This window comes from Streptomyces tamarix (genome assembly GCF_032423885.1).
Lineage (GTDB): Bacteria > Actinomycetota > Actinomycetes > Streptomycetales > Streptomycetaceae > Streptomyces > Streptomyces tamarix.
Window position 1 is genome coordinate 1 of sequence record NZ_JAWCTQ010000034.1, and the last position, 57,671, is coordinate 57,671.

Annotated in this window: 42 protein-coding genes (1 of these 42 running past the window's edge); 26 read left to right on the forward strand and 16 right to left on the reverse strand. The window is 72.1% G+C overall.

Going from position 1 to position 57,671, the window contains the following annotated elements:
* Positions 1-114: 114 nt before the first annotated feature.
* The gene (locus tag RND61_RS23225) at positions 115-471 is read right to left on the reverse strand and encodes a hypothetical protein (protein ID WP_315879995.1); all 357 of its coding nucleotides are present in this window, start codon (positions 469-471) and stop codon (positions 115-117) included.
* A gap of 1,177 nt (positions 472-1,648) precedes the next feature.
* Between RND61_RS23225 and RND61_RS23230 the strand changes: the two genes are divergently transcribed.
* Positions 1,649-1,987: a MerR family transcriptional regulator gene (locus tag RND61_RS23230; protein ID WP_315879996.1), complete on the forward strand. Its 339-nt coding sequence runs from the start codon at positions 1,649-1,651 to the stop codon at positions 1,985-1,987.
* Positions 1,988-2,311: 324 nt separating this feature from the next.
* Here the strand turns inward: RND61_RS23230 and trhA are convergent, their stop codons facing one another.
* Positions 2,312-3,094 (reverse strand): PAQR family membrane homeostasis protein TrhA, encoded by a 783-nt coding sequence (gene trhA, locus RND61_RS23235; protein ID WP_315879997.1) that lies wholly within the window; start codon positions 3,092-3,094, stop codon positions 2,312-2,314.
* A 219-nt stretch (positions 3,095-3,313) separates the two neighbouring features.
* Between trhA and RND61_RS23240 the strand changes: the two genes are divergently transcribed.
* Both RND61_RS23240 and RND61_RS23245 read left to right on the forward strand, forming a co-directional pair.
* The gene (locus RND61_RS23240; protein WP_315879998.1) at positions 3,314-3,874 is read left to right on the forward strand and encodes a hypothetical protein; all 561 of its coding nucleotides are present in this window, start codon (positions 3,314-3,316) and stop codon (positions 3,872-3,874) included.
* An 898-nt stretch (positions 3,875-4,772) separates the two neighbouring features.
* A complete protein-coding gene (locus RND61_RS23245) occupies positions 4,773-6,458 on the forward strand; it encodes a ribonuclease J (RefSeq protein WP_315879999.1) in 1,686 nt (561 codons plus the stop codon).
* A 79-nt stretch (positions 6,459-6,537) separates the two neighbouring features.
* Here RND61_RS23245 and RND61_RS23250 read toward each other — a convergent pair whose 3' ends face one another.
* Positions 6,538-6,717, reverse strand: a complete 180-nt coding sequence (locus tag RND61_RS23250) for a hypothetical protein (protein WP_315880000.1) — start codon at positions 6,715-6,717, stop codon at positions 6,538-6,540.
* A 1,244-nt stretch (positions 6,718-7,961) separates the two neighbouring features.
* Between RND61_RS23250 and RND61_RS23255 the strand changes: the two genes are divergently transcribed.
* From RND61_RS23255 to RND61_RS23290, 8 genes are all read left to right on the forward strand, one after another.
* A complete protein-coding gene (locus RND61_RS23255; protein ID WP_315880001.1) occupies positions 7,962-8,156 on the forward strand; it encodes a ribbon-helix-helix protein, CopG family in 195 nt (64 codons plus the stop codon).
* Complete coding sequence (locus RND61_RS23260; RefSeq protein WP_315880002.1) at positions 8,153-8,548, forward strand: type II toxin-antitoxin system death-on-curing family toxin; 396 nt, start codon at positions 8,153-8,155, stop codon at positions 8,546-8,548. Before RND61_RS23255 ends, RND61_RS23260 begins: the two co-directional genes overlap by 4 nt.
* A gap of 1,074 nt (positions 8,549-9,622) precedes the next feature.
* Positions 9,623-11,263: a glycoside hydrolase family 43 protein gene (locus RND61_RS23265; protein ID WP_315880050.1), complete on the forward strand. Its 1,641-nt coding sequence runs from the start codon at positions 9,623-9,625 to the stop codon at positions 11,261-11,263.
* A gap of 362 nt (positions 11,264-11,625) precedes the next feature.
* Positions 11,626-13,050: a non-reducing end alpha-L-arabinofuranosidase family hydrolase gene (locus RND61_RS23270; RefSeq protein WP_315880003.1), complete on the forward strand. Its 1,425-nt coding sequence runs from the start codon at positions 11,626-11,628 to the stop codon at positions 13,048-13,050.
* A gap of 791 nt (positions 13,051-13,841) precedes the next feature.
* Entirely contained in the window at positions 13,842-15,242 is a 1,401-nt protein-coding gene (locus RND61_RS23275) for an AMP-binding protein (RefSeq protein ID WP_315880004.1), read from the forward strand.
* Positions 15,243-15,249: 7 nt separating this feature from the next.
* Complete coding sequence (locus RND61_RS23280; RefSeq protein WP_315880005.1) at positions 15,250-15,963, forward strand: 4'-phosphopantetheinyl transferase family protein; 714 nt, start codon at positions 15,250-15,252, stop codon at positions 15,961-15,963.
* A 27-nt stretch (positions 15,964-15,990) separates the two neighbouring features.
* Entirely contained in the window at positions 15,991-16,380 is a 390-nt protein-coding gene (locus RND61_RS23285) for an ArsR/SmtB family transcription factor (protein ID WP_315880006.1), read from the forward strand.
* Entirely contained in the window at positions 16,377-16,610 is a 234-nt protein-coding gene (locus tag RND61_RS23290; RefSeq protein ID WP_315880007.1) for a hypothetical protein, read from the forward strand. Before RND61_RS23285 ends, RND61_RS23290 begins: the two co-directional genes overlap by 4 nt.
* 398 nt (positions 16,611-17,008) lie before the next feature.
* On the opposite strand, the gene RND61_RS23295 is transcribed toward RND61_RS23290, so the two are convergent.
* The 12 genes from RND61_RS23295 to RND61_RS23350 all read right to left on the reverse strand — a co-directional run bounded on the left by RND61_RS23295 (position 17,009) and on the right by RND61_RS23350 (position 30,360).
* A complete protein-coding gene (locus RND61_RS23295) occupies positions 17,009-17,953 on the reverse strand; it encodes an ArsR/SmtB family transcription factor (RefSeq protein ID WP_315880008.1) in 945 nt (314 codons plus the stop codon).
* A gap of 70 nt (positions 17,954-18,023) precedes the next feature.
* Entirely contained in the window at positions 18,024-18,962 is a 939-nt protein-coding gene (locus RND61_RS23300) for an ATP-binding cassette domain-containing protein (RefSeq protein ID WP_315880009.1), read from the reverse strand.
* A 13-nt stretch (positions 18,963-18,975) separates the two neighbouring features.
* Positions 18,976-19,194, reverse strand: a complete 219-nt coding sequence (locus tag RND61_RS23305; RefSeq protein WP_315880010.1) for an MbtH family protein — start codon at positions 19,192-19,194, stop codon at positions 18,976-18,978.
* Between the two features lie 120 nt (positions 19,195-19,314).
* Complete coding sequence (locus RND61_RS23310) at positions 19,315-20,883, reverse strand: amino acid adenylation domain-containing protein (RefSeq protein ID WP_315880011.1); 1,569 nt, start codon at positions 20,881-20,883, stop codon at positions 19,315-19,317.
* Positions 20,884-20,958: 75 nt separating this feature from the next.
* On the reverse strand, positions 20,959-21,930 hold the full coding sequence (locus RND61_RS23315) for a TauD/TfdA family dioxygenase (protein ID WP_315880012.1): 972 nt from the start codon (positions 21,928-21,930) through the stop codon (positions 20,959-20,961).
* Positions 21,931-22,574: 644 nt separating this feature from the next.
* The gene (locus tag RND61_RS23320; RefSeq protein ID WP_315880013.1) at positions 22,575-25,145 is read right to left on the reverse strand and encodes an ABC transporter permease; all 2,571 of its coding nucleotides are present in this window, start codon (positions 25,143-25,145) and stop codon (positions 22,575-22,577) included.
* Positions 25,142-25,966, reverse strand: coding sequence for an ABC transporter ATP-binding protein (locus tag RND61_RS23325; RefSeq protein WP_315880014.1), 825 nt, complete (start codon positions 25,964-25,966; stop codon positions 25,142-25,144). Before RND61_RS23325 ends, RND61_RS23320 begins: the two co-directional genes overlap by 4 nt.
* Positions 25,963-26,763 (reverse strand): sensor domain-containing protein, encoded by an 801-nt coding sequence (locus RND61_RS23330; RefSeq protein WP_315880015.1) that lies wholly within the window; start codon positions 26,761-26,763, stop codon positions 25,963-25,965. The genes RND61_RS23325 and RND61_RS23330 overlap by 4 nt, the downstream gene beginning before the upstream one ends.
* Before the next feature lie 413 nt (positions 26,764-27,176).
* Positions 27,177-27,410 (reverse strand): hypothetical protein, encoded by a 234-nt coding sequence (locus tag RND61_RS23335; RefSeq protein WP_315880016.1) that lies wholly within the window; start codon positions 27,408-27,410, stop codon positions 27,177-27,179.
* On the reverse strand, positions 27,407-27,736 hold the full coding sequence (locus RND61_RS23340) for an ArsR/SmtB family transcription factor (protein ID WP_315880017.1): 330 nt from the start codon (positions 27,734-27,736) through the stop codon (positions 27,407-27,409). The genes RND61_RS23335 and RND61_RS23340 overlap by 4 nt, the downstream gene beginning before the upstream one ends.
* 151 nt (positions 27,737-27,887) lie before the next feature.
* Positions 27,888-28,346, reverse strand: coding sequence for a flavin reductase family protein (locus tag RND61_RS23345; protein WP_315880018.1), 459 nt, complete (start codon positions 28,344-28,346; stop codon positions 27,888-27,890).
* A gap of 463 nt (positions 28,347-28,809) precedes the next feature.
* Complete coding sequence (locus RND61_RS23350) at positions 28,810-30,360, reverse strand: tryptophan halogenase family protein (protein ID WP_315880019.1); 1,551 nt, start codon at positions 30,358-30,360, stop codon at positions 28,810-28,812.
* A 312-nt stretch (positions 30,361-30,672) separates the two neighbouring features.
* Here RND61_RS23350 and sbnB point away from each other — a divergent pair, with 312 nt between their 5' ends.
* The 14 genes from sbnB (at position 30,673) to RND61_RS23420 (ending at position 56,144) form a co-directional block, all read left to right on the forward strand.
* Positions 30,673-31,734 carry a 2,3-diaminopropionate biosynthesis protein SbnB gene (gene sbnB / locus RND61_RS23355; protein WP_315880020.1) on the forward strand — a complete coding sequence of 354 codons (1,062 nt, stop codon included), beginning with the start codon at positions 30,673-30,675 and terminating at the stop codon, positions 31,732-31,734.
* 16 nt (positions 31,735-31,750) lie between these two features.
* Positions 31,751-32,728: a 2,3-diaminopropionate biosynthesis protein SbnA gene (gene sbnA, locus RND61_RS23360; RefSeq protein WP_315880021.1), complete on the forward strand. Its 978-nt coding sequence runs from the start codon at positions 31,751-31,753 to the stop codon at positions 32,726-32,728.
* Positions 32,729-32,948: 220 nt separating this feature from the next.
* Positions 32,949-35,183 carry an MMPL family transporter gene (locus RND61_RS23365; protein WP_315880022.1) on the forward strand — a complete coding sequence of 745 codons (2,235 nt, stop codon included), beginning with the start codon at positions 32,949-32,951 and terminating at the stop codon, positions 35,181-35,183.
* A gap of 169 nt (positions 35,184-35,352) precedes the next feature.
* Positions 35,353-36,144, forward strand: coding sequence for an AfsR/SARP family transcriptional regulator (locus RND61_RS23370; protein ID WP_315880023.1), 792 nt, complete (start codon positions 35,353-35,355; stop codon positions 36,142-36,144).
* Between the two features lie 191 nt (positions 36,145-36,335).
* A complete protein-coding gene (locus RND61_RS23375; RefSeq protein ID WP_315880024.1) occupies positions 36,336-37,301 on the forward strand; it encodes a LysR family transcriptional regulator in 966 nt (321 codons plus the stop codon).
* A gap of 55 nt (positions 37,302-37,356) precedes the next feature.
* The gene (locus RND61_RS23380) at positions 37,357-37,632 is read left to right on the forward strand and encodes an acyl carrier protein (RefSeq protein ID WP_315880025.1); all 276 of its coding nucleotides are present in this window, start codon (positions 37,357-37,359) and stop codon (positions 37,630-37,632) included.
* 29 nt (positions 37,633-37,661) lie between these two features.
* Positions 37,662-38,897, forward strand: a complete 1,236-nt coding sequence (locus tag RND61_RS23385; protein WP_315880026.1) for a beta-ketoacyl-[acyl-carrier-protein] synthase family protein — start codon at positions 37,662-37,664, stop codon at positions 38,895-38,897.
* Positions 38,897-39,982, forward strand: coding sequence for a beta-ketoacyl synthase N-terminal-like domain-containing protein (locus RND61_RS23390; RefSeq protein WP_315880027.1), 1,086 nt, complete (start codon positions 38,897-38,899; stop codon positions 39,980-39,982). Before RND61_RS23385 ends, RND61_RS23390 begins: the two co-directional genes overlap by 1 nt.
* A 142-nt stretch (positions 39,983-40,124) precedes the next feature.
* Entirely contained in the window at positions 40,125-40,871 is a 747-nt protein-coding gene (gene fabG, locus RND61_RS23395; RefSeq protein ID WP_315880028.1) for a 3-oxoacyl-[acyl-carrier-protein] reductase, read from the forward strand.
* Between the two features lie 33 nt (positions 40,872-40,904).
* Positions 40,905-41,615: a 2-hydroxychromene-2-carboxylate isomerase gene (locus RND61_RS23400; RefSeq protein ID WP_315880029.1), complete on the forward strand. Its 711-nt coding sequence runs from the start codon at positions 40,905-40,907 to the stop codon at positions 41,613-41,615.
* A 101-nt stretch (positions 41,616-41,716) separates the two neighbouring features.
* Positions 41,717-53,041, forward strand: a complete 11,325-nt coding sequence (locus RND61_RS23405; RefSeq protein WP_315880030.1) for a non-ribosomal peptide synthetase — start codon at positions 41,717-41,719, stop codon at positions 53,039-53,041.
* Positions 53,038-53,865 (forward strand): ABC transporter permease, encoded by an 828-nt coding sequence (locus RND61_RS23410; RefSeq protein WP_315880031.1) that lies wholly within the window; start codon positions 53,038-53,040, stop codon positions 53,863-53,865. The genes RND61_RS23405 and RND61_RS23410 overlap by 4 nt, the downstream gene beginning before the upstream one ends.
* A 25-nt stretch (positions 53,866-53,890) precedes the next feature.
* Positions 53,891-55,177: a cytochrome P450 gene (locus RND61_RS23415; RefSeq protein WP_315880032.1), complete on the forward strand. Its 1,287-nt coding sequence runs from the start codon at positions 53,891-53,893 to the stop codon at positions 55,175-55,177.
* A 1-nt stretch (position 55,178) separates the two neighbouring features.
* Positions 55,179-56,144: a TauD/TfdA family dioxygenase gene (locus tag RND61_RS23420; RefSeq protein WP_315880033.1), complete on the forward strand. Its 966-nt coding sequence runs from the start codon at positions 55,179-55,181 to the stop codon at positions 56,142-56,144.
* Positions 56,145-56,206: 62 nt separating this feature from the next.
* Here RND61_RS23420 and RND61_RS23425 read toward each other — a convergent pair whose 3' ends face one another.
* Positions 56,207-56,998 (reverse strand): FkbM family methyltransferase, encoded by a 792-nt coding sequence (locus tag RND61_RS23425; protein ID WP_315880034.1) that lies wholly within the window; start codon positions 56,996-56,998, stop codon positions 56,207-56,209.
* A 190-nt stretch (positions 56,999-57,188) separates the two neighbouring features.
* Between RND61_RS23425 and trpC the strand changes: the two genes are divergently transcribed.
* Positions 57,189-57,671: the 5' portion of an indole-3-glycerol phosphate synthase TrpC gene (trpC, locus tag RND61_RS23430; RefSeq protein ID WP_315880035.1), read on the forward strand. Its footprint extends 321 nt past the window's final position; 483 of the gene's 804 nt are visible here — the first part of the coding sequence; it begins with the start codon at positions 57,189-57,191; its stop codon lies off the right edge, out of view.

Here is a 57,671-nt window from a genome sequence, read left to right on the forward strand (position 1 = left end):
GCCGTCTGACCGAGGGGACAGGCGCGAGCCGAACACTGTGAGGGCCCTACCGGCACGTGCCGGTAGGGCCCTCACTGCGTGCCGTGCCGCTCGGAGCAGCCCTGGGTCAACGGGTCAGTGGTCGGAGTAGCTGAAGCCACCCACGGTCCAGGCGCTGACGTCCTCGATCGCGACGCGGTACATCCCGCCCGTCTCCGGGATCCCCACCGTGCCCTGCAGGATCCGGGCGACATGAAAGTGCAGACGCGTGGGTGGCCCGTCCTTCGCGGGGGTGTCGAAGACAGCGGAGAGCTCGCCCAGGTCGGCGGAGTCCGTCAGCACCTCCGCCACCCTCTGCCTCCACATGGCTTCGGGAGCCAGGCGACCGGTGATGACAGCACCAGCGGTGACCACGGTCAGGGACATCTGATTGCTCTGCCCGGACTCCACGAGGGCGGCGATGTCAACGATCAGCTCGTCAGGCTCCGGCATGAGATCGGATTCTGTGCACCGGCCCGTCCGGGCGGCTTCGACGGTGGCACTACCGGGCAGGACAGGCGCATACGGTCTTCCCGTCGGAGGACGACGGTGGCGCGCGGGCCAGGGAGCTCTCGGTGCCGCAGTACCGATCTGGGGTGCGCAGGTGCCCCAGATGTGGCGCAGGGCGTTGGTGACGGGCTCGGACACGATCAGGACTGCGGTGCCCTCGGCTGCCCGGGTAATGGTCGGCTGCCCCAGGTCTTCAAGGAAGGCTCGTGCGGTATGGCGTGCGCCGGCAACGGCCGCGGTGGAGGGGAACGAGTGGCGTTGATCGCCGTCGCGCCCATCAGGGTCACCCTGGTCTCCGGATCGTCCATGCCCGACCCTCGCCCACCCGGTCCCTGGGCTCCGCCCGCCCCCGGCGCCGGGCCGTCGGCGGCGTCACGGGAAGCCCGGCGGGCGGCTCCGGGTCTCACCCGAGTGCCGGACCTGCGCTGCGGACGGTCCCGGGCATGCGCAGACCGGCCCAGGGGGACCTCATCGCCAGGCGCACCAAATCTGTTCTCGCTGGAGTAGACATTCATTGCTCGCCTGCTTACAGTTTCTCTTGTAGCCGAGATCGAGAAGGGCCCGGCAGACACGAACTGCCGGGCAGCAGTGCCCGCGTGACGGTGCGGTGGTGGAGTTTCGAAGCCAGGTTGTTGCATGACGGCGACGGGACTGACGACCGGACCGGGTGGCCCGCAGTGGTGAGGGGCCGCCGTGAGCAGGACCGCAGTCGACGCGGTTGCGGTACCAGCAGTGCTGTATTGAGTGGTGCCCTCGGTGAAGGTGTCGGGCTGCGGACGCGCGTGCCGGGGAGTGGCGCTGTGTCAGGCCACCAGCGGTTCGCAGTACAAGCAGTATGCGTTCCGCGTTTGTAAGTGATTAGTTGAGAGGGAAGAACGGAGGAGTCGAGCGCCATCAGGATCGCCCGGGCGGAAGACTGAGCCCGGGTACCGCAGGACATCGATAGGCAGGTGGTCTCCGGTCACGCATCCGCGATCCCCGCACCCCCGTCGTATCGGGCGGCTGTGCGGAAACAGAAGGCCGGCGCAGCACTAGGGCCGGCAGATGGTGTTGCAGTTCCTTCGGGGCCTTGGTGCCGTACGGCACCAAGGCCCCTCCGCGCGTTCCACAGAGAGGTGAGATGACAGCAGACGAGTCGCTAGGCCGTCTCGACGACGACGATTACCCCGCCTACACGATAGGCCGGGCCGCCGAGCTGCTCGGCACCACCCCGGGCTTCCTTCGAGCCATCGGCGAAGCACGACTGATCACACCACTGCGCTCCGAGGGCGGACACCGCCGCTACTCCCGCTACCAACTGCGTATCGCGGCCCGCGCGCGTGAGCTCGTCGACCAGGGCACCCCGATCGAGGCCGCATGCCGGATCATCATCCTCGAAGACCAACTCGAAGAAGCCCAGCGCATCAACGCCGAATATCGCCGCATCGGCGGATCGTCCAGTCTATCGGCCGCGGTCTGAGGTGAGCGTGCCCGCCGGTATCGGCGGGCCCTCGCACCCGCGTATGGCCGGGCTGTGGCGCGCAGGGACGGTCCTCGTGGCCGAACGGTTCCACCGGCATTTCGGCCTCCGGCCCCGGTCACCGCGCCGCTACAGGGGGTGAGGCGGCCGGCCTGCTCCACACCCGAACTTCCGGGTAGATCTCGCCCTCCTCACCACTGCCGCGAGACAATGGTCGTTTCCCTCTCCGCTCCAGGAAATCGCCCATACGGCCGCAGTTGCCGACCGGGCCGCGAGGGCGGCGACAGCACCGTGCCGCAGGAGTAAATGCGCCTGCTGCTGTGATCAGTAGGCGGCGAGGGAGATGGCGATGTAGTGCGCGGTGAAGGCCGCCACGGTCAGCGCGTGGAACACCTCGTGGTAGCCGAACCAGCGGGGTGAGGGGTCGGGGCGTTGGACGGCGTAGACCACCGCGCCAGCGCTGTACAGGAGACCGCCGGCCACTATCAGGGTGGCTATGGCCGCTCCGCCGGTGTGCAGGAAGTCGGGCAGGTAACGCACCGGTGCCCACCCCAGGGCCAGGTAGCAGGGGGTGTACAGCCAGCGGGGAGCGTTGACCCACAGGACGCGGAAGGCGATGCCGGCCAGCGCGCCCGCCCATACGATCCACAGCAGCAGGGTTCGCCGGTCCGGGGGGAGGAGGAACACGGCCAGAGGGGTGCAGGTGCCGGCGATGATCAAAAAGATGTTCGCGTGGTCGAGGCGACGCAGAACGGCCTCGCCCAGTGGCCCCCAGGTACCCAGGTGGTAGACGGCGCTCGTCCCGAACAGCAGCCAGGCGGTGACGGAGTACACGGTGGAAGCCAGGGCCGCCTGCTGGGTCCGGGCCAGGCAGATCAGGACGATGCCGGCACTCAACGAGGCGGGGACCATCGCGGCGTGGAGCCAGCCACGCAGCTTCGGCTTGATCGGCTCGACCAGGTCGGTCGCCCACTCGACCAGGTCGGCAACAGGGTGAGGCTTCTCTCCGGCACTGCCATGGTGTGAGCCGCCGGGGAGACCGGCTACGGCGTCCCCATACACAGCTTCCCGTCCCGCCTCGGACTTCTGAGCATCATCGGCAACCATCCGATCATGTTAGGAGCCTGTCCGAAACAGCCTCCCCGGAGGTCGGTATCCCACCGCCAGGCCGGCATCACCGGACGGGCCTGTTCTGTCAGCAGGAGAGCGCCGGCCTCGGCGACCTGCCACCACTGGGCCTGCGAAAACCGTGTAAGTCGACTGGCCCATGGGAACGATCAGGGCTCACGATCGGGTACCTCCGCTCGCCTACGCCAAGGACCGCCGATGCTTCCCGAGTTCCGCTCCCACACGTCCGCCCCCCTCGCGCATCAGCTGGAACTGAGATTGGGACTGCCCCCACAGCTCGAAACCGGCCGTCTCGACGTGGAGCGTGTGGCCGGCATCGCGGTCCTCGCGGCGGCTCACTCCGATGGTTACGCGGCCACCGCGCACCTTCTCGGACTGCTGGCCGCGCTCCCCGCCCCCTCCGAGGCGGGGGAACGCTTCTGGTCGGACCTGTGGAGGTCCTCGGGCACGGCCTACCTGCTGCCGACCAACATCAAGGAGCTGGTGCTGCGTTCGCTGGCCGGAGAAGGAACCGGTCTGGCCGGACAGATCCTCTCGGCCGTCGACGAGATGACACCTCCCCAGCGCGTCGCAGCCGCAGAGGTGATCGGCCAGGCACTCGCCGAGTCCGACCACCTCCCGGACCTCAAAACACAGGCCCTCGGCGAACTTTGGCTCCGGGACCTCGAACTCACCGCCTGGCGCGTCCTGCACGCGAACCACAAGCCGGCCGATCCCGCCGGACGAAACGCCTTCATCGATGCGTGGACGAGCATCTGACCCGGCCGAGTCGACACACACAACCATCCGAGAAGCCGGTGGACGAGGGCAGCACGACTCCTCCTCCGCCCACCGGTCGTCCGGCTCCCCCGCCGGTCCGTCATCGCCCTCTTGTCACGAACAGCGCGCACCCTTGGCGTCGATGCCTCCGGCGGCACCTTTTCGGCGTACTGGTAGATCACCGGGGCCTTCTCCAGGACTGGTCGGTGCGAGCCGTCGTGCGCCTCCCCTCGCGCTCGACCGTGTCGGGAGGGCGCGACCCGTTTGAGCAGGAGGCAGGCGGGAGTCCTTCGGCAGCCCGACAAGAACACGGCGCCCGTGTCGATCGGGAATTCGATGACTCCGGGACGGTCACGCGGAAGCTCGTGACGAATCCGGGCATGTTTCGCACGGTGGTGGGAGGCCACGCTCAGTTGGTCCTCGCCGAGAGGACGGGTTCGTAATGACACGACCGCGGCCCCCCGGTGTACGGGCGCCGCACTGTCCTGGCTTCTGAGCCCCGACGGGGCCAGTGCGCTGACGTGTGCACAGTGGGCCAGCGACGCCGCCTACCCTGCGGCGCAGAGGCTTCGCAGCCGCCCTCGCGGGGCTCGGCGCACGTCTTGAGCCGCGCCGACGGCACCCGGGTTCGCCTGTACACCCGAGTGGACCAGTGCCGAGGCGCACAAGGAGGCCGCGGAGGCCGGCCACCGCAACAAGGGGCACGAAATCTTCGCCGGCACCACCGGGCCCACGGCTCACCCACCGAAGGCGGTACCGCCTTTCACCACTCCCCGCTCCGGCCGCCGGCGTCATCCATCGTCCCGGCGCAGCAGATGTGGGTGCCCCGAACCGCCGCGAAGAAGAGATCGCACAGGCAATAGATCATGCCGTCCTACTCTCCGGGTACCGTGAAGGCATGAGTCATCCGCACCCCGAGCTCAAAGCCGCCCCGCCCCTGCCCAAGGGAGGGTTGCGGGTCGTCGCCCTGGGCGGCCTTGGTGAGATCGGCCGCAACATGACCGTCTTCGAGCATGCCGGCAAGCTGCTCATTGTCGACTGCGGCGTGCTGTTCCCCGAGGAGACCCAGCCTGGCGTGGACGTGATCCTGCCGGACTTCACCTCGATCCGGGGCCGGCTGGACGACATCGTGGCCGTGGTCCTCACCCACGGCCACGAGGACCACATCGGCGGCGTGCCGTATCTGCTGCGCGAGCGGTCCGACATTCCCGTCGTCGGCTCCAAGCTCACGCTGGCGTTCCTGGAGGCCAAGCTCAAGGAACACGGCATCCGGCCGCGTACGGTGCGGGTGCGGGAGGGCGACCGGCGCGGCTTCGGGCCCTTCGACTGCGAGTTCGTGGCGGTCAACCACTCCATCCCGGACAGCCTCGCGGTCGCGATCCGCACCGGCGCCGGGATGGTGCTGCACACGGGCGACTTCAAGATGGACCAATTCCCCCTCGACGACCGCATCACCGATCTGCGCGCCTTCGCCCGCCTCGGCGAGGAGGGCGTCGACCTGTTCCTCACCGACTCCACCAACGCCGAAGTACCCGGCTTCACCACCTCCGAGCGTGACCTGAACCCGGCGATCGAGCAGGTGATGCGCACCGCGCCGCGCCGGGTCATCGTCTCCAGCTTCGCCAGCCATGTGCACCGCATCCAGCAGGTGCTGGACGCCGCCCACGAGCACGGCCGCAAGGTCGCCTTCGTCGGCCGGTCCATGGTCCGCAACATGGGCATCGCCCGTGACCTGGGCTATCTGAAGGTCCCGTCCGGTCTGGTCGTGAGCACGAAGGAGCTGGAAAAGCTCCCGGACCACAAGATCACTCTGGTGTGCACCGGTTCCCAGGGCGAACCGATGGCCGCACTGTCACGCATGGCCAACCGCGACCACATGATCCGCATCGGTCAGGGCGACACCGTCCTGCTCGCCAGCTCCCTCATCCCCGGCAACGAGAACGCCATCTACCGGGTGATCAACGGACTCACCCGGTGGGGCGCCCACGTGGTCCACAAGGGCAACGCCAAGGTGCACGTCTCCGGGCACGCCAGCGCCGGCGAACTCGTGTACTGCTACAACATCGTCCAACCGCGCAACGTCATGCCCGTGCACGGCGAATGGCGCCACCTGAGGGCCAATGCCGACCTCGCCATCCGTACCGGCGTCGACCCCGACCGGGTCGTCATCGCCGAGGACGGCGTCGTCGTCGACCTCGTCGACGGGCGGGCCTCCATCACCGGCAAGGTCCCCGCCGGCAACGTCTACGTGGACGGCATGGAAGTCGGCGGCGCCACCGAAGCGTCCCTCAAGGATCGCCTCACCCTCGCGGAGGAAGGCGTGGTCACGGTGGTGGCGATCGTCGACGCGGACACCGGCGCTCTCGCCGAGGCCCCCGACTTCCTGGCCCGCGGCTTCGTCCACGACGACGCCACCTTCGAGCCGGTCATCCCCGTCATCGAGAAGACTCTGGCCACCGCGGCCGAGGAAGGCGTCGGGGACGCGCGCCAACTCGAACAACTCCTCGCCCGGGCCGTGGCGAACTGGGCGTTCCGTACCCACCGCCGCAAGCCCCTCATCATCCCCGTCATCATCGACGCCTGAGCCGCAGCCCGGCAGCCGGGGACGGACGCCCATGTGTACGAGGTGAAACTCGGTCATGGGTTCCTCATGTCCAACCTCTTCACCGGCCCGCCGAGTCGGCCTGTACGAGTTGCTGCGCGCACTGTTGCACATCGGCCGCGTCGTACGCGTCGACCACCTTGTCCCGGCCCTGCGGGCATACGACGTCATCTGGGGCGTAGGCCGGCACGCCGGTCGGTACCTCACGGACGGCGGTGATCTTCCCATCTGCCCATGACACCCCGCCCTGCGTGACGAGGTTGTCAGCCCGGCCTGCGCGGCCCGCCACCCCACCGCGAGCGCTGGTCGCCCCTGCCAGGCTCCGGCTCACGGACCTCAGCGGCGCCGTCACGCCGCTGAGGTCCCCGGTCGCGGGCGGGCCCGTCGCAAGGTCGGGCGGACCCGCCCTGGGCACATTCGGACTGCCGCAACTCCGCGCGGGATCGGCTGTCCCCGACAGCGCACGCCTGCGAGGCCCCCCTACACGGCCCTGGACCAGAGGCGGGTGGCTCTGGACGCGGTACGCAAAGCACTCGCCGGCGACCACGACTGGTTGCGCGACCTGTGAGTCAGCACGGCCTCGGTACCGATCCAGTGGACACACTGGATCGGCTCCACGAACTCGAGGCAGACGAAGGAGCCGAGCCGGACATGGTGCGGCTGACGCCGCTCATCACCCGTGAGCGGCGGGGTGCGACGAGTTCTTCCTCGTCGTCTCCGGGCCAGCGGCCGGAGCCGGCCCGGTCTCCGTACGGATCATCCGGCAGCTGCTCCAACAGCTGACCTGCCGCCCGGGCAGCGACGGGACGGCCGCGGAGATCACAAGCGCGCACGGCCTGGTGCACCGGCTGGCGGAGGAGACATATGCCGTCAGTCATGACGCTCATTTGACGCTCCAACCGCCTCACGGGCCGTGCCTGAGGCAGAAAAGCCCCGTGTGACCTGCTGGTTTTCCCTTCCTCACACCGAGTGACCTGTTTCCGATGACGCACCATGTGGAGTGCGTTGCCATCCTTGAGCCGGTGAAGAAGGACGTCTGACCTGAGGTTCTCCTGGGCCTCTCAGACGCGGCCGGGCGTGCTCGACCTGTTTGCCGGAGTGCAGCGGTTCGAGCGGACAGCGCCCCCGCGCACTTCCTGACCTGCGCATTCATGGGAGAGGAGCTCGCATCGGCGGACGCCGTCAAGGTCTCGTCCGCGGATTCTCGACGCCCGCATGACGCTCCAAGCGGGAACCTCAACCTGCCGGATCCCTCCGGCCGGGGCCGCGCGGGCCGGTCTCGTCGGCACGGGGCGGGGGCTCCGGTACGGGCGGGGTGCCGTTTCGCTTTCCCGGCGGCTGTGCGAGTCGCCGTCCCGGCCTCACGCCTCGTGAAGCTTGAAGCCGAGAGCACGGCCGTACGGGCCGCAGAACGTGGCGGGGTGGTCCGGGCCGAGCGGCCGGTATCACCCCGCCAGCTTGATACCAGGCCGGTATCATGGCTGCATGGCGATGACACTCCGACTCCCCGACGACCTTGACGCGAAGCTCACCGAGCGTGCTCGCCGGGAGGGGCGCAGCAAGCAGGAACTCGCCATCGAGGCCATTCGCGAAGCCCAGGAGCGGGCTGAGCTGAAGGTCGAGGACGTTCTCGCGGAACTCATGGACAGCGACGCAGAAATCTTGGACTACCTGAAGTGACCAGCCGAGTGCGCTACGTCCAGATCGACGAAATCCTGGCCATCGCCCGCACGGTCAACGGTACTGAGCACAGCGTGCGTGACATGGGACTTCTCGTGTCAGCCGTCGAACGGCCCCGGACCAACGTGTTCGGGGCGGAGCCGTATCCCACGCTGCACGAGAAGGCGGCGGCTCTGCTGCACTCCGTCGCCCGCAACCACGCGTTGATCGACGGCAACAAGCGCACCGCCTGGCTCGCCATGCGCGTCTTCCTGCGGTTCAACGGCGTCAGCGCCAGTACCGCCCCGCCACCCGTCTCCGTTGCCGGCCCGTTCGTCGAGGAAGTCGCACAGGACAGCATCGACGTACCGGCCATCGCCAAGCGCCTCTCGGCCTGGTTCCCCGTTTCCTGACGTTCGACGTCGTGCGGCGGGGGACGGAGAGAGGTTGAGCAAGCGGTGCTTGCTCCCGGCGGCCCGCTGGGCAGACTGATCCCGTTCTGTGGGGATTGTTCGTCCAGCGGGTTGGTTCGTATGCCTTCGCGAGACGGAGCAGCGAATCCACTCGACGCGGCAGGTGGATGCGGGGAACCCCGCCCAGGCTGCGGTTTCCAGTGGTTCGAGGTGGTGCGCGGGCCGGCGCCGCCTAGCCACGGCGCCTTCTCGATGCACGGATGACGGTCGTCCTGATTGGTCGTCAGGTGCGGGAAGGTCGTACGCGAGCGTGGGCGAGCCCGGCCGTGCGGGATCCGTGGACAACCATCGATCATGCTGAGGCCGTCACCCGGGCCGCACGTCGGGGCCCGGGGAGGCGAGCGGAGCCGACTTCAGGAGGAAGGGCGACGGTCGTGCGGTGAGACCGACCCGTCCCATGCGGCCGTTCCGGCTGTGCCACCTCGGCCGGTGGGCTGAACGCCGGGCTGCCCGGCGCGGCCGTGGCGGAGTGGGAGGAGGCGGGCGCGGACGCGGTGTTCCTCAGCACGGCGGTCGTGGGGAGGCGGTGACCCTCGGCACGGCGGTCGTGGGGAGGCGGTGACCCTCGGCACGGCGGTCGTGGGGAGGCGGTGACCGTCGGCACGGCGGTCGCGGGGAGACGGGGCGGCTGACCGTCGATCGCCTGAAGAGGAGGTCGAAATTTCTGACACTGTTCGGAAAATCGGCCCCTCGGAGATGCCGGGAACACGGTCGGCCGGATGCCGGCACTGCTCGCGAGGCTGCTCCGCTTCGGTGCCGAGTGGCAGCGTGACCAGGCCGTTTGTCGATGCCACGCGCGTCTTTCAACGCACAGACCCTACGAAACCTTTCGAGATTGATAGCGGTACATGCGAGAGGGGTTGACGCTGTTCGCCGGTTCCCTATCATTCAGGTTGCTCGACACTCCGATCGCCGTTCGGTATTCCGAACGAGCCGGAGTCGCTCCATCGCACAGCAGGGCATCCCCGGGGCGCACCCCCCGAACGCCGAGCCGCAAGGAGTTCGTGCATGGATATGTCATGTTCTCATCAAGAGTTCTCCCGTCGTCGCGCGTTGGCGGCCGGTGCCGGTCTGGCCGCGGGGGCGGTCCTTCCGTTGGCGGGTGCCTCTCGTGCCGCGGGTGTTCCTGGTCGGGGGCCTGTCCCCGCGGCGGCCGGGAGCTTCACGAACCCGGTGGTCTGGCAGGACTTCGCGGACATCGACGTGATCCGTGTCGGTGACACCTATTACGCTTCGGCCTCGACGATGCACTACTCGCCGGGCGCGCCCGTCCTGCGGTCGTACGACCTGGTGAACTGGGAGGTCGCCGGTCATTCGGTGCCGGTGCTCGACTTCGGTGCCAAGTACGACCTGAACGGCGCCCGCGGCTACGTCAGGGGAATCTGGGCGTCGTCCCTGGCCTACCGCCCCAGCAACAGGACCTTCTACTGGCTCGGCCAGATCGACTTCGCCCGCAGCTACCTCTACACCGCCACCGCGGTGGAGGGGCCGTGGACCCGGCTGGCGACGATCAGCACCCCCTACTACGACGCCGGGCTGCTCGTCGACAGCGACGACTCCCTGTACGTGGCGTACGGCAACACCACCATCAGCGTGGCCCAGCTCTCACCCGACGGTCGCAGCCAGGTCCGTACGCAGGAGGTGTTCAGGACGCCGTCCAGTGTCGGCACCCTGGAAGGTGCCCGCTTCTACAAGATCAACGGGCAGTACTACATCTTCCTCACCCGCCCCGCCAACGGCCAGTACATCTTGAAGTCCTCCAGCGGCCCCTTCGGCCCGTACACGATGCGGCAGGTCCTGCTCGACCTGCGCGGACCGATCCCCGGCGGCGGCGTCCCCCACCAAGGCGGGCTGGTGCGCACGCAGAGCGGCGCCTGGTACTACCTGGCCTTCGTCGACGCCTACCCCGGCGGTCGCGTACCGGCCCTGGCGCCGATCACCTGGACCGCGGACGGCTGGCCCGTCGTGCAACTGGTCAACGGCGCATGGGGCACCACGTACCCCACCCCGGCCGTGCCCCCTCCGCCCCGTCAGGTCACCCCGATGACCGGCGTCGACACCTTCGACGGCACGACCCTCAAACCGCGATGGGAGTGGAACCACAACCCGGACAACACCAAGTGGTCGGTCAACAACGGCCTGACCCTACGGACCGCGACCGTCACCCACGACCTGTACTGGGCCCGCAACACCCTCACCCACCGCATCCAGGGCCCCACCTCCACCGCCACAGTCCTGCTCGACCACACCGCGATGCGCGACGGCGACCGAGCCGGACTCGCACTGCTGCGGGACTCCTCCGCCTGGATCGGCCTCAAACGCGACAACGGCACCACCCGGCTCGTCATGGTCAACGGCCTGACCATGGACACCAACTGGAACACCACCCACACCGGTACCGAAGTCGCCGGCGCACCCGCCCCGAGCGGACGCGTCTGGCTCCGCGCGAACGCCGACATCCGCCCCGGCGCTCCGCGCTCCGCGACCTTCTCCTACAGCACCGACGGCACCACCTTCACCCGCCTGGGACCCGCCTTCACCCTGGGCAACGACTGGCGCTTCTTCATGGGCTACCGCTACGCCCTCTTCAACCACGCCACACAGGCACTCGGCGGCGCCGTCCGCGTCACACGGTTCGAACTGTCCACCCCCTGAAACGAGTCCGACATCGGCCGACCGCCCACCGCACCCGGCCGTACGAGGAGTTGCATGAACCCGCTCCAACGCTTCGGACGCCGCCGGTCCCCGGTGTCGGGCCCGCCGCCCGCGACCGTCCCGGTGACGCCCGGGACGGCGATCGGCCCACCCGCCGCCGTCCGAGCCCCCACCCCGGGCGGCGCCCGTGGGGTCCGAAGGCGCCGGGCGCCACCGGTCTTCCCGGAGGTCGTGAAGGACCGGGAAGTCACAAGCGGTCTGCCGCGGTGCGCACGGGCCGCTGCGCACCGCACTGCACCGTCAGTCCGGGCAACCTCCGACGAGGCCAACCGGAACCACCTACTCAAGGTTGGAAAACCCCCATGTACAGAGGAAGTTTCAGCCGCAGGCATCCGTCTGCGGTGTTCGCCGCCGCCGTCGCGGTCCTGGCCTCGTTGGCGGCGATGCTCGTCGTCACCCCGGCGCAGGCGGCCACCAGCGGCGCCTTGCGCGGTGTTGGTTCGAACCGGTGCCTCGACGTGCCGGGCGCCAGCCAGACCGACGGCACGTACCTGCAGATCTACGACTGCTGGAGCGGGACCAACCAGCAGTGGACGTTGACGGACAGCAACCAGCTGACCGTGTACGGCAACAAGTGCCTGGACGTCCCGGGCCACGCCACCACGGCCGGCACCCGGGTGCAGATCTGGGGCTGCTCCGGCGGTGCGAACCAGCAGTGGCGGGTGAACACCGACGGCACGGTCGTCGGCGTGGAGTCCGGGCTGTGCCTGGAGGTCGCGGGCGCCGGTACGGCCAACGGCACGGCGGTGCAGATCGGGACGTGCAACGGCGGCAGCAACCAGAAGTGGACCGGCCTGTCCGGGACGCCGCCGACGGACGGCCCGTGTGCCCTTCCGTCGACGTACCGGTGGTCGTCGACGGGCGTACTGGCGCAGCCGGCGAACGGGTGGGCCGCGGTGAAGGACTTCACCACCGTGACGCACAACGGCAAGCACCTGGTCTACGCGTCGAACGTGTCGGGATCGTCGTACGGCTCGATGATGTTCAGCCCCTTCACGAACTGGTCGGACATGGCGTCGGCCCGCCAGACCGGGATGAACCAGTCCGCGGTGGCGCCCACGCTGTTCTACTTCGCGCCCAAGAACATCTGGGTGCTGGCGTACCAGTGGGGCGCGTGGCCCTTCATCTACCGCACGTCGAGCGACCCCACCAACCCCAACGGCTGGTCCGCTCCGCAGCCGCTGTTCACCGGGAGCATCTCCGGCTCCGACACCGGCCCGATCGACCAGACCCTGATCGCCGACGGCCAGAACATGTACCTGTTCTTCGCCGGTGACAACGGCAAGATCTACCGGGCGAGCATGCCGATCGGGAACTTCCCGGGCAACTTCGGCTCGTCGTACACGACGATCATGAGCGACACGAAGGCCAACCTCTTCGAGGGCGTACAGGTCTACAAGGTCCAGGGCCAGAACCAGTACCTCATGATCGTCGAGGCGATGGGCGCGAACGGGCGCTACTTCCGTTCCTTCACGGCCTCCAGCCTGAACGGCACGTGGACCCCGCAGGCCGCCACCGAGAGTAACCCCTTCGCGGGAAAGGCCAACAGCGGCGCCACCTGGACCAACGACATCAGCCACGGTGACCTGGTCCGCAACAACCCCGACCAGACCATGACCATCGACCCCTGCAACCTGCAGTTCCTCTACCAGGGCAAGTCCCCCACCGCGGGCGGCCCCTACGACCAACTGCCGTGGCGGCCGGGCGTCCTCACCCTGCGGCGCTGACCTTCCTGTCGCGCGGTCACCGCGAGGTGGCGCAGTCTGCGGGCGTGTGAACGAGCGGTTCGCGGCGCGGGCGAGTCCACCCGCTGACCGACGCCCACCGCCTTGAGGAACCCCAGCCGTACGACGGCCGGGGTTCCTCCCGCTTTTGGTGCCGGTGCCGGTGCCGGTGCCGGTGCCGGTGCTGTTGTCGTTGTCGTGGCCCGGCCCGGTCTGTCTCCGAAGAGCACGAGGGGAGCCAAGGTGCTGATAAGGGGTGGATCGACCTGTACGTTGGTCGCTTCATCCGCGAATGCACCGCTCTTGCGAGCCCACAACGGTAGCCTCCGACCGGACAGGCTCGTTGCATGAGAGGTGGGGGACGGCCAGTGGCCGTGCTCAGAAGCGTGCTGACCTGCGTAGTCGCACTACCGGCAGATCGCTGCAATTCGCCTCGGCGCAAGCCATGAGAGGCATGGTGTGAGCTGCGGCTTTACCCTCGGGCCGGTGATCAACCCTGGAGGGTTCGGAACCCGGAAACGTGCGCGGCGAGGCGGTGGACGGTGGCGAGTCGGTGATCAACCCTGGAGGGTTCGGAACAGGTACCAGGGGCGCAGGTCGAGCATGGCGGTGCGCGGTCGGTGATCAGGCCTGGAGGGTTTGAGACGCCAAAAGCCAGTGGGCAGAGGGGACTGGGCAGGGGGACACGGCCGTGCCGGGTTTGGTGGGCAACGGTTCGGATCGCTGTCAGTGACACGTCAGCGCGACCCGGCAGCATGACGGTGGGACGAGTGGCTGGACAGGGGGACGAACCGATGAGCAGCGCACCGCCGAAAGAGAGCGTCGTCGAGGACCTCCTGGTGGCCGCCCCGCCACCGGCCCGGACGGTCGTGGACATGATGCGCGACCGCGCCACGGGCCCGGATGCCGACCGGCCCCTGTTCACCGCCCTGGGGGCGGCGGGCGAACGGATGGCACACCTCACGCCGGCCGAGCTCGACGCACGTGCCCGTGCGGTCGCGGCAGCCCTGCGTCGGACCGGACGGCCCGGTGACCGGGTGATCGTCCCGCCGATGCCGGGCCTGGACTTCCACGTCGCGTTCTTCGGCTGCCTGTACGCCGGGATGGTCGCCGTGCCGGTGGCGGACGCGACCGGACCGGTTGTCGCCGCCATCGCCCGGGACTGCCGTCCCGGTGCGGTACTGGTGCCGGATGCCACAACTCCGGGACCCGTGCCGGGCGTGCCCCGGGTCGCCGTGCGGGGGCAGGCGCGCGCGTCCCGCCACTGGCGCGGTGGCCCCGTGGCCCCGGGCCCCCTGGCCCCGGACCCCGCAGCCCCGGGCCCCCTGGCCCCAAGCTCCGTGGCCCCGGACGCCCTGGCCCCGGACCCCTTGGCCCCGGGCCCCGCGGCCCCGGCGCTGCTCCAGTACGCCGCCCGGACCGGCCGGCGGGGGCCGGCCGGTGTCGTCGTCGGCCACGGTGCGCTGGTGGCCGGCCAGGCGGCGGTGCGCGACCGGTGCGACGTCGACCCCGGCACGACCGTCGTGAGCTGGCTGCCCCTCTGGCACGGCACGGGACTGGCCACGGCGCTCGTCCTTCCGCTCGTGTCGGGGGCGACCGCCGTGACCCTGGAGCCCGCCGCGTTCGTGCGGGACCCGCGCGTGTGGCTACGCGCCATCGAGGCGGAGGAGGACGTCTTCGCCGCGGCGCCGGACGCCGCGTACGAGCTGTGCGTCAGGCGCGTCCCGGCGGCCGAGCGGATGCGCATCGACCTGTCGACGTGGCGGGTGGCCGCCGTCGGGGCCGGGGGTGGGCGGCCGGTCAGGGCCCGGACGCTGCACCGGTTCGCCGACGCGTTCCGGCCCGGTTTCTTCCGCGAGGAGGTGTTCGCCGCGGGCTACGGCACCGGCGGGGGAGCCCTCGGGGCCACGCTGGCACGGCCGCTCCACCCGACGGTGGCCGGGCACTACGACCGCGCCTCCCTCACCCGGGGGGAGGCGGTGCCGGTGTCCCGGGCCGATCGCGGCGGGGTCGAACTGGTCGGCCGGGGAACGCCGTTGCCGGGCGTCGGTGTGCGGGTCGTCGACCCGGCGTCGCGCCGGGCGGTCCCGGAGCGGGTCGTCGGCGAGATCTGGGTGGACGCGCCGGGGGGCGCCGTCAGCCGTACCGGGGACCTGGGCTTCTTCGACGGCGGCGAGCTGTTCGTGACGGGCTGACCCCGGCGTGATCGAGCGGATCCTGCCACCGTACGTCGTCGCGGTCGAGGCGTTCTCCGACCCTCCGGGCGCCCGGCTCCTCCCCGAGGAACGGGCCGTCGTGGCAGGCGCCGCGGAAGGGCGCCGGCGCGAGTTCACGACCGTACGGCACTGCGCCCGGCTCGCCCTCGCCGAACTGGGCCGGCCGCCGGTACCGCTCCTGCCCGACGCCGACGGCGCCCCCCGGTGGCCGGACGGGGTGGTCGGCAGCATGACGCACTGCCGGGGCGGCTACCGCGCCGCTGCCGTGGCCCCGCGTACCGCCGCGCGGGCCGTCGGGGTGGACGCCGAACCGCACCGGCCGCTGCGGGAGGGGGTACTGGCGAGCGTGGCCCGCCCCGGCGAACGCGCCCGGCTGGCGGGGCTCGAACGCGCCGGCGCGGCGGTGTGCTGGGACCGGCTGCTGTTCTGCGCCAAGGAAGCCGTGTACAAGGCGTGGTTCCCGCTCACCCGCGTGCGGTTGGGCTTCCACGACGTGGACGTCGTCTTCGAGCCCCGTACCGACGTGTTCCGGGCCCGGGTCGTGGGGGGCGGGGCGGCCGGGCGGGAGCCGGTGGACGAGCCTTCGTTTTCCCGCGGAGGGCTGACCGGACGGTGGGTCGTCGGCCACGGGGTGGCCGCCGCCGCGGTGGCCCTGCCGTCGTTTGACATCGGTGCAGGTCGTGGGAAAGTCTCCTCGTAAAGTTTCCCGGGAAGTCAGAGGTGGGCCATGACCAGCGAGGAGCTTCTGGCTGTTCTCGCTGCCGTCGGCCACGCACAGCGCCTGCGGGTCATCGCGGAGCTCGCCGAGGGACGGATGTACGTCAGCGAGCTGGCCCGCCGCCTCGGGATGTCCCGCCCCCTGCTGTACATGCACCTGGAACGGCTGGAGAAGGCCGGTCTGGTCGTGGGCAACCTGGAGCTGTCCGACGACGGCAAGGCGCTGAAGTACTTCGAGCTGGCCCCGTTCGACCTGCACGTGAATGTCGATACGATCCTCGCGGCCGTACGGGCCGACGACGCCCGGGCGGTGGACGCGGGTGCCGCCCCGGAGCGGGCGGGCGCGAAGGGCCCGGAAGACCGGAAGAACCTGAAAGACGTGAAGGGGAAACGCACATGACCGGGGCCGTCATCGCCGTCGCCGTCGTCCTGATCGTCGTCGGCGGCATCACAGCGAGCGTGGTCGCGTACTTCAGACTGCAGCGCCACCGTGCCGACGCCGTGGCGATGGCCTCGTACCGCAAGCTCGCCGAGGAAGCGGTCGCCCAGCAGGAGTCCCTGCGCAGCCAGCTCGCCGAGCTCGGTGACCGCGTCAAGGCCGTCGAAGCGCTGCTCCGCAGCGTCGACTAGCCCGTTCCCCGACCTGGGCGCGGGGGTTGCGGGTCCGTTGATCCCTGGCGCGCTGTCGGCGGGAGGGGCGGGGTGCTCCGGCGGGGCGCGCCAGGGGCTGTCGTACGACGGCCGGATCGCGTGCCCGCCGGGCGGCGTCGTCGTGCCCGGCACCGGGCGCAGGGCGTTCCGCGGCACGGTCCACGAGCCGCGGCCCGCTGTGAGCGCGCGGATCGCCGGGCGGGGTCACCGAACGATCGACAGGGCGGAGGAGGCGCGGGGTCCCGGACCGGGCGACCGCGCCCGCCGCCCGCACACGGAGCCCTTGCCGGTCGATCGACTCCGTCATCGGGGACGTCGCGTCGGGTGACCGCGCCCGCCGCCCGCACCCGGAGTCCTCGCCGGTGGGGTGTGCGCGGTCACGAGGCGCGTCGCTGCCCGGGGGCGGCCTCCAGGGCCGGCCGGCCCCGCCGGCGGACGACGTTCTGGGGCGGGAGCGTCCGGACGACCCGGCCGTCCAGCAGGGCCACGCCCAGCGGGGTCACCGTGTGCAGCACCGTGTTGCGGATGCGGCGCGTGGTGATCAGGCCGGTCTCGCGCAGCACTGCCGTGTGCTGGCTGGCGCCGGCCGCGGAGATGCCGAGCCGGTCGGCGAGTTGACTGGTGGTGCAGGTGGCCCGCAGCACGCGCAGCGCGGCGGCCCGGGTCTGGCCGACCAGGGCGCCGAGCGACTGCGCCCGGCCGTCGGGCTCCTCCCACAGCGCGGCGGCACGAGCGGGGTCGGGCGGCGCGGCGAACGCCAGCACCGCCTGGCCGTTCTCCGCCGTGGCCGCCATGAGCCGGCCGGGCCGGTGGTTGAGGAACACCGACGGGGTGAGGACCAGTCCCCGCCCGTCGAGGTGGACGTCCTCGTCGGGCCCGCCCGGTATCTCCAGGACGGGGGCGCGCCAGATCGTCCGGGGGTGCAGCGTGGCCAGGAGCTGCTCCACTCCCCCCGCCATGACGATCCTGCCGCGCGCCTCGCACTCGGCCTCCAGGTAGGCGCGCAGTTGGTCCCAGTACGGGGCCACCGCCGCGCGCCAGACCTCCGGCAACCCGGTGTGCCGGTCCGCCGCGCCCGGGTCGTCGCCGTACCGCTCGGCGTGTGCGACGAGCAGCTCCGGGTCCAGGGTGCCACCGCCGTGCGCGGGTGGCGACGACCACCCGGGCAGCCGTTTGGCGACCTGGCTGCGCCACCGCGCGTAGGGCGCGCCGACGCTGCGGCTGAGGAGGCCGGCCGCGAAGGCCGTCTCCACGAGCGGCCCCACGGTGGGCCGCAACCGGGTTCTGGCGAAGTCGGCGGCGCCGAAGTGGATTCTCTGCATGGTGGCCCCCGTAGTCCCCGCGGACAGGCGGGGGAAGAGAAAAAGATGAGGAGAAGACGCGGAGAGACGTTCAGGCGGAGCAGCCGGTCAGGGAGACGAAGACGTCGTCGAGGGTCGGCCGCCGCAGTGCGAAGTCGGCGACCTCCACCTTCTCCCGGCGCAGCGCGGCGGCCGCCGTGGCGATGCCGTCCATGCCGTCGCCGACGGCGATGGAGACGATGCCCTTGTCGCGGTCCACCACCGGCTCGGTGGCGGTCGCCCGGCGCAGCGCCGACACCGCCGCCGCCACCCGGTCCGGATGCGTGACAACGATTTCCAGGCGCTCCTCGCCGACCTTGCGCTTGAGCTCGTTGGGCGTGCCGTCGGCGATCACCCGGCCCGCGTCCACGACCACGATCCGGTCGGCGAGGTAGTCGGCCTCCTCCAGGTACTGGGTGGTCAGCAGGACGGTGACGCCGTCGGAGACGAGCTCCCGCACCGCCGACCACAGGCCCATCCGGCTCACCGGGTCCAGACCCGTGGTGGGCTCGTCGAGGAAGAGCACCGAGGGCCGCGCGACCAGGCAGGCCGCCAGGTCCAGGCGCCGCCGCATGCCGCCCGAGTAGGTGCGGGCCGGGCGGTCGCCCGCGCCCGTCAGGTCGAACCGGTTGAGCAGCTCCGCCGCCCGCTCCCGCGCGGCCCGCCTGCCCAGGTGCAGGAGCGTGCCGATCAGCACCAGGTTCTCGCGCCCGGTGAGGAGTTCGTCCACGGCCGCGTACTGGCCTGCCAGGCCGATCCGTCGGCGCACCTCGCGGGGCCGGCGCACCACGTCGTACCCGGCGACCTCGGCGCGACCGCCGTCCGGGACGAGCAGGGTCGCCAGCGTGCGTACCGTGGTGGTCTTGCCGGCGCCGTTCGGCCCGAGCAGACCCAGCACCGTACCGGCCGGCACCGCGAGGTCGACCCCGCGCAGCGCCTGGGTCCGCCCGTACCCCTTGCGCAGCCCCTCCGCCTGAATCGCCATGTCCACGGTTCGGGGTCCTTCAGGACGCCTGCGGCGCACTGGACTCGCGCAGGCTCAGGGGGCGCATGTCCGTCCAGTTCTCCTCGACGTACGCGAGCGCCGCGTCGCGCGGGCCCTCGTCGAGGGCGACCGTCCAGCCGTCCGGCCGCTGGGCGAAGGCCGGCCACAAGGAGTGCTGGCCCTCGCCGTTCACGAGTACGAGAAACGTTCCGTCCTGGTCGTCAAAGGGGTTCGACACGTCGCCCACTCACTCCCGTATCCGAGTCGTATGTCGTGCGCGCCGTGTGTCCGACGCATGGCCATGCTGTCGGATTCCACTGACACGTCACTGACCGTCCTCTGATGCGCGGTGCCCCCGCTATCGGGCCGGGCGCTTCGACTGCCGCCGCGTGGCAGCGACGTCGCACTTGCCGTTGGAGTTGAAGACGATCTCCCGGACGACGTGCACCTCGTGGGGGACCAGGCCCGAGGGCAGTGCCCCGGAGAGCGCCCTGCGCAGCGTCCCGGCGAGCGCCTCGCCGTCGGTGCGTGCCGGGTCCGTGGCGCGGACGAACAGCTCCAGGCCGTCCACGGGGCCCCGCACGACGTCGAAGGCCGCGTCGGCGACGCCGGGCACGGCCAGCACGTGATGGCGCAGCTCGCCCAGCTCGACGCGGTAGCCGTTGACCTTCCACTGGTCGTCCCGGCGCCCGAGGTGGAGCAGGAGCCGCTCGGGGAGCAGCTCGGCCATGTCGCCGGTGCGGTACGCCGGGCCCGGCGCGCCGCCCAGTTCCCGCTCGTCGACGAATCGGTCACCGGCGCCCGTGCCGCCCAGGTATCCGGCGGCGACGGCGCGCCCGGCGATCACCAGTTCGCCGGGCCGGCCGGGTGGCAGGGGCCGTAGCTGCTCGTCCACCACGTAGGCGCGGGTGTTCCAGGCGGGTGTGCCGATGGGCACGGTCGGCGTACCGGGCAGGGCGGTGTTGTCGAAGCGGTGGGCGCAGCAGCCGATCGTCGTCTCGGTCGGGCCGTAGTGGTTGACGAGCCGCACGCCGTCGAGCCGGGAGCCCAGCGCGGTGATGAGCGCCGGGTCGAGCGCCTCGCCCCCGAACATCAGCAGCCGGGTCGTCCGGTCGTAGCGGGGCGGCTCGGCGAGGGCCTCGAAGAACCGGGCGTGGGAGGGGGTGAGCTTGATGAAGGTGTACGGGTCCGCCCCGGCGCCGAACAGCGTGGCCTGGTCCCACAGCCCGGGCACGGTCACCACCCGCGCGCCCCCGGCGAGCGGCACCCACAGGGACGTCATGGCCAGGTCGTAGCCGAGGCTGGCGAACAGCGGGCTGCCGCTCCCGCCCGCCCCGACGAGCGACCCGCACCAGGCCGCGTAGTTGGCGAGCGACGCGTGCGGGACCATGACGCCCTTGGGCGTGCCGGTCGAGCCGGAGGTGAACACGACGTACGCGATGTCCTCGCCGCGCGGCAGCTCGTGCTCCGGCGGGGTGCGGACGTCCGCGAGCTCCGCCACGTCGATGACGGGTACGTCGAGGGCGGGCAGCCGGTCCGTGGCCACCGGGCCGTCGTGGACGAGGGCGGTCGGCCGGGCGCCGGCGAGCACCGTGCCGACGCGTTCGGCGGGGTGGGTCGGATCTAGGGGCACGTAGGCGGCGCGGAGGGACATGACGCCGAGCGCGGCGGCGATCACCCCGGCGGTCCGGTCGGCCCACACGGCCACCCGGTCGCCGGGGCCCACCCCGGCCTCCCGCAGCACGGCGGCCACGACGAGGGCGCGGTGCCACAGCCGCCGGTACGTCCAGGACGTGTCACCGGACCGGACGGCCACGGCGTCCGGCCGCACGTGCGCGTGCGCCCGTACGAGTCGTACCACCGAGTCCGTTTCGATGTCGCGCACCTCACCGGAGAGCATGCCGGGGTGCGCCACTGACGAGGTCATCGCTGCTCCTGTTGTCGGCTGTCGGCTGTCGGGGCCGGGTGTGGGCGCCCGCGCCCGGCGGGGCGGGACGGCGGGTCAGCTCAGTGCGGCACGGCTGACCATGTCGCCCATGGCCACGATGATCTTCCGTTCGCCCTCGAAGGGGTCCCGGCCGTGCGAGACGAGCATGTTGTCGATGACCGCCACGTCACCCCGCTCCCAGGGGAACCGCCGTGCCAGGGAGTCGTAGAGCGAACGCAGCAGGCTGATGGTGGCGCCGTCGATCGGGGAGCCGTCGCCGAAGGACGCGCTGCGGGGGTAGGCGGTCTCGTCGTCGCCGAACAGCGACCTCATGACCTCCCGGACGGACGGCTCCAGGCAGGCCGTGTGGTGCAGGAAGAGCTGGTTGAAGAAGACCTGCTCACCCGTGTCGGGGTGCTGGACGACGGCCGGCGCGTTCTGCACCGTCCGCAGGACGCCGTCGGGCAGCCACTCGCACTCCACGCCCTGGGCGCGGCAGCGCTCCTCCACCTCGTCGCGGTCGCCGGTACCGAACATCTGCTCCCAGCCGACGTCGAGCCCGGGGATGAAGTTGCGCACATAGCGGATGCCGAGCGCCTGGAAACGGTCGCGCAACTCGTCCGGGAGCGCCTCCCACACCCTGCGCCCGTCGACGATCGGCGTCGCACCGCCCCGGTCCGACGGCTGTACGCAGCAGAAGAACTGGCGGCTGGGCCACTGCGGCATGTGGGAGCTCTCGTGGTGGAACAGGATCGACTGCTGGGCCGGGTACGGCGTCGACTTGTAGACCCGTTCGGCGTCCTTCTCGTGCGGCAGGTCCCCGTAATCGCCGTACAGGGCGTCCACCAGGGAGGAGGCCACCGCCTCGAACGCGTCGGCGTCCGCGATGCCGAAGCCGCGCAGGACGACCGCGCCGTGGGTGAGGAGCAGACCGTCGATGGCCGGGCGGTGCCGTGCCGCCCACTCCACCGCGTCGAGGCCCGGTGTCTCGCACCGGAGCAGGGGCGGATAGATCTCGTCGTTGAATGAGACGCCAGGACCGAACATTCCCGACCATCCCTTCCTCTCGTGGTCGCAGGCACCGGCCGCGCCTCGTCCGAGGCCGCTTCGGTCTGCCCGACGGAGTGACACCGCCGGAAGCGCGGCGGCACCATGGGACGTGTTCGGCTTCTGGTCGTGCGTCAACTGGCTTGGTGGCGTGCCCAATGGGAATGACACGAGTCTAGGAAGCCGGGTGTGACCCGGCGACACTCTTAAGTTCGGGGCGAAAATCGCAGGTCACCTGGGATTTCGCGCCAGGGTCCGGCGCGGCCCGCAGGCGGCCGGCGGCACGGGACGGGGCCGTGCGGGGGCGTTCCCACGGGGGTTGACGGCGAGGGGGAGGGCCCCCGGGCCCGTTCCCGAGGCGGCCGGACCCGGGTGGACGGGCCCGGGTGGACGGGCCCGGGTGGACGGGCCCGGAGGAGCCGTGCCGCGGACGAGCCGCGACACCGGCGCCCACGGCAGCCGCCCCGGCGGTCCGGCGGGTTCGGTCCGTGGCGGGAACGGGTCCGCGGATGCCCCGCACCCCCTCCCCACGACGACGTCGGCCTCCACGACCACACCGGGCCGTGGAGGCCGACGTCGTGCGAGGCCCCCCACCGGCGGCGGTGTCCGGCAGCACACCGGGGCCTTCTCCCGCCCGGCGTCCGCTACTCGCGCACGCCCGCCATCTCGCCGGGCTTGCCGCGCAGGACCAGCCTCGCCGACAGCAGCGTGGTGGCGAGGGTCAGGCCCAGAGCGGCACCGGCCACCGCGACGAAGATCCACGGGGAGCCGTCCGGGACCGGGGAGCCCAGCACGCTGATGCTCAGCGGTACGAGCGTGAGCGCCGCGACCACCACGCCGAGGACGATGCCGGCGACGGCCACGAGGAACGCCTCGACCGCCATCATCTGCATCACCTGGCGGCGCGTGGAGCCGATCAGCCGCTGGAGCATGAACTCCCGCCGCCGCTCGGTCGTGGCGATGACCTGGGTGTTCACCAGGGCGATCGTCGCGTACCCCACGACCATGCCGAGCAGCAGGTACGACATCCACGTCTGCGTCTCGTCCGCCTCCGCCTGGACGACCGTCAACGCCGCACGGTCGGCGACCCGGAGGCCGGGGTGGTCGGCCGCCAGCGCGGACAGCGTCCCGGCGAGCTCGGCCCGGTCCGCTCCCGGCTCGGCCTTCACCATGATCTGCGGCAGAAGACCGGAGTCGGTGTGCGGCACCAGGACGGCGGCGGGCAGCAGTGCGGTCTCGTACCCGCGCCGGCCGTCGAGCGTGGCCACCAGGGTCAGTTCGGTGCGGGTGCCGTCGCCCAGCCGCATCGGCACCTCGTCGCCCAGCTCGTGCCCGGACGCCTCGGCGAACGCCGTCGGCAGGGCGACGGTGTCGCCGGTCAGCTCCGCCAGGCTGCCGCTGGAGGCACGGAACGCGGTGGTCCGGTCCAGGCCGTCCGGGGTGACGCCCAGCATCGGCACCTCGGTGGGCTCCGGCTCGTCGGGCTCGTCGTCCTCGTCCCCGCTGCCGGGCGCCGGCTTCGCGGGGGCGGGCGGGTCGATGTAGCCGATGGTGGAGACCTGGGCGGACGCGGCTTCGACGCCGGGCTGGCGGGCGACGGTCCCGACCAGGTCCAGCGGCAGGCCGCCGCTGACGGAGGTGACGACCAGGTCGGCCCGCAGGTTCTCCCGGAACGCCCGCTCCGCGCCGCTGGACTGGGTGGTCTGGAGGTAGATCAGCGCCATGGCCAGACCGCTGGCGAGCATGACGGGCATCACCGCACCGGTGAAACGGCTCGTACGGGCCTTGGCGTTGAGCGAGGCGAGCCAGCCGGCGAGGCCCGTGACGGCGCTCAGCGGCCCTCGCAGCGCCGCGGTGATCACCTTGGCGAGGCCCGGGCCGAGCAGGCCGAAACCGGCCGTCCACAGCATCGTCGCCGGGATCGCCGTGCTGCCCGCCGACGGGCCGGCGATGTTCGCGGTGACCAGGGCGAGCGCGGTGCCGCCACCGAGGAAGAGCAGCGCGAAGACCAGCCGGGACCTGCTGAACCAGCGTTGCTGGAGGGAGGCTTCGGCCAGCGCCTCGGTCGGTCGGGTGCGGGTCGCGACCCGTGCGCCGAGGAACGCCGCGCCGAGCGCCGTGAGCAGCGCGGTGGCGACGCCGACGGCCATGGGGACGAAGCCCGCGCGGAAGGCGATCGTCTCGGGGACGACTCCGCCACGGGCGAAGGCGTCCAGCAGCCACCGGCCGATCACCGGGCCGGGGAAGCACGCGAGCGCGGTGGCGAACACGGCGATGAACAGCGTCTCACCCAGCACCATCCGCCGCAGTTGGGCGGGGGTGGCGCCGATCGCCCGCAGCAGCGCCGACTCCCGCTGCCGCTGGTTCAGCGACAGGCCGACCGTGCTGGCGACGACGAAGACGGTGACCGCGGCGGACAGGCCGCCGAACACGGAGGCCAAGGTGACGAGTTTGCCGCCCTCGGCGATGACGTCGGGGTTCTCCGCCCAGCCGCGCTCGTCCCCGGACAGCACCTGTGCCGGTCCGTCCCCCACCACCTCCTCGATCGCCTGCTGGACCGGTCCGAGGGCCGTGCCCGGCGCGGTGAACACGCCGATCGCGTCCGCCCGGCCGGGCCGCCCGGTGGCCTCGGCCGCCTCGGTGTCGGTCAGGAACACCGTCGCCGGGTCGAGGGAACCGGGGCCGGAGACCAGCGCGGTGACGCGGTGGGTGCCGGGCGTGCCGCGCAGCGCCAGGCGCAGTTCCTGCCCGACGCGTACGCCGTTCTGCCGGGCGAACCGTGCGTCCAGGGCGACCTCGCCCGCCGCCGACGGCGCCTCGCCCTGCTCGACGTGGTACGGGGCCAGTGCGGCGGACGACCAGCCGTGGCCGGTCAGCGGGGCGCCGCCCTGCCGGTCGTCCAGTACGGCGGCCGGGAACGAGACGTCCGCGGCGGTGCCGGTCACGCCCGGCACCGCCTCGATCCGCTCCATCAGCGCGGTGTCGACGCGGATGCGTTCGGGGAAGACGTCGCGCCGGGTGCCGGGGTAGCGCTGGTCGCCGGTGACGACGACCTGCGCGGCGGCGAGGCGCTCGGGCGGGGCGGCCTTGTGCAGGCCCGTCTCGAAGAGGCCGCCGCATCCCACGACGATCGCGGCGCCGAAGAACAGCGCGATGAACGTCGCGATGAGGCCGCCCTTGTGGAACCGCAGGGTCTTGAGCGCGAGCCCGATCATCGGCGTGCTCCCCGGCCGTGGGGGGCGCCGTGGGCGGCGGCGTGCTCGTTGCCCCAGGCCCCGAGGTGGGTCATCCGCTCGGCGACCTGGTCGGCGGTCGCCCGGTCCAGGGAACTGACGATCCGTCCGTCGGCCAGGAACAGGACGCGGTCCGCGTGCGCGGCGGCCACCGGGTCGTGGGTGACCATCACGATGGTCTGCCCGGCCCGCTGGACGGCCTCGCGCAACAGCGTGAGCACCTCGCGCGCGGTGTACGTGTCCAGGGCGCCGGTCGGCTCGTCGGCGAAGACGACGGCGGGCTTGGTGATCAGTGCCCGTGCGATGGCGACGCGCTGCTGCTGGCCGCCGGAGAGTTCACCGGGACGGTTGCCCCGCCGGTCCGACAGGCCGACGCGGTCGATGACCTCGTCGACCTCGGCCCGCTTGGCCCGGCGGCCGGCGAGGCGCAGCGGGAGGGTGACGTTGTCGACGACGTTCAACGCGGGGAGCAGGTTGAACGCCTGGAAGATGAAGCCGATGCGCTCCCGGCGGAGCTTGGTCAGTTCCTTCTCGCCCAGCGGGGAGAGGTCCACGCCGTCGAGCAGCACGGTCCCCGACGTGGGCCGGTCCAGCCCGGCCGCGCAGTGCAGGAAGGTGCTCTTGCCGGAACCGGACGGGCCCATGACCGCCGTGAAGCTGCCGCGCGTCAAGCCGACGGTCACGCCGTCGAGGGCGGCCACCCGGTTCTTCGCGCCGCCGTAGACCTTGCGCACGGAGTCGAGCGCGACGACCTCGTGGCCGCCGTGTCCTCCGTGACCGTGCGGGCTCGGTGTCCCGTTCATGGGCGGTGTCCTTCGTGTGTGGTGGGCCCGGCGACCGGACGTGTTGGGGTGGGGCGGAGCGGGCCGGGCGCGGCGAGCACCCGCTTGGCCTCGGCGAGCGGGTCCGGCGGGGGGCGCAGCAGGGTGTGGGCGACGGTCAGGTGGAGCCGGGCGGCCGCCACCACGGCGTACGAGGCGTACGCGGCCAGGGCGAGGAAGACGGCCGAGGCGGTCAGCGCGGCCGGCCACGTGTCGATCCAGATCCCGGGGCCTGTGCCGTCCGAACGGCCGATCCGCACCCCGTCCGCGAAACTCCCGTCCGCCTGCCGGGAGTCGACGGCCCAGAACCACAGGGGCAGCGAGACCCCGGCGAGCAGGGTCAGCCAGACCGCCAGCGCGAGCGCGTCGAGGAGCAGCAGGAACGGGTGGAGGAGGATCAGGTAGCAGCAGTCGCGGTAGAAGGCGGGGTCGGTGCAGCGGGCCTTCAGGTGTCCGACGAGCCCCGGTTCCGTGACCTCCTGATAGGCGTATGGGATCGGCGCGTCGACCAGCGCGGCCCGGCCGCGCTCGACCTGGGCGCAGCACCGGACCACCCACACCGAGCCGATGGTGAGCGCCACCGTCACGGTGAGCTGGCTGAAGACGACGCCGACGAGGACGGCGGCGGTCGCCACCGCGAAGAACGCGCTGCCGGCCACGACGTACCCGGCGAGGTACGCGGTCGCCCGCCACGGGGCGGCGGACACCAACATGCGCAGCGGGTTGTCCTGCCGGGGCGTCCGGCGCGCGGGCAGCAGCGAGGCCCTGAAGGCCGTCACGGGCGGCGCGGACGCGGCCCCGCCCCGGTGCGGGCCCGGACCGCGGGTCGGGTCCGGGGCGGAACTCCCGGACGGGCCCGCGGTCGCCGGCGGGGCGGACGGCCCGCCCGGGGCGGGCCCGGGGAGCGTTCCCGGCGCGGGCCCGAACGGGTCTTTGGCGGCGGCCACCGGGGCCCCCGGCGCGGCACCCGGCGGGTGGGCGGGCGCGGCTTCGAACGGGGCTCCCGGCGCGGCGCCGGCCGGGGAACCGTGCGGAGCCCCCGGCGCTGCCTCGAACGGAGCGTCCGACGCGGCACCGCAGGCGGTTCTCGGGGGCGTCCACGGCGCGGCCGGCCGGGCTTCCGGCGCGGTGCCGGGCAGGGGACCGGGCGGAGTGCGGGGGACGGCGCCGGGCGGCGGTGCTTCGGACGGCGTCATCCCACGCTCCGCAGCAGGGTCTCGATCGACTTGAGGCGGTCGTCGAGCGCGCCCAACTGCCGGTGGAGGGCCTCGTGCCCGGCGCTCGCGTCCTCGGCGAGCTTGCGGTAGGAGGCCATGGCGACGGCGTCGGCGCGGTGCCGCTGGAGCCGGAAGTAGGCGACCACACCGAAGGTGCTGCCACCGGCAATGATCAGGATGATGGCGATCGTGATGACGGCGCCGGTCATGTGGGATTTCCCTTCACGTCACTGTCTGTGCCTTCCGCGTCCGCCGCCACGGCCGCGGTTATCGTCTCGGCGTTCACGCGCAGGTCGAACGGCGCCAGTTCGAAGTACTTCAGCGCCTTGCCGCTCTTCGACAACTCCAGGCTGCCGACCACCAGACCGGCCTTCTCCAGCCGTTCCAGGTGCATGTACAGCAGCGGTCGGGAAATCCCCAGGCGGCGGGCCAGCTCGCTCACGTACGTCCGCCCCCCGGCGACCTCCGCGATGACCCGGAGGCGTTGTGCGTGGCCCACGGCGGCGAGCACGGTCAGCAGCTCCTCGCTCGTCACGGTCCACGCCCTCTCACTGCCGGAAGTATGTAAGTTAAGACTTACACGTGCCTTGAGGGACTGTCAAAGGTCATGCTGGACCTTCTCCTGTCCGGGCAGCGCGAAGGCCCGGCCCCCGGGAGGGGAACCGGGCCTGGTGTGCGACGGACCGTCACATGGCGGACCAGGAACGGAACTGCCGCAGCCCGTACAGGAGCGGGGGGTGGCCGTGCCGCTCGACGATGTGGCGCGCGGTGCCGAACACGGTGACGTGGCTGCCGATCTTCCGGGTCAGGACGACGTCGCAGTCCGCGACGGTGTGCGCGTCCCTGGACAGGTGGGGGCCCGCCATGTCCGGGGTCTGCTCCCAGGGGAGGAGGTCGAAGCGGTGCGGGTTGCCCGAGGCGAAGAGTTCGGCGGCCTCCCGGGCGCCCTCGTGCAGGAGGTTGACCGCGAACGTGCCGCTCTTCACGACCGCCTCCAGCGTGGGGCTGCCGTCGCGGAGGCAGACCAGCAGCGTCGGCGGATCGAGCGACACGCTGCACACCGAGGAGCACGTCATCCCGCGCGGCGCACCCTCGTGGTCGGTGGTGGTCACCACGCAGACACCGGTGGGGAATCCGCTCATCATGGCGCGGAACCCGTCGGGGGTGGCCGGAGCGGACACCGGCGGGGCAGTGGGGGTCGAGGTCCGTGTCGCGGGGTCGGTCATCACGTACCGCTTTCTGTCTCTACGGGAAGCTTGTCGCGGTCGGAGCGGTGGTGCCGGTGAGGCGCTCCGTGTGGTGCAGTACGCGGCCTTCGTCACGGCGGTCGAGCCCGGTTCGGTTCAGTGGCGGGCCGGTCATGGAGGTCGTCACCGGGGCCGACGCCACCGGCGCCGGCACCAGGGGCGCGGACGGGATGCCCGCGCCCGGTCCCGCCCGGAGCACGATGAGCTCGGTCGGGCCCCGGGCGTCCACCGGCATGCCGGTCCGGTCCCGTGGTCCCGCGCGGCAGGCCGTCGGGGCGGGCGCCGGCACAACCGTCGACCGCCCCGCCGGCGCGGCCGGGCACCACGGCCACCATGATCGGCTCGGCGCGGCCGACGTCGGTCAGCGCAGCCGCGTGAAGTAGTCGTAGGCCTTGGGCAGCACCTCGGTCAGCCGCTGCGTCTTCTTCCGGATCTGCTCGAACTCCAGCTGTGCGGCGACGCCGTCGGTCAGGGCCAACGCGGGCGACGGCTTGAGGTCGATGCCGCCCATGCCGAGGAGGACGCACATGTACGAGTACGGCGGCAGTCCGTGGTAGTACGGGTAGACCGTCTCCGAGTCGGGGAGCTGCACCTTCCACTTCTCGATGCGCTCGGCCAGGGAATCGGGGATCTTCCGGGTCTTGGTGTCACGCCAGTACTGCGTGTCGTTCCGCTTGGCCGCCACGTAGTGCAGCACCAGGAATTCCCGTACGCCGTCCATGACGTGGGAGACGGCGCTGTTGTACAGATCGCGGTGCATGGAATTCCAGTCCGCGGACGGGAAGTTCTTCACCAACTGCTCGATGGCGTGGTGGATGAAGAAGATGCCGGTCGACTCCAGCGGCTCGACGAATCCGCTGGACAGGCCGATGGCCACGCAGTTCTTGACCCAGGAATTCCGGCTGCGGCCGATGCGCATGCGGATGTGATTGGCCTCGACGTCGGCGGCGGACGGGCCGACGAATTCCCGCAGAGTGCGCTCGGCCTCTTCCGGGGAGAGGTAGTCCTTCGCGTACACGTACCCGGTGCCGACGCGGCCCGTCAGCGGAATCGTCCAGATCCAGCCGGCGTCCTGGGCGGTCGCCGTCGTGCACGGCAGAATGCCGCGGCGCTCCATGTCCATGGGCACCTGGAGGGCGACCGCGCTGTCATTGGGAAGGGTGTCCTGGTAGGAGACGAACGGCTCCTCCAGGGCCTGGTTCAGCAGCAGCCCGCGGAATCCGGTGCAGTCGATGAACAGGTCGCCGGTGAGGTCGCCGTGCTCGCCCGTGCGCACCCCGGTGATCCAGCCCCGGTCGTCCAGGGAGACCTCGCGGACGTCGTCCACGATGTGCTTGACGCCGCGCTCGACCGAGTACGTCGTCAGGTACTTGGCGAGCAGCGCGGCCTCGAACTGGTAGGCGTAGGGGAACTGCGTCTTGCCCTGGTGCTCGGACATCGTCAGGCCCTGCATCTCGTCCGCGCCCTCGTCGAAGGGCTGGTCGATCAGCGTGCCGTCCAGGTGGCGCGGGCTGAGACCGGCGTCGATGACGGACGCCATCACGAAGCAGTCCTTGTCGAACCGGTCCGTCGGGCCCTGCTTGAGCCACCAGTCGGTGAGCGGGAAGCCGTTGACCGACCGCATCTGCTCGAAGGGGTGGTAGAAGTAGTGCCCCTTCTCGCGCCAGTTCTCGAACCGGACGGCGAGCTTGTACGTGGCGTTGCACGCCGGCATCCAGTCCTTCTCCTTGAGTCCCAAGAACTCGAAGAAGTGGCGGATGTCGCTGAACGTGGCCTCGCCGACGCCGACGGCGCCGATGTTCCCGGATTCCACGAGCGTGATGTCCATGCGGTCGCCGAACGCGGCCTTGAGGTAGGAGGCCGTCATCCAGCCCGCCGTTCCGCCGCCCACGATGACTGCGTTGTTGAGCATTGATTACTCCTGCCGGTAGCTCCACGAGTTCCGGTTCCAGAGGGCCGGACTTCCGGTCGTCGATGGCACCGGCCCGTCCGTGTATTCCCCGGGGTGGCGCCACTGATGAAGAACCCTAGGCAGGCGCGGAAGGGCGGGACAGGTCATTAAGCGTTGGATGAAAATTGCAGGCCGCCATGGTGGTTGTCGCGATGTCAGCACTGTGTCAGCGGGAAGCGGCAACATTGCCGCGCGAATGGTGGCGGGCGTCGTCCGAGCGACGTTCCGCCCGGGGGTGGCAACGGGTCGCCCGCCTATGCAATGGAGTCGTGCATGACACAGCAAGTCCATGTCCCGCCGTTCGCCGTGATTCCCGGCGCCCAGGTGGACCGTGTGCTGTCCGGCAGCGAGAAGGGCACCGTCGACCTGGTGGAAACGGCGTACCGGGTGCACGGCGAGGGCGACACGGTCAACCCGCCCTCGTACTTCCTGCGCTTCCCCGACCGGCCCTCCGCACGCATCATCGCCCTTCCCGCGTCGATCGGCGGCAGTACGCGGGTCGAGGGGCTGAAGTGGATATCCAGCTTCCCGCAGAACGTGGGCCGGGGCGTTCCCCGGGCCTCCGCGGTGCTGGTGCTCAACGACTACGACACGGGTTATCCGTTCGCCTGCCTGGAGAGCTCCATCATCAGCGCGGCGCGCACCGCCGCCTCGGCGGCGCTGGCGGCCGACCGGCTCTCCCGCGGCCGCGCCCGGCCGGCCCGGGTGGGCTTCGTCGGGACCGGGCTCATCGCCCGCCACATCCACACGTACCTGACCCGGACCGGCTGGGAATTCGACGAGGTGGGCGTGCACGACCTGTCCGCCGAACACGCCGCCGGCTTCCGCTCGTACCTGGAGGGCAGCGGCGCCGGCGGCCGGATCACCGTGCACGAGCGCGCCGAGGACCTGGTGCGCTCCAGCGACCTGGTGGTGTTCGCGACCGTCGCCCCGGCCCCGCACGTCACCGACCCGGACTGGTTCGCGCACAACCCGCTCGTCCTCAACGTCTCGCTGCGCGACCTCGCCCCCGAGGTGCTGCTCGCCTCGGCGAACGTGGTCGACGACGTCGAGCACTGCCTGAAGGCCGACACCTCCCCGCACCTGACCGAAAGGCTCACCGGCAGCCGGGACTTCATCGACGGGACGCTGTACGACGTGCTGACCGGACGGGTCCGGATGCCCGCCGACCGGCCCGTGGTCTTCTCCCCGTTCGGGCTCGGCGTCCTCGACCTCGCGGTCGGCAAGCACGTGTACGACACGGTTCGCGCCGACGGGGACCTGCACGTCGTCGAGGGCTTCTTCCACGAGATCGACCGCTACGGGCGCGCCGGCGAGGCCGGCGGCCGTACCTGAGACGGGGGTGGTCGCAGTGACCGTGATCTCCGCGCCGGAGGACTTCCACGTGGACGATCTCTACGTGGACCTCCGGTCGACCCTCGACACGTCGGTCTACCTGAAGTGCGAGGGCTTCAACTTCGCCGGCTCCATCAAGCTCAAGGCGGCGGCGTCGATGATCGCCGACGCCGAGAGGAGGGGGGCGCTCACCGGCAACTCGGTCATCGTGGAGTCCTCGTCGGGGAACCTCGGCGTCGCGCTGAGCATGATCGCAGCCGACAAGGGCTACCGCTTCCTGTGCGTCACGGACACCCGCTGCAACCTGGTCACCCGGCGGCTGATGGAGGCGATGGGCGCCCAGGTGCACATCATCACCGAACCCCATCCGGAGACCGGGTTCCTGGGCGCCAGACTCGACTACGTACGCCAGCTCTGCGCGACCGACGACCGCCACCTGTGGTTGAACCAGCACGCCAACCCCTACAACTGGCTGGCCCACTACCGGACGACGGCCCCCTCCATCGCGGCGCACTTCCCCGACCTCGACGTGCTGTTCGTCGGCGCCGGCACGACGGGCACGCTGATGGGCTGCGCGCGCTACTTCAAGGAGTCCGGCCGCCCGGTGACGGTGGTGGCCGTCGACTCGGTCGGCTCCGTCACCTTCGGCGGGCCGGCGGGGCTGCGGATGATCCCGGGCCTCGGTGCCGGCGTGCGGCCGCAACTGCTCGACGAGTCGTTCGTGGACGACGTGGTGCACGTACCGGAAGTGGAGGCGATCCGGGTCGCCCACCGGCTGGCGACGGTCGGCTTCCTGTTCGGCGGCTCCACGGGGACGGTCGTCGCGGGGGCCTCGGGCTGGCTGGCCGAGCACCGTCCGGACGGGCGGGCCACGGCGGTGGCGATCTCGCCGGACCTGGGGGAGCGGTACCTGGACTCGGTGTACCAGACCAATTGGGTCAGTGACATCTACGGCGCCCACGCGCTGGACCGGGACGCGATCCGGTCCAGCTGACGACCGCCCTCCGCAGGTCGGCACGGCTCCCGGCACCCACCGGTGTCGGGAGCCGTGCCGTCGTGTCCGCCGGGCGACCGGAACCCGGTCGTCGGGACCGCGCCACACGGACACCGATCCAGCCACCGTCCGGACTTACGGTTGACGTACATCACCATCACCTGTCATCTTCGACTTACACCCGTTGGGCGGTGATGACGACCCTGAAGGAGCTGGGACAGTGAAGAAGCAGCCGATCACCGTGAGGGTGGCCAGTTGGAGCGCCTTACACCCGGGGCGTGCGATCGCCGCATGGTTCGCGTTCGTGGTCCTGTGCCTCGCCGTGGGCATCGGGGTCGGCACCAACAGCGCGGTCGCCGAGGACTACCGGGTGGGCGAGTCCGGCCGGGCCGAAGCCATCGCGGCCGAGGCGGGCCTGGAGCGCAAGCCGACCGAGCAGGTCATGTTCAGCGCCGGGTCCGGCGAGCTCGACGAGGCGAAGGCCCGCGAGGCGGCCCGGGACCTCAGCAGCCGGATGAAGGGGCTGCCCGAGGTCCTCGAGGTCGAGGAACCGGTCCTCTCCGAGAACGGCCGGATGCTCATGGTCGAGGTGACCATGAAGGGCCCCAAGCGCGAGGCGATGGAGCACGTCGACCCGCTGCAGGAGCAGACGGCCGCCGTGCAGGAGGCCCACCCCGACCTGGTCGTCGAGGAAACCGGCGACGCCTCGGTCAGCAAGGGCCTCAACAAGCAGCGCAGCGACGACCTCGCCAAGACCGAGATGATCACCTTCCCGATCACCCTGGTCACCCTGCTGATCGTGTTCGGCTCGCTGGTGATGGTCGGCGTCCCGCTGCTGCTGGCGGTCTCCTCGATCGCCGCCGCGGTCGGCCTGTCCATGGTGGTCTCGCACCTGATCCCCGACGCCGGCGTCGGCATGAACGTCATCCTGCTCATCGGCATGGCGGTCGGCGTCGACTACACGCTCTTCTACCTCAAGCGGGAACGCGAGGAACGGGACAAGGCGGCCGGCGGCCTCAGCCCCGAGGCCCTGGTCGGCATCGCCGCGGCGACCGCCGGACGCGCCATCGTCGTCTCCGGCCTCGCGGTGATCGTCTCCAGCGCCACCCTGTTCCTGGCCACCGACATCATCTTCTCCTCGCTGGCCACCGCGACCATCCTCGTCGTCTTCGTCGCGATGGTGAGCTCGGTGACCGCCCTGCCCGGCCTGCTGGTCACGATCGGCCGGCGCGCCGACCGCCGCGCCTCCCGCGCCGCGGCCCGCGGCAAGCGGCTGCGCCAGCGCCGCCCGGAGCGCACCGGCCGGATGTTCACCGCCCTGCTGAACCCGGCACGCAAGCGCCCGATGGCCACCCTGGTCCTGTCCACGCTGGTCATGGTGGGGCTGGCGCTCCCCGCGCTCGGCATGGAGCTGCGCGTACTGAACAAGGACACGCACTCCCGGGCGATCCCCGCGATGCAGACCTACGACAAGCTCAACGACGCCTTCCCGGACCGCCGTTCCGAGCACTGGGTCGTCGTCCGCGCCGAAGGCGACCGGCGGGGCGAGGTCGCCACGGCCCTGGACGCGCTCGCCCAGCGGGCCAAGGGCGACCCGATGTTCTCCAAGAACCCGCCGGCCGTGCAGACGTCGACGGACGGGCGGGTCAGCGTGATGACCCTGGCCGTGCCGCACCGGCTCAGTTCCCCCGAGGCGACCGGTTCCCTGGAGCACCTGCGCCAGGACTACCTGCCGGCCACGCTCGGAAAGGTGCGGGGCGCCGAGTACGGCGTGGACGGGCCGGTCGCGGTCGACGCCGACTACCTCGCCCACCAGGACGACAAGCTGCCGGTCGTCGTCGGGTTCCTCCTGCTGCTGACCTTCCTGATGACCGTGCTGGTCTTCGGCTCGGTGGTCATCGGCCTGGTGGGCGTCCTGCTCAACCTCCTGTCCGTCGGCGCGGCCTTCGGCCTGGTGGTCGTCTTCTTCCAGTGGGGCCTGGCCTCGACCGTCTTCGGGTTCGACGAGAGCGCCACGAGCGCCATCGGCTCGCGGGTGCCCCTGTTCCTCTTCGTGATCCTCTTCGGCCTGTCGATGGACTACCAGGTCTTCGTCGTCAGCCGCATCAAGGAGGCGGCGATGAACGGGGTGCCCACCCGTCAGGCGGTCGTCGAGGGCATCGAGAGGTCGGCCAAGGTCGTGACCAGCGCGGCCATCGTCATGGTCACGGTGTTCGCCAGCTTCATGTTCCTGCACCTGGCCGAGATGAAGCAGATCGGCTTCAGCCTCGCGGTCGCCGTCGTGCTGGACGCCTTCATCATCCGGGTCATGATCCTGCCCTCGGCCCTGATCCTGCTGGGTGACGCGAGCTGGTGGCCCTCGAAGAAGATGCGGCGCGCGCGGAGCGCCGCCGCATCCGGAACCAGTGGTGGCCGGTCGGCCACCACGACCGCCCCGGCGGCTCGTCTCGGCTAGCCGCCGGCCCAGGACGGGCGCCGGACCGGATTCCCCGCCGGTTCGGCGCCCTTTCCCCTTGCCCCCATACCATTTCGGTGCGCGAACGCCACCGAGATGGTATTTCCTCCGGTCGAGTGATGGCTGACAGAATTCCCAGCAGTCGCCGACAGTTACGGGGGTTCAGGACGTGGAGATCAACCTGCTGGGATCGCTCTATCTGAAGCAAGGGCGGGAGCAGTACACCATGGTGTCGAAGCGGGCGAGCGTCGTATTGACGCTGCTGGCGCTCTCGCCCGGGGCGCCGGTCCTCTTCGACCAGATCGCGGACGAGTTGTGGGCGGACCGGTCGATGACCAATGCGCGCAACGCCCTCCAGGCCAACGTCGGACGACTGCGCAAATTCCTGAAGATGGTGACGGGCCTGGACGGCGACTCGCTCGTCCGCACCGTGGGCAGCGGTTACGTGCTCGACGTTCCGGCCAGTGCTGTGGACACGCACAGGTTCGTCGAGTTGGCCGACACGGGCGCCGCACTCGTCCGGTACAACCCGGTCGAGGCCGTCGCGCAGCTCGAATCGGCGCTCCTGCTCTGGCGCGGGCCCGCGCTCCTCGACACGTGCGACGGCCTGCGGTGCCGTGTCCAGGCGGCATATCTGGAGGAGCGCCGGATCACCGCGTACGAGGACCTGACGGCGGCCAGGCTGCGGATCGACGCGGAGCGCGTCCCCCTGGCCGAGTTGCGGCAGTTGGCCCTTGAGCACTCCGGCCGCGAGCGGCTCAGCGAACTGCTGATGCTCGCGCTCTACCGCGACGGCCGACAGGCGGAGGCCCTGGAGGTCTTCCACGGCGCGCGCCGCCGGCTGGCCGACGACCTCGGCCTCGAGCCGGGGCGCGGACTGCACCGCGCGTACCAGGCGATCCTGACCCAGGACGACGTCCTGGGGGAGCCGCGTCAGGCCCTGCTCCACGCGGGACAATAGGACGATCCCCACCCAACGGATTTTTCCCTCCGATACGTGTTCACGCCCCATTATTCGGGGCAAGTTTTATAAACCATCCGTGGCGAGAATGTGGTGGACGCCACCGGGGGGCCCTGTTAACGTGTGAATCATCTTTGGGCGTTTCATGCCGGGATTTCACATGTTGGGCAGCCGGGTGCCACGGGGGCATTGTGAACATAGAGTTGCGCCATGCCAGGATAGTGACCGTCATAGACCAGGTCGGGAGCATATCCAAGGCGGCGTCGGAATTAAGTATTCCGCAATCCAGCCTCACCGCACAGTTGAAACGCATAGAAGATGCGGTGGGCGGCCGGCTTTTCGTCAGATCCTCCTCCGGTGTCGTTCCCACCTCGCTCGGTGAACGGCTCATCCCCATGCTCGCCGAACTCGTCCGGCGTGCCGACATGGTCGTCGTCGAGGCGGCGGCCCACGCCTCCAAGGTGTTCCGGTTCGGTAACTCGGAGTGGACGCCACCGTCCCTGCACAGCGCCCTCCAGTCCTCGCTGCCCCGCACGGAGGTGCAGACCGAGACGCTCAGCCCCACCGCCGCCGTGGACGCGGTGCGCCGCGGCTGGCTCAGCGCGGCGCTGGTGCCGTGCGCGACGCTCATCGAGCCGGGCGACAAGGCCGAACTCGCCCTCGACACCGCCGTCATCGCGCGCGAACCGGTCTGGCTCGCCGTCCCCCAGGGCCATCCGCTGTCCGACGAACCGGCCCTGGAGAGCCGCCACCTCGCCTCCCTCAACTGGGTCCGCTACGCCCAGGACCACTGGTTCCACCCCATCGAGAAGCTGCTGTTCGCCAGGTTCCCGCACCCGGAACCCGAGGTGTTGCACTACGCGGACGGCCACCACGAGGCGATGAACTGGGTACGGGACGCCAACGCGGCCGCCCTGACCACCCCCACCGGCGCCACCCGCGACGTGTCCCTGGTGCCGATCTCCGGCACGGAGAGCACCGAGATGGTGATGATCTGGCGCAGCGGCTCCTTCGGCCGCGCCACCCTGGCCGGACTGGTGGAGACGGTCCGCTGCTACTACAGCGGGTACGCCCGGACGATCCCGCGCTACTGGGCCTGGATGAAGGAGCACCCCGCCGACTTCCCGGAGCTGCACCGCTACCTCAGGACCGCTTGAGGGCCGTCAGTCGGTCATCAGCCCGCTGTCAGGGGGGTTCGCCAGCATCGTCGGCATGACGACAGCGAACCGCGTGGACGCCGACGGCCGCGCCACGATCAAGGAAATCATCTGCGACATCCTGGAGATCGACGCAGACGAGATGACCGACACCAGTCGCTTCAAGGAGGACCACGAAGCGGACTCGATGGGCGCCATCGAGATCCTCTCCCAGCTCGAACGCGCCTTCGGGATCGACATCGACCAGGCCGAACTGGCCCGGATGGTGAACCTCGAAGGCGTCGTCACCGTCGTCGACGAAGCCGTGGTGGCCAAGGCGGCCTCCCGCTAGCCATCGACACCGGACGACGGGAGCGCAACGTGTACGACAACGACCAGCGGCCGCCGCGCCGAGTGGTGATCACCGGGCTCGGCACGATCAGCAGCATCGGACTCGGTGTCGCGGCCTTCCTGGACGGACTGCGGTCCGGACGCAGCGGGGTCAAGCCGATCACGGCCTTCGACACGACCGGTTTCGCGCACGCCAACGGGTGCGAGGTGGACGACTTCGACCCGGCCGAGTGGATCCGGCGGGTCGACCCCGACGAACTGGGGCGGGCCACCCAGTTCTCGGTCGCCGCCGCCCACCTCGCGGTGGCGGACGCGGGCCTGTCCCTGGAGGAGCTCAGGGAGCGCCGGGCGCTGGTCTCCGTCGGTACCACCGACGCGGAGGCCCGCGACCTGGACGCCCTCGTGGACGTACAGCTCAGGGAAGGCCCCGAGCAACTGCCGCCCGGCGTGGTGCGCCGGGCGCAGGCGGGCCGGCTGTCCACCGGCATCGTGCGGGAGCTGGGCCTCACCGACGTCGAGGCCCTCACCATCCCCACCGCCTGCGCGGCCGGCAACTACGCCATCGGCAACGGGTTCGACGCCATCCGCGGCGGCGAGGTGGAGGTCGCGCTGTGCGGCGGCGCCGACGCGGTGTGCCGCAAGACGTTCGCCGGGTTCTACCGGCTCGGCACCATCGCGCCCGAGGTGTGCCAGCCGTTCGACAAGGACCGCAAGGGCCTCCTCACCGGCGAGGGCGCCGGCATCCTGCTGATGGAGAGCCTCGAATCGGCGCGGGCGCGCGGCGCCCGGGTCTATGCCGAGGTGCTCGGGTACGGGCTCAACTGCGACGCCCACCACCCGGTCGCACCCGACCAGGGCAGCCTCGCCCGGTGCATGGAGGTCGCGCACCGCAACGCCGGGGTGAAGCCCGAGGACATCGACTTCATCTCGGCGCACGGCACCGGCACCCGGGCCAACGACGTGACGGAGGCCGGGGCCATCCGGCAGGTCTTCGCCGAGCCCCCGCCGACGGTCTCCATCAAGTCCATGATCGGCCACTCCATGGGCGCGGCCAGCGCCCTCGCCTCCGCCGCCTGCGCGCTGGCCATCACCGAGGGCTTCATCCCGCCCACCATCAACCACCGGGAGACCGACCCGGAGTGCGGCCTGGACTGCGTACCGAACGAGGCGCGGCCCGCCGAACTGAACGTCGTCCAGAACAACGCGCTCGCGTTCGCGGGCAACAACGCCGTGCTGATCCTCGGCCGCTACCGGGAGGCGGAGTGATGTCCCCACTGGTCCTCTCCGCCTGGTCGGCGGTCTCTCCGTACGGGGTCGGCAGCGCGTCCTTCAGCGAAGGGATCACCGCCGGACGCAGCGCCGTCGGGGCGCTGGACCGCACCGCGCACCCCGGGCCCTTCGAGCGCGGCGCCCTGGTCCCGGACTTCTCCGCCGCCGAACACGTCGGCAGGAAGGGCACCCGGACGATGGACCGGGTGACCGCCCTCGCCGTCACCGCGGTCGGCCGGCTGCTGGCGTCCTGCGACGCCGAACCGACCCGGCGGCCCGAGCAGACCGCCCTCGTCCTGGGCACCGGCTCCGGCAGCGTCCAGAGCATCATGGACTTCACCCGCGACTCCTTCGCCGGCGAGCGGCCGTACCACGTCGACCCGGCCCGCCTCCCGAACACCGTGATGAACCGGGCGGCCGGGCAGAGCGCCATCTGGCACGGCATCAAGGGGCCGAACACCACGATCGCGGGCGGCTGGCTCACCGGGTTGCTCGCCCTGAGCTACGCGGTGCGGCTGCACCGCGGCGGGCACTGCGCCAGGGTGCTGTGCGGCGCCGCCGAGGAGTACTCCACCCAGCGGGCCTGGCTCGAATGGCACGGCCGCACCGCCGAGGAGCGGTCGGCACCGCTCGGCGAGGGCAGCGCGGTGTTCCTGCTGGAGACGCCCGAGGACGCGGCGGCAGCCGGACGGTCACCGCTGGCCGGCATCCGGACGACCCGCTTCCGGGCGTTCGGGGAGCAGGGCGAGGCCCGCGCGGCCCTCGCCACCTGCGTACGCGACGCCCTGGAGACGACCGGCGTGGCCGCCGAGGCCGTCCGCCTGGTGGCCCCGCTCGGGGCCGGCGGCGAACTCGCCGCCCTGGAGGAGGCAGGCGTCACCGACGCGCTCGGCGCGACGGACCCCCGCTGGATCCGCTGCCGCCCCCTGCTCGGCGACACCTCCGCCGCCTCCACCAGCCTGCAACTCGCCGCCGTCCTCGCCACCGTCGGCGAGTCGGGCCTGGCCCCCGGCGAAGCCGCCCTGGTCACCGGCGTCGAACGCGACGGCACCGTCGGCTGCGCCCTGATCACGGGCGTGTAGGCCGCACCCCGGCACCACGCCGGCCCCGGTCACACACCGCCCCGGCCGCGTCACGGGGCCCGCAGCGGGGCCGTGAGCGGACCGGGCCGGGGCCCGGCAGTCACCGTCCCCAGCACTCCCAGCCAACGTGGAGGCATCAGCAATGTCCGCAAACGACCGTCCCGTCGCCCTGGTGACCGGAGGCTCCCGGGGGATCGGCCGTCACGTGGTGACCCGGCTCGCCCGGGACGGGTACGACGTGGCGTTCTGCTACCAGTCGAACAAGGAGGCCGCCGACGCCGTGGCCGAAGAGGCCGGCGCGGCCGGGGCACGGGTGTACACGGCGCAGGTCGACGTGGCCCGGCACGACGCCGTGCGCGGCTTCGTGCGCGACGGCGAGAAGGCGCTCGGCCCGCTGCGCACGGTCGTCTCCTGCGCCGGCATCGTCCGCGACAACCCGCTGGTGATGCTCTCCGAGGCCGACTGGGACGCGGTGCTGCGGGTCAACCTCGACGGCACGTACAACGTCTGCAAGGCGGCCGTCTTCGCCATGATGAAGCGCCGTACCGGATCGGTGGTCACCCTGTCCTCCGTCTCCGGCGTGTACGGCAACGCCGCGCAGACGAACTACTCGGCAACCAAGGCCGGGATCATCGGGTTCACCAAGGCGCTGGCCAAGGAGTCCGGCCGCTACGGCATCCGCGCCAACGCCGTCGCCCCCGGCTTCATCGAGACCGACATGCTCTCCGGCCTCGCCGACGACCACGTCGCGAAGATGACCGAACGCATCCCGCTCGGCCGGTTCGGCCGGCCCGAGGAGGTCGCCGACCTGGTCGCCTTCCTGGCCTCGGACCGCGCCTCCTACATCACCGGCCAGGTCCTCGGCGTCGACGGGGGCCTCGTCGTCTGAGTCACCATCCCACGAGGAAAGCGGAACACCGCCATGCCCAAGAAGAACAAGACGCCGCGCTTCTACTTCTCCCTGCGCAGCCCCTACTCCTGGCTCACGCACCGGGAACTGTCCCACCGCCACCCCGAGCTGGTCGACCGGCTCCGCTGGGTGCCGTGCTTCGAACCGGACGCCGAGAGCACCCGCCTCCTCGCCGAGCAGGGCGGCACCTTCCCGTACTCCGAGATGTCCCGCGAGAAGAACCGTTACGTCCTCCAGGACGTGGGCCGGCTCACCAAGGCCCGCGGCATCACCGTGACCTGGCCCGTCGACCGCGAGCCCGTGTGGGAGGTGCCCCACCTCGGCTACCTGGTCGCCGCCCGCGAGGGGCGCGGCCAGGAGTACGTCGCGGCCTGTTACCGGGCCCGCTTCGGCGAGGGCCGCGACATCTGCGACCGCGCCGTCATCGCCGCCATCGGCGTCGGGCTCGGCCTCGACGGGCGGCGGCTCGCCGACGCGAGCGACGACCCCGAGGTGCGCGCCGAGGGCGTGCGCGCCCTGCTCGACGTGTACGAGGACGGCGTCTTCGGGGTGCCGTTCTTCGTGCACGGCTACACCCGCTTCTGGGGCCTGGACCGGTTCGACGCCTTCGTCGAGCACCTCCGCACCAAGGCCCTGCCCGCCACCTCCGTACCGGAACCGGTCGTCGGCGCGGTCGGCCTCGGCCGGTCGGCCGACGACGGGCACGCGGGCGGCTGCGGCTGACCCACCGGGCCGGGGTGGGCGTCAGCTCGCAGTCAGCCCGCTGTCAGCGCGCTCGTCGACGATCGACGGGTGAACTCGATGACCTTCGCTAGGGGATTGGTATGACGACTCACGTCCACACGGCCGGCCTGCCGCTCACCGCCGGGCAGAAGGACATCTGGTTCGACGAGAAGCTGTCCGGTGGCGGTGCCACCTACAACACCGCCATCTACTGGGACATCCGCGGCCCCCTCGACCAGCGGCTCTTCCGCGCCGCGCTGGAACGGCTCGTGGAGGAGTCCGAGTGCCTGCGCGTCCGCTTCGCCGACGTGGACGGCGAGCCCCGGCAGTTCGTCGAGGAGCTCACCGAACTGCCGCTGACCGTCACCGACGTCAGCGGCGCCGACGACCCCGTGGAGGCCGCCCGGGAGGCGATCCGCGCCGACCTCCGCGTCCCGCTCGTGCCGACGGCCGACCCGTACGTGCCGCTGTTCCGGCTGAGCGCGTTCACCCTCGCCGAGGACCGCACGTTCTTCTGCCTCCTCAACCACCACCTCGTCTCCGACGGGTTCAGCTACGTCATCTACTGGCGGCGACTGTCCGCCCTCTACGAGGCGATGCTCGCCGGCACCTCCCTCGACGAGGGCCGCTTCCCGCCGCTGAGCACCCTGATCGACGCCGAGGCCGCCTACGGCGACTCGCCGCGCGCCGAGCGCGACCGCGCCTACTGGGAGGAGCGGTTCGCCGACCGCCCCGAGCCCGTCAGCCTCGCCACCCGCGACGCCGAACCGGCCCAGGCCTTCCGGCGCGAGGAGACCGTCCTGCCGGAGCGGACCACCGACCGGCTGCGCGGCGTCGCCTGGGACGCCCGGGTCACCTGGCAGACCGTCCTGGTCGCCGCGCTCGGTGCCTACACCCGGCGGACGGTCGGCACCGGCGACGTCCTCCTCTCCCTGCCCGTGACCGCCCGGGTCGGCGGCACGATGCAGGGGATACCCGGCATGGTCGTCAACTACGTGCCGCTGCGGCTTTCCGTGACGCCCGGCATGACCCGCGGCGACCTGCTCACCACGACGTACCGAGCCTTCTCCCAGGCGCTCAAGCACCAGCGCCACAGGGTCAGCCGCATCCGCCGCGCCATGGGCCTGTCCAGCGACGACCGGCGGCCGTTCGGCCCGTTCATCAACATGATGCCGCAGGTCGAGAAGTTGGCCATCGGCCCCTGCGACGCCACCCTGTACAACCTTTCCACCGGCCTCGTCGACGACCTGGAGTTCACCGTCGCCGACAAGGGCGCCGACGGCATCGGCATCGACCTCAGCGGCAACGAGTCCCGGTACGGACAGGCCGAGGTGCGCGCCCACCTGCGCCGCTTCACGGACTTCCTCGACCGCTTCGTCACCGTGGCCGCCGACGCGCCCCTGGACGCCCTCGACCTGCTGGCGCCCGGCGAGGCCGAACAGCTCGACGCGGCCCTGACCGGCCCGGTACGCGCCGAGCCCCACCGCGGCGTCGTCGAGCGCGTACGGGACCACGCCGCCGACCGCCCCGGCGCACCGGCCGTCACCGACGACGGCGGCACCCTGACGTACGCGCAGCTCGCCGGCGCCTCCAGCGCCCTGTCCCGCCGCCTCACCGGCGGCACCGGGCCGGTGGCCCTGCTCACCGAACCGGGACGCGACTTCGTCACCGCCGAGCTCGGCGTGCTCGGCTCCGGCCGTGCCTTCGTGCCGCTCGACCCGCGCGCCCCGCTCGCCCGCCTCACCGGCCTGCTCGCCGACAGCGGCGCCACCTGCGTGCTGGCCGACACGACGCACCACGCCCTCGCCCGGCGGGCGGCCGGCACCCTCCCCGTGCTCCTCCTCGACGGCGCCGAGGACCCCGCCGACGACCTCGCCCCCGTCGCGGGCGGGCCGCTGGACCTCGCGTACGTGATCTACACCTCCGGCTCCACGGGCCGGCCCAAGGGCGCCATGGTGCAGCGCGGCGGCATGGTCAACCACCTGCTCGCCAAGGTCGAGGAACTGGGCCTGGACCACACCGACGCGCTCGTCCACAACGCGCCCGTCACCTTCGACGTCACCGTCTGGCAGACCCTGACGGCCCTGCTCGTCGGCGGTCGCGTCCGTGCCGTCCCCCGGGACGCCGCCGCCGACCCGGACGCCCTGTTCGGCGTCATCGCGGACGAGCGCCTCACCGTCCTGGAGGTCGTGCCCTCCCTGCTGCGCGCCACCCTGGACGCCTGGGACACCACCGGGAACGCGCCCGAACTGCCCGCCCTGCGCTGGATGATCTCCAACGGCGAGGCGCTCCCCGCCGACCTGTGCACCCGCTGGTTCGCCCACCACCCGCACATCGCGCTGGCCAACGTCTACGGCCCCACCGAGTGCTCCGACGATGTCACCCACGCCTACGCGCGCACCGCGGCCGACGTGCGGGCCGACGAGCCCTCCATGCCCATCGGCCGGCCGCTGCGCAACACCCGGCTGTACGTCCTCGGCGACGACCTGCGCCCCGTCCCGCAGGGCGTTCCCGGCGAACTGTTCGTCGCGGGCGCGGGCGTCGGCCGCGGCTACCTCGGCGACCCCGGCCGGACGGCCACCACCTTCGTGCCCGACCCGTTCGCCGCCGACGGCACCCGCATGTACCGCACCGGCGACCGGGTGGTGCTCCTCGCCGACGGGCAACTGCTGTTCACCGGGCGCCGCGACCACCAGGTCAAGATCCGGGGCCAGCGCACCGAGTTGGGCGAGGTCGAGTCCGCCCTCCGCGCGCTGCCGACGGTCTCGGACGCCGTGGCCGCCGCCGTCACCGACCCGGCCGGGCACCAAAGGCTGGTCGGCTACGTCGTGACCGACGCCGACGCGGCCGTCGTGCGCGAGCGGCTCGCCGAAGCACTGCCCGAGCACATGGTGCCGTCACTGCTGCTCCCCCTGCCCGAGCTGCCGCTGACCCCGCACGGCAAGGTCGACCGCAAGGCGCTGCCCGCCCCCGACTTCGCCACCGCCCACACCGCGGGCGCGCCCCGCTCCGACGCGGAACGCGTCCTGTGCGAGGTGCTCGCCGAGGTCCTCGGCCTGCCCCGGGTCGGCGTGGACGACAGCTTCTTCGCCCTCGGCGGGGACAGCATCAGCGCCATCCAGGTCGTCAGCCGCGCCCGGAAGGCGGGGCTGACCGTCACCTCCCGGGACGTCTTCCAGCACCGCACCCCCGCCGCCATCGCGGCCGTCGCCCACCTGCCGGGCCGGCGGGCGGAGGCGGTCGTCGAGGACGGCGTCGGCGAGATCCCGCTGACGCCCGTCATCGACCAGTTCCGCGAGGAGGTCTCCCACCTCCCCGCCGCTACCCGCCAGTACGCCCAGTACGTGACCGTCTCCGTCCCCGACGGCGCCGACCCCGCCCGCCTGGAGACCGTCATCGGCGCCCTCCTCGACCGGCACGACGCGCTGCGCATGCGGCTCACCGCGCCCGTGCCGGGCCTGTGGAACCTGGAGGCGCTCCCGCCGGGCGCCGTGGCCGCCTCCGACGTGTTCGGCACGGTCCGGGTGCCGGCCGGCGCCGACCCGGACGCGGTCCTCGCCGAGCAGGTCGAGGCCGCCCGCGCCGAGCTGAGCCCCGAGGACGCCAGGCTGGTGCGGGCCGTGCTCCTCGACGCCGGCCCCGCCGAGCCCCGCAGCCTCCTGCTCGTCATCCACCACCTGGCCGTCGACGGGGTGTCCTGGCGCATCCTGCTCGGTGACCTGGAGGCCGCCTGGCACGCCGTCACCGCGGGACGGGACATCCGCCTCGACCCGGTCCCCACCTCGTACCGGCGCTGGGCACGCACCCTCACCGACCACGCGCGCACCGCCGCGCGCGTCGCCGAACTCCCCCTGTGGAGCGCCCAGTACGACGGCGACGCCGTCGAGCTCGGCGAGCGTCCCCTCGACCCCGCCCGCGACGTCCACGGCACCGCCGGCAAGCTGCGGGTCGAACTGCCCGCCGACCGCACGGCGGCCGTCCTCGGCCGCGTACCCACCGCCTTCCACGCCGAGGTCAACGAGGTCCTGCTCACCGCCCTCGCCCTCGCCCTCACCGACCACGACCGCCGCCGCACCGGCCGGCCCGCGACCCGGGCCCTGGTCGAACTGGAGGGTCACGGCCGCGAACACCTCGGGGACGACACCGACCTGTCCCGCACGGTCGGCTGGTTCACCAGCGTCTTCCCCGTCGGCCTCGACGTCGGTGACCTCGACCGGGCGTCCGCGTGGGACGGCGGCGACGCCTGCGGCACCGCGCTCAAGCGGGTCAAGGAGGCCCTGCGCGCCCTGCCCGACCACGGCTTCGGCCACGGGCTGCTGCGCCACCTCAACCCCCAGACCGCCGGTGCCCTCGCCCGCCGTGCCACCCCCCGCACCGGCTTCAACTACCTGGGCCGCTTCAGCACGGACGCGGGCGGCGACTGGTCCATGCGGGCCGGTGCGTCCGGCCTCACCGCCGCGCCCGACACCCCGCTGCGGCACGTCCTGGAAGTCGTCTCGATGACCGAGGACCGCCCCGAAGGGCCCGTGCTCGTCGCCGAATGGACCTGGGCGGGCGGCCTCCTCGCCGAGGACGACGTCCGGCGCGTCGCCGACGACTGGTTCCGCGCCCTCGACGCCCTCGCCGCGCACGCCGGCCGGCCCGGCGCGGGCGGCCGCACCCCCTCCGAGTTCCCGCTGGTCACCGTCGCCCAAGCGGAGATCGAGGCGTACGAGAACGACACCGACGGGCTCCAGGACATCCTGCCGCTCTCCCCGCTCCAGCGCGGCCTGCTCTTCCAGGCGCAGTTCGACCGGCACGGCACGGACGCCTACACGCTCCAGGTCGTCATGGACGTCGACGGTCCGCTCGACCGGTCCGCGCTGCGCGCCGCCGTCGCCGCCCTCCTCGACCGCCACCCCGGCCTGCGGGCCGCGTTCCGCGAGCGGGACGCCGGCGACCCGGTCCAGCTCGTCCCCGCCGCCGTCGAACCGCCCTGGACCGAGGTCGACCTGACCAGCGTCCCGGCGGCGGACGCCGACGCCGAGGCGAAGCGGCGCACCGACGAGGAGTGGCTGCACCGCTTCGACGTCACCCGCGCCCCGCTGACCCGCTTCACGGTCTACCGGCTCGGTGACGCGCGGCACCGCGTCGTGTGGACCACGCACCACATCCTGGTCGACGGCTGGTCGCTGTCCGCCGTCCTCGCCGAAGAGCTGGTCACCCTCTGGTCCAACGGCGCCGACCCGTCCGCGCTGCCGCCCGTCGCACCCGTACGGGACTATCTGGAATGGTCCGCCGCCCAGGACAAGGAGGCCGCGCGGGAGGCCTGGCAGAAGGAGTTGGCCGGCATCGACGAGCCGACCCGGCTCGGCCCCGCCGACCGGAGCCGCGTCTCCGTCCTGCCCGCGACCCTCTCCGTCGACCTGCCCCAGCCACTGACCGACGCCGTCACCGCCTGGGCCCACGCCAACGACCTGACCGTGAACACCGTCGCGCAGGGCTGCTGGGCCGTCGCCCTCGGGCGGCTCACCGGCCGGCAGGACGTCACGTTCGGCGCCGTGGCCTCCGGACGTCCCGAGGAACTCCCGAACGTCGAGCGGATGGTCGGCGCCTTCATGCACACCCTTCCCGTACGGGTGAAGCTGGACCCGTCGCTGACGCTCGGAGCGATGCTGGCCGACCTCCAGGAACGCCAACTCCGCCTGGAGCGGCACCAGCACCTCGGCCTCGTCGACGTCCAGCAGAGCGCCGGGATCGGCGAGCTGTTCGACACGGTCGTCAGCTTCCACAACTACCCCTCCGGGGTGCTCGACCGCATCGGCGAGCGCATCCCCGGGCTGAGCACGCGCGCCTGGGAGTCCCGGGTCATCGCCGAATACCCGTTCGCCCTGGGGGTGTTCCCCGCCACGCGGACCGGTGAGCCGATGCGCCTGGAGGCCCAGTACCGGCCCGACGTCTTCGACGCCGGCGAGGCCGACGCGGTCCTTGGGAGGTTCGTCCGCGTCCTGGAGACCCTCGCCGTCGCACCGGGCACCACGCTCGGCACCCTCGACGTGCTCGGCACCGACGAGCGCCGCCTGCTGCTCGACGACTGGTCCGGCGCGGCCACCACGGCCGTGGCGGCCACCACGCGGACCACCGACGTCTTCGAGGCGCGCGCCGCCGCCGCGCCGGACAAGGAGGCCGTCGTCCTCGGTGACGAGCGGGTCGGCTACGCGGAGCTCGACGCCCGCGCCAACCGCCTCGCGCGGCTCCTCGCGGACCGGGGCGTGGGTCCCGAGCAGGTCGTCGCCGTGATGCTGCCGCGCACCCCCGAGATGGTGGTGACCGCCCTCGCGGTCCTCAAGGCGGGCGCCGCGTACCTGCCCGTCGACCCCGCCTACCCCGTCGACCGTGTCGCCCACATGCTCGACGACGCCCACCCGGTCGCCCTGCTCACCGACACGGCGACCGCCGGACGCGCGGCCGACCTGGGGGTCGACGCCCTGGTCCTCGACGAACCCGGCACCGCCCAGCGGCTCGCCGCACTGCCCGGCACGGCCCTCACCGACGCCGACCGGGCGGGCCCGCTGCGCCCCGAGCACCCGGCGTACATCATCTACACCTCCGGCTCCACCGGCCGGCCCAAGGGCGTCGTCGTGGCGCACACCGGGCTGCTGGGCATGGTCCACAGCCTCGTCGAGCGCTTCGGACTCGACACCGACACCCGCGTGCTCCAGTTCGCGTCCTTCAGCTTCGACGCCTCCGTCTGGGAGATCATGCTGGCGCTGCTCACCGGCGGCACCCTGGTGATCGCCGACGAGGAGTGCCGCACCCCCGGCGCACCGCTGGTCGACCTGATCAACCGGGCCCGCGTCAACCTCGCCGGCCTGCCGCCCGTCGTCGTCGGCGGACTGCCCGAGGGCAGCACCCTCCCCGCCGACCTGCGGCTGGCCGTGGCGGGCGAGGCCGTCCCCGCCGAGATCGTCGAGCGCTGGTCGGCCCACGTCCGGCTCTACAACGGCTACGGCCCCACCGAAGCCGTCGTCAGCTCCACCGTCAGCGGCCCGCTCACGGGCACCGGACGCCCGCCCATCGGCCGGCCCACCACCGCCCACCGCGCCTACGTCCTGGACCGGCACCTGAGGCCCGCGCCCATCGGGGTCGTCGGGGAGCTCTACGTCGGCGGCGGCCTCGCCCGCGGCTACCTGGCCCGCCCCGGGCTCACCGCCCAGCGGTTCGTGGCCGACCCGTTCGGCCCCGCCGGGGAGCGCATGTACCGCACCGGCGACCTGGTGCGCTGGTTGCCGGACGGCGAACTGGACTACGTCGGCCGCGCCGACGACCAGATCCAGCTCCGCGGCTTCCGCATCGAGCTCGGCGAGATCACCTCGGCGCTGCTGGCGCAGGACGGCATCGAGCAGGCCACCGCGATCGTCCGCGAGGACGAGGCGGGCGACCGCCGCCTGGTGGCCTACGTCGTGGCCGCCGACCCGGCCGCGCTGTCCGACTCCTCGCTCAGCGGCACCCTGCGCGAACGGCTCGCCCGGTTCCTGCCCGACTACATGGTGCCCTCGGCGGTCATCGCCCTGGAGGCGCTGCCGCTCACCCCGCAGGGCAAGCTCGACCGCAAGGCGCTGCCCGCGCCCGACCTCGCCGGAGCGGCGCGCGGCCGGAGCCCGCGCACCCCCGTCGAGGAGATCCTCTGCGGCCTGTTCGCCGACATCCTGTCCGTACCGCACGTCTCCGTCGACGACGACTTCTTCGAGATCGGCGGACACTCGCTGCTGGCGACCCGGCTGATCAGCCGCGCCCGCACCGCCCTCGGAGTGGAGCTGCCGATCCGCGCCCTGTTCGAGGCGCGGACCGCCAGCGCCCTCGCGGCCGTCGTCGAGGCCGCCGCCCACGCCCGGCCGCCCCTGCGGCCCGCGCCGAAGGACACCGAACGCCCCCTGTCCTTCACCCAGCGGCGGCAGTGGTTCCTCAACCGCCGCCAGGAGCGCGCCGACGGCGCGTACAACACGCCGATGGCCTTCCGCCTGACGGGCCGGCTGGACGCCGCCGCCCTCCAGGCCGCCCTGACCGACGTGGCCGAGCGGCACGAGGTCCTGCGGACCGTCATCCCCGACACCGACGGCGTGCCGTCGCTGCGGGTGCTCGACGCGCGCACCGGCGGGCCCGCGCTCAAGGCCCGCACCGTCACCGAGGAGGGGCTGGCCGACGCGCTGGCCGCCGAGGTCGACCGGGGCTTCGACCTCACCGTCGAACCGCCGCTGCGGGCACGGCTGCTGTCCACCGGACCGGACGAGTGCGTGCTGCTGCTGGTCTTCCACCACATCGCGTTCGACGGCTGGTCGATCGTGCCGCTGCTCACCGACGTGTCCACCGCCTACCGGGCCCGGTGCGCCGGGCGCGCCCCGCAGTGGGCGCCGCTGCCGGTGCAGTACGGGGACTTCGCGGTCTGGCAGCGCGAGCTGCTCGGCTCCGAGGACGACCCGGACAGCGTCGTGTCGGGGCAGTTGGCCTTCTGGCGGGACGCGCTCGCGGGCCTGCCGGAGGAGCTGGCCCTGCCCAGGGACTTCCCGCGCCCCGAGGTGGCCGGGTCCGCCGGGGACGTGGTGATGTTCGACCTGGAGCCCGAACTGCACGGCGCGCTGGTCGAGATCGCCCGGCAGACCGGGACGACCGAGTTCATCGTCTTCCAGGCCGCCCTGTCGGCGCTGCTGACCCGGCTGGGCGCCGGCACCGACATCCCGCTGGGCGTCTCGGTCGCCGGACGCACCGACGAAGCGCTCAACGACCTCGTCGGCATGTTCATCAACTCCCTGGTCCTGCGCGGCGACACCAGCGGCGACCCCACCTTCCGCGAGCTGCTCGACCGGCTCCGGGAGACCGACCTCGCCGCCTACTCCCACCAGGACGTGCCGTTCGACCAGGTCGTCGACGCGCTCAAGCCGGCCCGTTCGCTGTCCAGGCACCCGCTGTTCCAGGTCGTGCTGAGCGTGCAGAGCCACGGCGACCAACCGCTGGCGCTGCCCGGCCTCACCGTGAAGCCCGAGTACGTCGGCTCCGACCGGGCCAAGCTCGACCTGGTCATGGAGCTGCTGCCGTGGCCCGGCGAGGACGGCATGCGCGGCCTGTTCAACTACAGCACCGACCTGTTCACCCGGGCCACCGCCGAGCGCATGGTCGCGCAGTTCCAGCAGGTGCTGCGCACGGTGGCGGCCGACCCCGACGTCCGGCTCAGCGGCCTGGAGCTGCTGACCGGCGAGGAGCGGGAGCGGGTGCTGCACACGTGGAACGACGACACCGCCCACGAGGTGCCGCCGATGACGGTGCCCGACCTGTTCGCCGACCGGGTCGGCCGCACCCCGGACGCGCCCGCCGTCGGGACGGGCGCCCACGCCCTGACCTACGCCGACCTCGACGCCCGCTCCCACCGGCTGGCCCGCCACCTGATCGCGTCGGGTGTCGGCCCCGAGCAGGTCGTCGCCGTCGCGGCGCCCCGGCCCGCCGACCGGGCCGTGGCCGTGCTGGCGGTGCTCAAGGCGGGCGCGGCCCACGTACCGCTGGCGGCGGACGAGCCGGCCGGCCGGATCAAGGCGCTGTTCGCCGACGTCCGCCCGGTGTGCGTCCTGACCACGGCGGGCCTCGCGGGCCGGCTCCGCAGCACCGGCGTGACCACCGTGGTCCTCGACGGGCCGGAGGTGCGCGCCGGCTCGGCCGCACCGGTGACCGACGCCGACCGCACGAGCCCGCTGCGGCCCGAGCACGCCGCCTACCTCATCCGGACGGAGGACGCGGCGGGCCGCCCGCGCGGCACCGTGGTGGAGCACCGGGCGGCCGCCGGCCACCTGGCCTGGGCGCTGGAGACCGGACGGGCCGCGTCGGCGCCCGGCCTGCTCGCCCCGCTGCTCGCCGGTACCGGCGCACCGGCCGCGGAGCCGCTGCCGCTGGACTGGGCGACGCCGCCGACGTTCACCCCCGGCCGGGGGGCCCGGAACACCCGGGCGTACGTCCTGGACGAGTGGCTCGCCCCCGTGCCGCCCGGCGTGACCGGCGAGCTGTACGTCGGTGGCCCCCACCTCGCCCGCGGCTACGCGAACCGTCCGGGCGCCACCGCGGAGCGGTTCGTGGCCGACCCGTTCGGCCCGGCGGGCTCGCGGCTCCACCGGACCGGTGTGCGCGCGAAGTGGGACACGGAGGGGAACCTGCTGGCGCCCGACGCGCCCACCGCCCCGGCACCCCGTGCGGACACGTCCGCCGGGACGGCCGAACAGCGACTCAGCCCGGCGGAAGAGGTGCTGTGCGGAATCGTGGCGGACGTGCTGGACGTGGAGTCGTTCGGTGCCGAGGAGAACTTCTTCGAGGCGCGGGGGGCGAGCATGGACAGCATGAAGTCGCTGCGGCTGGTGAGCCTGGCGCGCAAGGCGGGGCTGGAGGTCAGCATCGCGGACGTCTTCGTCCACCAGACGGTCCGCGCCCTGGCGGCCACCCTGTCGGCGAAGCCGCCGACGGCCCCGGCGCCCGCGCCGGAACCGGCCCCCGCCCAGGCGCCCGCCCCCCGCCACAGCACCCGCGCCATGGCGGACGCCATCGACGAGACCGACCGCCTCGGCCACGCCGACCCGTTCGCCCCGGTGCTGTGCATCAAGCCGACCGGCGGTCGCCCGCCCGTCTTCTGCCTGCACAGCGGCGTCGGGTTCGCCCTGTCGTACCTGCCGCTCGCCCGCCACCTCGGCGAGGAGTACCCGCTGTACGGCATCCAGGCGCCCTGCGTCGTCGCCGGCGCGCCGCTGCCCGGCAGCATCGAGGAGATCGCGACCGACTACATCCGGATGATCAAGGAGGTGCGGCCCGAAGGCCCCTACCACCTGCTCGGCTGGTCCTTCGGCGGACTGCTCGCCTACGAGATCGCCGTCCAGCTCCGGCTGGCCGGGGACGAGGTCGGCCTGGTCGCCAACCTGGACGCCTACCCGCGCACCGGTGTCAGCGACGAGCGGGACGAACAGAGCCTGCTCGCCTGGCTCCTGGAGGGCGTCGGGCACCACCGGTCCGAGTTCGGCGACCGCGACCTCGTCGTCGGGGACGTCCTCGACGCGCTGCGGCGCGACGACAGTCCGATGGCCCGCATGGGGGAGCAGCGCATGACCCGCATGGTGGACCTGATGATCCGCCACCAGTCGCTCAACACCCGCTACCGGCCCCGCGACTTCGACGGCACGATGCAGCTCTTCCTCGCCGAGCGGTCGGCGTGGGGCGAGGCCGGCGTCGGCCAGGTGGAGAAGGGCCCCGACAAGGACCGGCTCTGGAAGCCGTACTTCAGCGGCGACCTGCGCGTCCACCGGCTCGCCTGCACCCACGACGACATCCTCGACCCCGGCCCGCTCGCCGAGCTCGGCCCGGTCATCGCCGCCGAACTGGACCGGCTCCACCAGCAGCGGGAAGGACGTGACGGGGCATGACGACCGCGACGTACACCGAGACCGGCCGCCCCGGCGCCCCGGTCGCCCTGCTCACCGAGGTCCTCGCCGTCACCGGCCGCCGGCTGCGCCACCTGGGCCGGGCGCCGGGACGCGTGATCGGCGTGGCGCTCAGCCCGCTCGTGTCGATGGTGATGCTCGGCTACCTCTTCCGGGACGCCATCAGGCTCCCGACGGGCGGCGAGTACGGCGAGTACGTCTTCGCCGGCGGCGCCGTCCAGGTCGCCCTCGCCTGTGTCGGGCCCACCGCGATCTCGGTCGCCATGGACTTCAAGGGGGGACTGGTCGACCGGTTCCGGTCCCTGCCCATCAGCCGGTCCGCGGTGCTCTTCGGGCACACCCTCGCGGACCTGCTGGTGGGGCTCCTCGGGCTGGCCGTGGTCACCGGCGCCGGGCTGCTGCTCGGCTGGCGGACCCGCACCGGGGTCCTGCCGACGCTCGCCGCGTTCGGGCTCATCGTGCTCTTCGTGTACGTGATGCTGTGGCTCGGCGTCCTGCTGGCGACGACGCTGCGCAACGTGGAGACCATCAGCGTCGTCACCCCGTTCATCGTCGTGGTCCTGCCGTTCCTGTCCAACGCCTTCCTCGCCCCGCAGTCCATGCCCGCGCCGATCCGCCCCCTCGCGGAGTGGAACCCGCTCAGCGCCGTCATCGCGGCCTGCCGCGACCTGTGGGGCAACCCGGTGGCGCCGGGGGGCGGCTTCCCCGCCGAGCACCCGGTGGCCGTGGCCGTCGTGACGCTGGGCGCGCTGTTCGCCGTCTGCTCCGCCGTGAGCCTTCGCCGCTACCGCACCGCGGGCTCCTGACCCCGCCGCCTGGAGGAAACCAGCCATGACCACGCAGCAGCCCGCGCCCGCGGGCGCGACCGGCACCCCACCGCCGTCCCCGCTCGGCGCGTACGACCTCACCGACCCGCAGACGTTCCTCGACACCGATCCGCACGTCCTGTGGCGCCGGTTCCGTGCCGAGAGCCCCGTCCACTGGCACGCGACCGACACCCCGGTCCCCGGCTTCTGGGCCGTTTCCAGGTACGCCGACGTCGTCACCCTCTACCGGGACAACCAGCAGTTCACCTCCGAGCAGGGCAACGTGCTGGCCACCCTGCTCCAGGGCGGGGACTCCGCCTCCCGCAAGATGCTCGCCGTCACCGACGGGCCGCGCCACGCCGAGATCCGCAACGTGATGCTCAAGTCGTTCTCGCCGCGCGTCCTGGAACCCGTCGTCGCCGGCGTCCACCGCCGCACCCGGGAACTCGTCGCCCAGGCCCTGGAACGCGGCGAGATGGACTTCGTCACCGACGTCGCCGACCACATCCCGATCAACACGATCGGCGACCTCATGGACGTCCCCGCCGCCGACCGCGAACAGCTCGTCGAGTGGAACACCCAAACCCTGTCCCGGCACAGCTCCGAGGACAGCACGCTGGACGAGGTGGTGGCCCGGAACGAAATCCTGCTCTACTTCTCCGAACTGGCCGCCGAACGTCGCCGCAACCCCGGCGACGACGTCATCAGCGCCCTCGCCACCGCCACCGTCGACGGCGAGCCGCTGTCGGAGGAGGAGGTCGTCTTCAACTGCTACAGCCTCATCCTCGGCGGTGACGAATCGAGCCGCATGTCCTCCATCGGCGGCCTCATCGCGTTCTCCGAGCACCCCGGGGAGTGGCGCAGGCTCAAGGACGGCGAGGTCTCCGTCGACAGCGCCACCGAGGAGGTGCTGCGCTGGACCACCCCCGCCATGCACTTCGGACGCCGCGCCCTCGTCGACGTACCCCTCCGCGACCAGGTGATCCGAGCCGGGGACGTCGTCACCCTGTGGAACAGCTCGGCCAACTTCGACGAGGACGTCTTCGACGACCCGTACCGCTTCGACATCGGCCGCACCCCCAACAAGCACGTGGCGTTCGGGCACGGGCCGCACTTCTGCCTCGGGGCCTTCCTCGGCCGGGTCCACGTGAACGCCATGGTCGACGCGCTGCGCACCATGGTCTCGGGCATCCGGCTCCAGGGCCCGCCGCAGCGCCTCTACTCCAACTTCGTGCACGGGTACAGCGGACTGCCCGTCGCCCTCACCGCCGAACCGGTGACGCCGGCCGCGGCGGGGAAGGTGGCGGGGTGACATGGGGGTGGCCGGCATGCGGGAGGAGAGGCGGACGACGGGCGGCACCACCCTCGCCGTCCTGCACATCGAGGGGCGCGTCGAGTCCTGGGACGCCGGCGCGCTGGGCGAGGTCCGCCACCGGGTGGAGGAGCTGCTGGCCGCGTGCGGCGCGGTGATGCTGCGCGGGCCCGGTGTGGCGGACGCCGACGAGTTCCACCGGGCCGTCACCGTCTTCGGCGACCCGCTGATCGGCAGCTACCGGGGCGGGAACACCCCGCGCGTGACGGTCTCCGACGGCGTGTTCACGTCGACCGAGTACCCGGCGCGCTTCGACATCTCGCTGCACAACGAGCTGTCCTACGCCCACCGCTGGCCCAGCCGGCTGTTCTTCTGCTGCCTGGTGGCGCCGGAGACCGGCGGGGCCACCCCGGTCTGCGACGGCCACGCCCTGCTGGAGGACCTCGACCCGAAGGTCAGGGAGCGCTTCGAGTCGGGGGTCGTCTACCGGCAGCACCTGCACGGCGGGTTGGGGCTCGGCAAGTCGTGGCAGGACACCTTCGAGACCGGCGACCGCGGTGTGGTCGAGGAGTTCCTGGAGGCGTCGGAGGCGGAGTACCGGTGGACCGCCGAGGGCGGCCTGCGCGTCAGCCAGCACCGCCCGGGCATCCGCACGAACCCGCTCAGCGGCCGGGGCGTCTGGTTCAACCAGGCCGACCAGTGGCACCCGTCGAACCTGCCCGGCGACGAGGGCGAGACGCTGCTGTCGCTGATCGACGACGTCGACGACCTGCCGCACTGGGTGACCTACGGCGACGGCACGCCCATCCCGGAGGAGGACCTCGCCGAGGTGCGCGCGGCCGCGCGGCGCAACAGGCTCGTCGAACCGTGGCGGCGCGGCGACATCATGATCGTCGCCAACATGTCGGTGCTGCACGGGCGGGAGGCGTACACGGGACCCCGCAAGGTCGTCGTCTCGATGACGTGACACGCGCCGGTGTCGCGTACGGCGGGCCAGGTCACCGCGACCGGGCCCGCCGTACGGCGTCGTCAGGGGCGGCGGGAGGCGAAGACCGCGTGGCGGCCCGACTCCACCAGGCCGTCGTCCCCGAGGGGGGCGACCGCGAACCCCCGGTCGCGCAGCTCGCCGCACAGCACGTCCAGCCGGCCCTCCGTGGCGGTGCCCGGCTCGTCGTGCACCTCCAGCGCGATCCGCCGGATCAGCGGCCAGTGCGCCTCGTCCACCCCGCGCAGCACCTCGGCCTCGGCCCGCTGGACGTCCACCTTCAGCATGTCGACGCGGTCCACGCCCTCCTCCGCGATCACGTCCGACAGCCGCCGGATCGGGCACACGTACGGCACCTCCCGGAACTGGAACGCCAGCATCTCGTCCAGCAGGTCCACGTCCTCGCCCAGTTCCGCGGCGGCCGGCTTGTCCAGCACCTGGCGCTTGACGAACTCCCGGTCCGCCGCGGTCTCGGCGTGCGAGGAGCGCGCCGACATCGTCGTGTAGCCGGGGTAGAAGGTGAAGTCCGCCTCGCCGTCGGCGTCGGACAGCGCGCACCGGTGGAGCTTCGCCGGCACGCCGTACGCGGCCATGTTCCGCTCCAGCTTCTCGAAGACCGGCGGCAGCGGCTCGAAGGCGTGGATCGTGGCGTCCGGGCACACCGTGCGCACGAACAGCGAGTAGAGCCCGATGTTCGCCCCCACGTCGAAGACCACGGCGTCCGGCGGGAGGGTCATCCCGTCGGGGAGGTAGGCCCGGCGGACGAAGATCTCCTCGTAGAGGAACGCGGTCTCGTGTGCGTTGACGCCGGCGATCCGGCTCGGGTCGATCCCCATGGCGCTCTCCTGACTGGTCGCGGACGTACGGCACGTGCCAGCGTGCCGAAGCGCGCTGACGGCGGGCTGATGCCGGTCACGGCCCGATCACCGCCGCCACCAGGGTTTTTCGCCGGGCCCTTAAGGAGGTGGTCGACCCCTGGCCGCCTCCCTAGGGTCGGTCCTCAACCAACCGGTCGGGGGAGACACGATGAGCGTTCTCGACGAGATCGTCGAAGGAGTGCGTGCCGATCTGGCGGTACGCCGGAAGAAGGTGCCGGAGGCGGCACTGCGCGAACGGGCGACCGCTGCCGGCCCCCCGGTGGACTGCGCCGCCCTGCTGCGCGCGGGGGAGGGACCCGCGGTCATCGCCGAGGTGAAGCGGGCCAGCCCCTCCAGGGGCGCGCTCGCCGAGATCGCCGACCCGGCGGCCCTCGCGGCCGAGTACGCGGCCGGTGGCGCCGCCGCGATCAGCGTCCTGACGGAACGGCGCCGCTTCGGCGGTTCGCTGGACGACCTGGACGCGGTCCGGGCGCGGGTCTCCGTCCCCGTGCTGCGCAAGGACTTCGTCGTCGGGGCCTACCAGCTCTGGGAGGCCCGCGCGCACGGTGCCGACCTGGCGCTGCTGATCGTCGCCGCGCTGGACCAGCCCCGGCTGGCCGACCTCGTGGCGCTGGCCGTGGAGATCGGCTTG

Coding starts and splice junctions, on each gene's coding strand:
- RND61_RS23225 (WP_315879995.1), bottom strand. CDS start 471: ATGCCGGAGCCTGACGAGCTGATCGTTGACATCGCCGCCCTCGTGGAG.
- RND61_RS23230 (WP_315879996.1), top strand. CDS start 1,649: ATGACAGCAGACGAGTCGCTAGGCCGTCTCGACGACGACGATTACCCC.
- trhA (WP_315879997.1), bottom strand. CDS start 3,094: ATGGTTGCCGATGATGCTCAGAAGTCCGAGGCGGGACGGGAAGCTGTG.
- RND61_RS23240 (WP_315879998.1), top strand. CDS start 3,314: ATGCTTCCCGAGTTCCGCTCCCACACGTCCGCCCCCCTCGCGCATCAG.
- RND61_RS23245 (WP_315879999.1), top strand. CDS start 4,773: ATGAGTCATCCGCACCCCGAGCTCAAAGCCGCCCCGCCCCTGCCCAAG.
- RND61_RS23255 (WP_315880001.1), top strand. CDS start 7,962: ATGGCGATGACACTCCGACTCCCCGACGACCTTGACGCGAAGCTCACC.
- RND61_RS23265 (WP_315880050.1), top strand. CDS start 9,623: ATGTCATGTTCTCATCAAGAGTTCTCCCGTCGTCGCGCGTTGGCGGCC.
- RND61_RS23270 (WP_315880003.1), top strand. CDS start 11,626: ATGTACAGAGGAAGTTTCAGCCGCAGGCATCCGTCTGCGGTGTTCGCC.
- RND61_RS23275 (WP_315880004.1), top strand. CDS start 13,842: ATGAGCAGCGCACCGCCGAAAGAGAGCGTCGTCGAGGACCTCCTGGTG.
- RND61_RS23285 (WP_315880006.1), top strand. CDS start 15,991: ATGACCAGCGAGGAGCTTCTGGCTGTTCTCGCTGCCGTCGGCCACGCA.
- RND61_RS23290 (WP_315880007.1), top strand. CDS start 16,377: ATGACCGGGGCCGTCATCGCCGTCGCCGTCGTCCTGATCGTCGTCGGC.
- RND61_RS23295 (WP_315880008.1), bottom strand. CDS start 17,953: ATGCAGAGAATCCACTTCGGCGCCGCCGACTTCGCCAGAACCCGGTTG.
- RND61_RS23310 (WP_315880011.1), bottom strand. CDS start 20,883: ATGACCTCGTCAGTGGCGCACCCCGGCATGCTCTCCGGTGAGGTGCGC.
- RND61_RS23315 (WP_315880012.1), bottom strand. CDS start 21,930: ATGTTCGGTCCTGGCGTCTCATTCAACGACGAGATCTATCCGCCCCTG.
- RND61_RS23320 (WP_315880013.1), bottom strand. CDS start 25,145: ATGATCGGGCTCGCGCTCAAGACCCTGCGGTTCCACAAGGGCGGCCTC.
- RND61_RS23325 (WP_315880014.1), bottom strand. CDS start 25,966: ATGAACGGGACACCGAGCCCGCACGGTCACGGAGGACACGGCGGCCAC.
- RND61_RS23335 (WP_315880016.1), bottom strand. CDS start 27,410: ATGACCGGCGCCGTCATCACGATCGCCATCATCCTGATCATTGCCGGT.
- RND61_RS23345 (WP_315880018.1), bottom strand. CDS start 28,346: ATGATGAGCGGATTCCCCACCGGTGTCTGCGTGGTGACCACCACCGAC.
- RND61_RS23350 (WP_315880019.1), bottom strand. CDS start 30,360: ATGCTCAACAACGCAGTCATCGTGGGCGGCGGAACGGCGGGCTGGATG.
- sbnB (WP_315880020.1), top strand. CDS start 30,673: ATGACACAGCAAGTCCATGTCCCGCCGTTCGCCGTGATTCCCGGCGCC.
- RND61_RS23380 (WP_315880025.1), top strand. CDS start 37,357: ATGACGACAGCGAACCGCGTGGACGCCGACGGCCGCGCCACGATCAAG.
- RND61_RS23390 (WP_315880027.1), top strand. CDS start 38,897: ATGTCCCCACTGGTCCTCTCCGCCTGGTCGGCGGTCTCTCCGTACGGG.
- fabG (WP_315880028.1), top strand. CDS start 40,125: ATGTCCGCAAACGACCGTCCCGTCGCCCTGGTGACCGGAGGCTCCCGG.
- RND61_RS23400 (WP_315880029.1), top strand. CDS start 40,905: ATGCCCAAGAAGAACAAGACGCCGCGCTTCTACTTCTCCCTGCGCAGC.
- RND61_RS23405 (WP_315880030.1), top strand. CDS start 41,717: ATGACGACTCACGTCCACACGGCCGGCCTGCCGCTCACCGCCGGGCAG.
- RND61_RS23410 (WP_315880031.1), top strand. CDS start 53,038: ATGACGACCGCGACGTACACCGAGACCGGCCGCCCCGGCGCCCCGGTC.
- RND61_RS23415 (WP_315880032.1), top strand. CDS start 53,891: ATGACCACGCAGCAGCCCGCGCCCGCGGGCGCGACCGGCACCCCACCG.
- RND61_RS23420 (WP_315880033.1), top strand. CDS start 55,179: ATGGGGGTGGCCGGCATGCGGGAGGAGAGGCGGACGACGGGCGGCACC.
- RND61_RS23425 (WP_315880034.1), bottom strand. CDS start 56,998: ATGGGGATCGACCCGAGCCGGATCGCCGGCGTCAACGCACACGAGACC.